Below are 57,671 nucleotides of genomic sequence, written 5' to 3'. Positions count from 1 at the left end.
TGCAACAGAACGGCATAACCGTCTGCTTGGCGCAATCTAAGGAAGTCGCACATGATGGAATCATGGAGATGAAGCTGGGCATTAACACGCCCGGCTGTCCGGATTGGACCTGGGGGCGAAAGGGGATGAAGCGATGGCAGCGCAAGCCGTATGTTTTGTTGGCGCCTCTGTTTATACACCTAATGGCATCGTGGAGCAAGGCAAAGTAATCGTAGATGAACATGGCCTACTATCCGCTATTGGCGGATTTGAAATGAATGCGGAATCTGATGTGTTGATGCAAGACGTGAGTGGCTTGCTGCTTATTCCCGGCTTTGTAGATGTACATATCCATGGCGGAAACGGCTGCAGTGTGATGAGCGGGGAATATGAGCAGTTGGACGGAATCAGTCGATTCCATGCGGCGAACGGGACGACCTCGTTCCTGGCGACGACAACCACCGCTCCGCTTGAACGAATTGAATTTGCATTACGGAATATCGCGGCTGCTATTCGCGAAGGTGTCTCGGGGGCTGAGCTGATCGGTATCCATCTGGAAGGGCCCTATATTGATGAGAAGAGGCGAGGGGCACAAAGTAAAGCGGATATCCGTGAGCCTAATGGGTTGGAGATTGAACGGTTACTCGATGCAGCTGAACATCAGATTAAGTTGGTTACCCTAGCGCCTGAGGTGAATGGAGGACTAGAAGCGGTGAGGCAGCTGGCGAGTCTTGGCATTACCGTCTCGGCAGGACATTCGAATGCAACCTACGAGCAGGTAGGTGAGGCAGTTTGCAGCGGGCTTCGCCATACGACGCATCACTTTAATGGGATGAGTCCGTTACATCATCGCGAGCCTGGTTTAGCCGGGGCAGGACTGATGATGGATGAACTGACGACGGAGCTGATTTGCGATGGCATTCATGTTCATCCTGCTGTAGTTAAACTCTTGTTCGATACGAAAGGCCCGGATCATGTGTGTATGATTACGGATGCCGTCTCCTGCGCGGGACTCGCTGATGGAGATTACGGCGACGTTACGATGCGTGGGGGTCAGATCTTGTTGAAGGACGGCTCTAGTTTGGCTGGGAGCTCGCTAACAATGATACATGCCCTGCGCAATGCAATTCGGTTCACTGGTTATCCGCTAGAGAAGCTGTTGCCCTCGATGACAGCCGTGCCCGCACGTCAAGCAGGCGTTGCTGCTTCTAAAGGATCGCTTGAGCCGGGAAAAGATGCGGATTTCCTCTTGCTGGATCAGAATCTGGATATCGTAGCTACCTATGTTCGTGGAAAATCGGTCTATCGGAGGGAGACGGATGACTGATGCGGCGGATGCGGGAGCGGTAGCTTTGAAACAAGCGTATGTGGGTGTAGATATCGGCGGCACCAACACCGTTATTGGTATTTTCGATCATTCACGGCAATTGCTGAAGAAGAAGTCGATCCCAACCCTGCTGCCACATTTGCCGAAATCGACGGATCTCCCTGCAACTTTCTTCGATTTGCTTCGGGATGAAATCTTCCTGCTGGCGAAAGAAGCCGATTGTTCGGATGGCTTGGCGATATGCGGCATGGGAGTTCCGGGCATCGTTGACCCTGTTCGTGGCAGGGCAGAGGCGGCATCTAATCTGGGCTGGTTTGGCGTGCCATTCGCAGAACAGATGAGCAGTCGTTTGGGGGTTCCTGTGTGTATCGACAATGATGTGAGAATCTATGCGCTTGGCGAAGTCATCGCAGGTGCCGGGTATGGCTATCGAAACGTGCTTTGCTTGACAGTAGGTACCGGCATCGCGGCGGCTATATTTGCTGATGGACGTATCGTTATGGGTGGGGATCATTTTGCCGGGGAAATCGGACATGATCCGGTGGATGGGGCAGTTGGCGTCTGTATTTGCGGGCGGCAGGGCTGTGTGGAGAGCATCGTCTCCGCGAAAGGAATTTCTCGTATGGCGCGAGAGGCGGTTGAACGTGATGACGTACGTACCTCGTTGCGTTCACTAAACCGAGAACCTACTGCATTTGATGTCTACACTGCCGCTACGGAAGGCGATGTTGTTGCGCAAGGAATCTTCCGATACGTTGGCGAGGTGCTTGGCTCCAAATTGCTGACAGCCGTATGTTTACTGAATCCGGACGCCGTCATCATTGGAGGCGGCGTTGCCGAAGCAGGTGAATTGCTGCTTGCACCGATCAGAGACAAAATTTATGAACGCTACGTCAATGCGAAGAAACCGGCTATTCTCAAGGCCAAATTAGGCGATTCCGCTGGATTAATCGGTGCCGTGTCGTTTGCACGGCAGCATTGCCGTGCAGAAAGGAAGGAATACGAAACATGACTCAATTGGGTATTACAAAGCTGGTGTTTCCCTGCCCTTATGCGCTTGAATATGAAGTAGGATACCTTGATCTTGCGGCAGTGGACGACAATCAGGTCGTGGTCAAAACCAAATATAGTTTAATTAGTCCCGGGACAGAGCTTGCGCTGTATACGGGCACTCATATCGATATCGATAATCCGCGGAATCGCTTCGCGAAATTCCCTTTTTATCCGGGATATGCTGCTGTGGGGGAAGTGGTTGTCGCCGGTGCCGGGAGTGGATTCGAGGTGGGCGATCGTGTTTTTACTGTGGGGCATCATGCGAGTTATGGTGTGTTTGGAGCCACGGATGAAGAGATCGTGAAGCTTTCGGACGGCGTGGACCCCAAGCTTGCCTTGTTTGCCAGAATTGCCGAAATCTCGATGACTTCGGTTCTGCAGTCACGAATTAGAGAAGGAGATTATGTCGTTGTGCTTGGCATGGGGCTGGTCGGTAATTTAGCGGCGCAGCTGTATGCGGGGCAGGGAGCTATTCCCATCGGGGTCGATGTAGTAGCGGAGCGACTTGAGTTAGCTCGAAGAACGAATGTGCAGCAGGCCGTGCAGTCGGGGGCGGATCTTCGGGAAGCGATTCATCAGATTACAGGCGGCAAAGATCCTGATATCGTCGTCGAGGCAACAGGGGTTCCCGCACTGGTCAACTCGGCGCTCGAACTGTGCAGGGTACACGGACAGGTTATATTGCTAGGATCTACGCGCGGATTGGTCACGATGAATGTGTACGACCATATTCATCGCAAAGGCGTCAGCTTAATCGGGGCACATGCCTCTGTGAAAGATATCGACGGGCTTCCGTCGTCAGGTACGCTTTATCGCGAAATGCTGCAGCTTATCGAAACCGGTGAGCTGGTCGTGGAGCCATTCATCACGCATAAGCTGCCGAGTTCACAAGCTAAGCAAGGGTATGAGCTTTTGTTGAATAGCAAGGATCAGGCGCTAGGAGTCCTGTTGGACTGGAACGAATGATGGTTAGTTACGGGAAACGTTCGCTTCCTTGATGGAAGCGGAGGTTTCTATTTTTTGAGACCGTTGATAAGCAGCTCTGGGAGCAGCAAATTGGCGGAAGCAACACATTCGCCGTAAATCCGCCGACAATTGCAAAGAAGCTATCCTAGATGGCTACATTTGCAGAAAAGTGGTGGATATCGCAAAAGAAGCTTATGTAGAGAGCTAAATTGGTGGAAAAGTAGGGGAAATCGCAAAAGAAGCTTGTCTAGGTGGGGGAAATCGCATAAGAAGCGTATCCAGGGAGCTACATTGGTGGAAAAGTGGGGGAAATCGCAAAAGAAGTTAACCTAGGGGGCTACATTGGTGGAAAGGTAAGGGAAATCGGAAAAGAAGCATATCTAGGGAGCTACATTCGAGGAAAGAGTAGTCCTGGGAACAACACATTGGCGGAAAAGTAGCAGAAATGAAGAGAGAGTTGCTCTGAGAGCAACTCTCCTTTATTAGTATTTAAGGATGTGCGACCACCATTCATAGGTTAGTAACCTTCACTCGTGGAAGCAGCTCCTCTACATCCGCCAAGCTTACTTGCCCGGTACCGGGAGTCACTGCATTGGCGGTGCCGACGGCGACTGCGAACTGCAAGGCCACCGCGATGTTCAAGCCGCGAGCGCATGCGACAGTCCAGCCGGCGACAAAGGAATCGCCGCATCCCACCGTATTAACGGGTTGGATGATCGGAGGGAGTGCCAGCCACAGCTGGCCGTCCGGTGTTGCGGCAAGGCAACCGTCAGCACCTAGTGAAACAATCAAGGTTTGAACGCCATACTCGCCGAGCTGCGCCGCCATTCGGCGAACGGCTTCATAATCTCGAGGATCGGAGCCGCACCACTGGCGAAATTCATCCTCGTTAGGCTTCACCGTATGAGGGCCGCTACGAGCGCCTGCCTCCAGCGGAGTACCGCTCGTATCCAGCACAACATTCGCTCCCGCCAGTTTTGCTTCCGTAATCAGCTCGGCATAGAAATGATCACCAAGTCCGCGCGGCAAACTGCCTGACAATGTCAGCCACCGTCCCGGCACACATAAGCTGCGCCATAAGGTTATAAAACGAACTTTCTCTTCGTGCGATATGCACGGTCCGGGTTCCAATAGCTCGGTCGAATGACGACCTCCTTCATCAATAATATTCAAACAGATGCGAGACTCTTGCTCAATGGAGACCATCTGCTGCTCAAGGCCAATTTCTTGCAGTTTGTTCATAATCCATGAGCCATTGCTGCCTCCGGCGAATCCGGTCGCCATGACCGGAGCGCCGATTGACTTCGCCACACGCGCAACATTCAGACCTTTGCCTCCGGCAGTTGCATCTACGTGCGATACCCGATTTACCTCCCCAAGATGCAAAGCAGGGAGAACAAGTCGTTTATCAATTGCAGTATTCAAGGATGCGCAAACGATCGGAAGTAAACGCCATGCTTCCGTCATATCGCCTGCAACCCTTCCGGCCATAGCTTCCATAAACCTTCACGGGAAACCGTCCCGGCTCCGCCAATCGCAAGCGTCGATAGGGCACCACAAGCATTTGCGAATGAGAGCGCCTCGGAATCGGATTTGCCTTCGAGCTTGGCTGTAATATATCCGGCATTAAACGAGTCGCCAGCTCCTGTCGTATCAACCGGATTCACTGCAAAGGAGGGAGCAAATTCAACAAGCCCGTCAGGGAACACGGCCATGGAGCCTTTACTGCCGCATTTCACCACGACAGCTCCGCGAGATTCCGGTAAGCAATCCGGTAATCCTACTAAGGTATCCGATTCAAAAATCCGCAACGCTTCCTCTTCACTAGGAATGAACCAATCGGTTAAAGCAAGCAGTGAGCGTACCCGCTCGCGATCCCATCCCTCTGACGGATCCCATCCGGAATCGAAAGAGGTCGTGAGGCCATTCGTCTTGGCCTGCTTGAACACCTCAAGCCAATGCGGCTTCATCTGCTCTTGCAGAAAATACGATCCGAAATGTACATGTGCAGCCTCGCGAAGTAGTCTATCCGGAATAATCGCCGGAGTAACAGCGCCAATTGCCCCCATATAGGTTAGCAGCGAACGATCGCTTCCATCTGATAGGGAAAGCGTAACTCCGGTGCGCACATTGCTGTCCATTACGACATGCGTAACGTCAACGCCAAGTCGCTCTAATTCCTTCACACAGAACCGGCCGAACTCGTCCGCGCCAACAATGGAAACAAATGAAACATCCATTCCCAGTCCAGCCAAGCCAGCCGCTGTTATAGCGGAAGAGGAGCCTAACGCAAGCCGAAAATCCCGTATTAGCTTCTCCCGATTCGGTTCAGGTTGGATATCGGAATCAGCGAAGATCAAATCCACATTTAACTCACCAATGACAATGACTTTCCTAGAATTAACGGACATGTACAAGACCTCGTTTCACAAAGGTTTGAACCCGTTTCATTTGATTTCTCTCAATTGAATTGCTCTCATCTCATCTCATCTGATTCCATCTCATATCGTCTCTATCATCGAAGCAACGATTAACTCCGCCGTTTTCCTCCGGTAGCTGTCCCAGTCACTCCCACATGCCGACCACGAAGCTTGCCCATCTGCAATTGTCTCATGCATCCCAGTCGGAACGGCTTCCTTGGCGATCGCATCCGCCGCCGCACGGCTGCCGCGCTGCGAGGCCAGCCACAAATATTCGTAATCCTGGATACCTCGGCGGAGATTCTTCATCCGAATGGAGCTAATCGGCCCATTGATCCCCCGATCCTGCTCGCGGAAGAACGGATCGCGTCCGGGATAGAATAATAGGCCGTCGCCATTACCGAAATGAACACCGTCTTCGCCGTAATAGGCGGATTCATTGTTCGACACATACATGAACGTAACCGGATATTGAAACACATTCTGATTCCAGCGACCGCGCGGACCTTGATGATTATGACGCCAGTGCGTGCCATGCCAGATGAAATACCCTTCAATGCCATATCGCCAGCGCAGCCAAGCATTCACGCGCATATCGACTGCCTCAGATTCCAGGATGATCGACCCATGATAGGGACGATAGCCATTGTAGAACCATAGTTTATCACCGGTTTCTGCACACTGTTCAACGGAAAGCGGATCCACTGTATGTGCGCACCAAATGTCGATGGAATCCTCAATTTCAGGCGTGAATTTGCGTGTCGTAAGTAGAGGAAGTTTGCTTCCTGAGCCTTCGGAGTCGCGTATAATCTTGGCGCGCTCTCGAATCCATTCGTATTTAGCCGGGAGCGGCTCATCAATTAAATAACAGAAATAAACGCCCGGCCATTTCATGCCTTCAAAATAATCCACCCAATTGTCCGCTTCGCGCTGAATCTCCGCCGGCTCACTTCCAAGCACTTTACCCCCGTACATCCCCACCGGAAATACGCCTTCACCAACATACTCGCCCGGGCCTTCATAACCGTTCTCTAAAGTAAAGAATGTCCCGTCCAAATAAGGCGCATACTGCTCCATCATCTCAACATCAAATCGATGATTATGGACATCCGAGCCGACCAAATCAAACCGATGACGATGCGCCATTCTACGAAGCCGATCCCGAATGTCCGGTGTATCCGGGAAATATTCGTCGATTTCGTTCGCATAAACGAAAGTGACCGAGTGATTCTCGTCCGGCAGCGCAAAATCATAGAGCTGCAGTTCGACCGGCAGCTTCGCGACCAGCTCATCGCCGCGCCGTACGGTCACCGCACCGAGGTAGATCCCCGGCTTCAACGACGCCTCGCGCGGAATATACACATCGATCCAGAAGCCTTGGTTGGAGCGGGGAGACATGTGCACGGGTTGACCGCCAAGCCGCGGCTTGGCATCAGCAGGGATAAGGGCATCCGGAATCCAGCCCGAGCGGTGAAGCGGCGGAGCGGATTCCGCATAGAACCATTGAGGCGCCGTTCCGAGATCGGGGGAGACGTATAAATAATGCTGCGTGAACACTTCGATACGACGGCCAACGTAATTGGAGGGATCTTCATCGAGTAAGGCGGCATTGTCGATTCTGCATTCCCCGAACTCCGCATGAACAAGCTCGGACATCTCGACATAGAGGCCGGTAACCTCTGTGCTTCCTGCTTCTACAATAACCTGGAACGCGACCGTCTCGTTCCTTGCCCCGAACAAACGAATCGTGCTGCCATCCCAAACGCTGTTTCCGTTTTTATTCGGATTGGCCAAATCTTCCTTCAATACCTTCTCGCCGTCATTGACGGCCCACACGGAAAGCACCATATCGGATCAACTCCTTCTATATAACCGCTATCCTAATTGTGCGCTTTTCAATGGCAATGGGAAACTGTAGGAATTTCGCATGGTTCACGAATTTACCGTATCTATACTAGTCGCTTTTTTAAGTTCTTCACGAATTTTAAGACTAGCACAAAATAAATGAACTAGTGAAAAAAGCAGCAATTTTCATAGGTATCCTGCGTCCGTTACATTGAAATCAGCGAAAGCGAGAAGATGGCGAAACGAATGGGAGGCTAGTCGATGAAATTGGCATTTTCCACGCTGGGCTGTCCGACTTGGAGCTGGGAGAAAATTTTGAAAGAAGCATCCGAGCTTGGGTTCGACGGCATTGAAATCCGCGGTATCGAAGAGGAAATGGCGCTTCATAAATGTACGCCGTTTCTGCCGGCAAATATCGAGCAGTCCATGAACCAACTAGAAGAACTCGGCTTGGAAATCATTTGCCTGGATACGTCCTGCGTCTTTCACGATTCGGCGAAGCTCGAAGCTTCTATTGAAGAAGGAAAAGCAGCCGTGGATTTGGCGGTCAAGCTAGGCGTGCCTTACATCCGAGTATTCGGGGATGCGATCCAAAGCAAAGACGCCCGCGAAGAAACGATTGCGCAGGTTGCCAGAGGCTGGCAGGCGGTTTGCCGCCATGCGGAAGGCAAGGGAGTCTACGTCTTAATCGAGACGCACGGCGATTTCTCGGATTCCCGCACTTTGCTGGAAGTGATCGATCAAGTAGACAGCAGCGCGCTCGGCGTGCTCTGGGATATTAACAATCCATATAAGTACGGAGATGGGGAACCGCTTGACGTCACCTATGAACGTTTAGGACGCTACATCAAGCATACGCATATCAAAGATACGAAAGGCTCGGACATGCACAGTCAAATTACGCTCGCCGGCGAAGGCGACGTACCGATTCGCGAATGCGTTCGGCTGCTTGCTGACAAAGGGTACGACGGCTGGCTGTCCTTCGAGTGGGAGAAACGGTGGGTGCCGGAGATCGAAGAACCGGAAATCGCGTTCCCGCAATTCATCGGTTATATCAAACAATAGATTCGAACGAATTCGAAGCAGGGAGGTAGAAGCAGCATGGCTACAACATCCGTGGAAGCCAGCACAACCGTTATTAAGAGCCAGAAGGCGCCGACAAAGTCGCTTGCCTCCCGTCTATTCCGAGAGCGTTACGGATTTCTGCTCTTGCTGCCGGGGCTCTTGTACTTCATCTGGTTCCGGTATGTCCCGATGTTAGGCAATATTATCGCGTTCGAGGATTACAGTCCGTTTAAAGGCTTTATCGATAGCGAATGGGTAGGGCTGAAGCATTTTAAACGCATTTTCGAGGATGCGGAAGTGATCCGGGTGCTGTGGAACACGCTCTGGCTTTCTTTTCTGCAAATCGCCTTTGCATTCCCTGTGCCGATTGTGCTCGCTTTGATGCTGAATGAGGTGAAGAACCAAAGGGTTAAGCGGATCATTCAATCCGTCGTCTATTTGCCTCACTTCCTGTCTTGGGTCGTCGTCGTAGGTATCGTGACGATCTTCCTGAAGACAGAAGGCATTGTCAACAAGGGGTTGAGCATGGCCTTCGGCATGGAGGCGATTCCGTTCCTGCAGCAACCGGGATGGTTTATGCCGCTCATCGTGCTCGAGGTCATCTGGAAGGAAGCGGGCTGGGGCACGATTATTTTCCTGGCTGCGCTATCCGGCGTAAACCCGACTTTATACGAGGCGGCGATAGTGGATGGCGCGAACAGGTGGCGTCAGCTATGGCATATTACGCTCCCGGCCATTCGAGGCACGATTATCATTCTGTTAATACTGCGGCTTGGCAGCGTGCTCGATTCCGGTTTTACGCAGATCTTCCTCATGCTGAATCCTTTCACGATGGACGTCGGCAACGTGCTGGACACGTTCGTCTATTTCAAAGGTATCCAGCAGTCGGATTTCAGTTTCGGTACAGCGGTCGGCTTGTTTAAAGGGCTTATCGGGCTAGTACTAATTCTAGCGGCCAATAAAATTGCCAAGAAGTTCGGCGAAGACGGCGTATTTTAATCTGAGGGAGGAGCTGCGAGCCATGCCGATCAAGCGAACGTTGTCGGATCGCATAACCGATGGCATCAATTTATTGCTGCTGGTGGTGCTGTCATTAGTGATGATATTTCCGTTCTATTACATTACCGCGGTTTCGTTCTCTTCCTACGAGGAGTTCATGAATACCGATCTACTGTTGTTCCCGAAAAATTGGGTGCTCGATGCGTATCGATTCATCTTCGACTCCAAAGAATTTATCCGGTCGATCGGCGTAACGGTGTACATTACGATCATCGGCTCGATCGTGAGCCTGCTCCTCACGTCCACGATGGCTTTCGCGTTAACCAGAAAGCTGTGGGGACAACGTTTCTATATGTTCCTTGTCCTGTTTACCTTCATCTTCGGCGCAGGCATGATCCCGACGTATTTGATCGTCAAAGCGACGGGGCTCATTGATTCCTACTGGTCGCTCATCATCCCGGACGCGATCAGCTCCTTTAACTTGATCGTCATGCGCCAATTCTTCTTGAGCATTCCGGAGGAGCTGAACGAAGCCGCCGTCATCGACGGTGCGAACGACTGGCAAATCTATACGCGCATCATTCTCCCGCTGTCCAAACCGGCGCTCGCCGCTTTCGGTTTATTCTACGCGGTCGGTCAATGGAACACCTACTTCACGGCTATCTTGTATTTGAACGATCCGTCAAAATGGACCGTGCAGGTTATCTTGAGGCAAATCGTCATTCTCGACGACGCTGCCAACACCCTTGCCAGCGCTGCTCGCGAAGCCGCAAGATCCGCTCACTTGCCGCCGCCGGAGACGATCGGCATGGCCGCCATCATTTTGGCTACGGTTCCGATTCTGATCGTATATCCGTTTCTGCAAAAGCATTTTGCCAAGGGGGTGATGCTGGGCTCGGTGAAAGGTTAATAAGCAGGATTGTAATTGCGTCCAGATTCAGCATACCATTAAGAGGGATACTAGGGAGGGGCTTACACATGACAACGAAAAAGCTCGTGACGCTGCTCGCAGCCGTAAGTATCATTACCGGGCTAACCGGATGCAGCGGCTCAAACGACAATACGAACAAACCTGCAAATACCGCTGAACAGACCGATTCCAGCAATACGCCGGCTACGACAACAACCGAGAATGAGCCTGCATCAACGAACCAGCAGCCTGCTGCCGAAGAAAAGAAAAATTTCGAGATCAGCACCATTCAAGGTACTTGGGCCAGCCCGCTTCCTGACCCGAACGGCAACGGCGCCAAGATGATCAACGAGAAGTTCAGCATTGATCTGAAATCGCAATTCGTGCCGTATGACGAGTATGCGAACAAGCTGCCAGTCGTTATGGCGGCAGGCGACCTGCCTGATATTATCGGCATGGAAGGCGTTGACGCCAACTTCGTCAAATGGTCGAAGCAAGGCGCGTTCCTTCCGCTGAACGATTACATCGACAAATACGATGCGATCAAGAACATTCCTAAGAGCGTCTGGGATGCCGTGACGGTCGACGGCAAGATTTACGGTATTCCGAATTACTTCCCTGCCAAGTACGGCAAGAAACCAATCATCCGCCAAGACTGGCTGAACAATCTCGGTCTGTCGATGCCGACCACCTACGATGAACTGAAGAAAGTGGCAATCGCTTTCGCGAAGAACGATCCGGACAAGAACGGCAAGAACGATACGCTAGGTTTGGGCCTCGCCAAGTCCATCGTTTACGGCGCATGGATGGGTGCGGCGTGGGACAGCGGCTGGTATAACAAGAACGAGAGCGGCCAGTTGATTCCGGGCAATATTTCCGAAGGCTTCAAGAAGCAGGTTACGCTTCTGAACGATCTGTATAAAGAAGGCGCGATCAGCAAGGACTGGGCCGTTACGAAGTCGGCTGACGTTCGTAAAGATTTCTTCGCCGGCAAAGTCGGTATCTTCTACGAGCAGCCTTACGATATTTCCGAAACGCGCTTCAAAACGCTGAAGGATACGAACCCGACAGCGGAACTCGCGGTCATTCCTCCGTTTGCGCAGGAAGACGGCCAACAAGGGTTCATGGGCTTGCCGGGCTATTACGAGCTGCACAGCTTGAACGCGAAGCTGGCGGACGATCCGGAGAAAATCGATCGCATTCTCGAAATGATCAATTACTTCATGACGTTCGTTCCGGTCGATCAGCGCAACGATCAAAATCCGGAGTTTGACTGGCAGAACGGCGGCGTAGGCAAAGGCTATAATATGGAGAACGGCATTGCCCTCGACATCGACGGCGCGTTCAGCGAAATGCCTACGACATATTTGGGCATTCGCTACTGGGCACCGACGGATGAAGATACGCAGCCGGCGATGGTGCTGCAGGATCCGTTCACGAAAGGGTTCGTTCAGTCGGCGGTCGATATGCTGAAGACGACAAAGACGTATCTGGATCCGGTCAACCGCATTCACTCCGATTTGCTGTACGCGAAAGTATCCGAGCTGGATCAAGTCGTGGCCGAACATACGACGAAGATGATCGTCGGCCAGGAATCGATCAACGACTGGGATAAAATGGTACAGGAATATTTGAACTCGGGCGGTAAGGAAATCATTGACGATGTTAATCGTCAGCTTGACGAGAACGGTATCACAGGCGAGTGGAAATAAGCCTTCCCAAAGCGAGGGAGAGAGGAAACTCTCTCCCTCTTTATCATCCGGGGGCGACAATCGAAAGGCGAAAGGAGCTGGCTATGCGTACATACTCCTTGCAGGAACAACAAGCGAATCGCAGGCGGGAGCTGTCCTATATCGACGAATATCCGAATATCGAGCGGTTTCACAGCCATCCGTTCAGGCGATATTTGGACCGGTTAAACACGGATTATTTGGTCAGCAGAAAGTCCGTGCTTCAGCAAGTGAACGACAGAGAAGAGGCATCGGCCTATCGAGAGCAGGTTCGGGAAGCTTTCCGTGCGACCGTCGGTCCGCTGCCACAAGCTGCCGACGGCGCAACGGTAACGGGAACGCTGGATCAAGGGAGTTACTTCATTGACAAGGTCTGTATCGAAACGGTTCCAGGGATCTTCGCAACCGGAAGCTTCTACTATCCGAAGCAGAGCAGCGGTCCGCTGCCTGCGGTGCTGCTGTTTAACGGCCATGCGAACGAAGGAAAAGCATACGGTTCTTATGTGTCGTTCTGCGTAGAAGCGGTCATGAACGGCTTCTGCGTATTGACGTTCGACCCGATCGGGCAGGGGGAGAGGCGTGTGCCCCAAGCGGAAGGGACCACGGGCAGCGAGAAGTGGATGGACGCGGTCGCCGCCCACTGCTTCTTGGACGAGAAGCTTAGCTTGCTGGGCGAGCATCTCGGTGCGTATATGATGCGCGACAATATAGCCGCGTTGACATACTTGCTGTCAAGGCCGGAAGTGGATGCGGAACGCATCGGCGTAACCGGCAATTCCGGCGGCGGCACGATGTCCGCTTATATGGGCGCTTACGATGGCCGAATCAAGGCGGTTGCGCCGTGCTGTTACATTACGGAGCTGCGCTCGCTGCTGTACCGGATCATGGCGCAGGATGCGGAGCAATGCTTGCCCGGCATGATGGCGCGCGGACTTGACCATAGCGATCTCGTGACGGCTGCGGCGCCAAAGCCGTACTTAATTGGTGCCGCGATGTTTGATTTCTTCCCAATTGACGGCGTACGGGATGCGTTTATTGAATCGAAGAGGCTGTACCGGCTGCTCGAAGCGGAGGAGCAGTTGGAGCTGCACGTCACGATGAAAGGCCACGGATTCTGGCATGATATGCGAGAGCAGGTGCTCCGATTCTTCTGCCGCGTCTTTGAAGTCGACTTCGTGTCCGAGAAGGGGATTGATTACGAGCGGCTGCCGGCGGAAGCGGATTTGTTGTGCTTGGAAGCCGGTGATGCTTCAGGCGGAGCCGCTTTCGGCGGGACGATGCTGAGCATGATCAGGGAGCGGTTGCTGCAGCTCCCTATTGAGCGGCAGCTGCAGCTGCCAGAGGTTCGCGAGCAGCTGAGAGAACTGCTTCAGCTGCCGGCTGACAGCGCTTTGAAATCTGAGCCGTTAGCCATCGACGAGACAGGGGCAGTGGCATTCGAGTCCGAAGAAGGCATGCCGCTTGTAGGATCCGTGCACCTCTTCACGGATCGGAGGGATACGGCTCGCGTTTGCCTTGCGGTAGGCGGCATGAGCGGCAGGCAGGGACTAGAGCGAGCCCGCGAGGCCGGATACGACGCGGTGATTGTGATCCATCCGCGAGGTACCGGACCTGCAGCGATGGAGCCCACATGCACCTTCGGCATGTTCGAGCCGGAGAAGGCGAGCGGCTATAATGCCAGAATGCTGGGCAGATCGCTGCAAGGGATGCGGGTCACGGACGTACTTGCCGCGATAAGCGGCTTGAAGCGAACGCCTGGCTACAAACGGGCGGAGATTACGCTGTACGGGCAAGAAGAGCATGCGCTCACGGCCCTTTATGCTGCCGTGCTTAGCGGAGATTGCCATGGGCTGCATGCGGCAGGCTTGCTTGAGAGTTTCCGTGCGTTTGCGGAGGCGGATTCGCACCGGTACGAATCCGGCATCATCGTTCCGGGGCTGCTGCTCGCATTCGATATTCCCGATCTGCTGCAAGTGCTGGAGCAGAGGGACTTCGTCGTCGCCCAGAGCCGGCAGGATCCTATGAAAAATCCACTCGATGGAGGTACTGCGAAGCGATGAGAGGACAACTGCTCAGCGGCGTTCATCAAGCGATCGGCAATACGCCGATGGTTCACCTATCGCGGCTGACAACCGGCTTCGAAGGGACGATCTATGCGAAGCTGGAGTATTTGAACCCCGGCTTCAGCAAGAAGGACCGGATCGCGCTGCAAATCATAGAGGAAGCCGAGTGGGACGGCAGCCTGCAGCCGGGACAGACCGTCGTCGAGCTAACCAGCGGCAATACGGGCACGGGACTTGCTATCGTATGCGCGGTAAAGGGGTATCCGTTTATCGCGGTCATGTCGCGAGGCAATTCCTACGAACGAGCTCGCATGATGATGGCGCTTGGCGCCGAGGTTGTATTAGTTGACCAGGCTCCGGGATCAGCTCCGGGGCAGGTTTCAGATGAAAGCCTAGCCCTCGTGGAGGCAGAAGCACGAAGAATCGTAAGCGAGAAAGGTGCTTTTCGAGCGGATCAATTTGAACGCCTGGGAAATACACATGCTCACGAATTCCACACCGCTGCTGAAATGTGGGAACAAACAAACGGCGAAATCGATGTTTTCGTCGATTTCGCCGGGAGTGGCGGTACATTCGCAGGCTGCGCAAAGGCGCTCAAGCGTTATAAGCCGTCGATCCGATGTTACGTGGTTGAACCTCATCATGCACCGTACCTTGCGGGTCGAGCGATCAAGAATGCTAATCACCGAATCCAAGGCGGTGGATACAGCATGCATCTGCCTTTGCTGGATCGGGAACTTGTGACCGATTACTTGACCGTTACAGATGAGGATGCGATTGCCGCTGCCAGAGAGCTGGCTAAGAAGGAAGGGATCTTCGCAGGTTACTCCTCCGGTGCGAACATCGCTGCTGCCTTGCAGCTTCTGCAGGAAAGGGAACGCGGCGCTCGAATCGCGCTTACGATCAACGACTCCGGTTTAAAGTACTTAAGTACGGACTTGTTTGAATGAACATGGGGATGGCGCGAATCAAACGCGTTCTACCTTACGAAACTCACTTGGCGTGACACCTGTGAACTTCTTGAACATCCGATTGAACGAGTTAATATTCTGGTAGCCGACCCGGGCGGCGGCGTCCTGGATTTTGACATCCGAACGGGACAGCAGCTCTTTCGCCCGGCTCACCCGAATCAAGTTGACGTAATCCACGAAATAGGTACCGGTTTTCTCCTTGAAATAGGTAGAGAGATAGCTTCTTGTGATGTTGAGCTTATCGGCCATCATATCGAGCGTAATATCATGCGCGTAATGATTCTCCAAATAATCGAAAACGAAGCTCGTAATGTGATCCTTCTTCTCCTTCTTGCTCTTGATCAGATTGGTGATGGAAGGCAGCCATTCCTCAAACAACTGCTCTAATTCTTCGAAGGTATGGCTGTGCTGCAAGCGCGTTTGTACGCTTTGAAGCAGCTCCGTATCCAGATGATTCACGTTATAGGCGCGTTTCGTTCTGTCCACCACAATGCTTATGAATGCTTTGACCTCATGCTCAGTCGCTTCTTTCTTCCGTAATCCGGTAATTTCGCGTTTCATGAACTGAACGAGCTGCGATTCATTGCCGTTGTTCAAGCTTGCAGTGATCTCTTCCTCTTGTGCCGACATGAGAAAATAGTTTACCAGTCTTGAATCCGTCTCCGCCCACAGCACTTGGTTCCGATCATTGAATTTACGATGCTGGAGCAGGGATTTGGTTTGTTCAAAAGAGAGATTGAAATCGTCGGCGTGTTCATAACGCTTACTCACAGCCATCGTGGAGAAACAGTAAGCTCGGTCCAGATCCAGCACGATACGAAACCCATCCAGTGTTTCGGCGAGCGTGTGTTCGGAATGATCAGAATAGATGACAGATAACAGCTGATCGCTTTCGAGCTGCAGCGTGAGGGAATCGGGATAACGCTCCGTTAAGATTTTATCGATATAGGCGCGTATAAATAAAGTCGCACGTTCCTCGTCATCGTCGATTTCCTCCAGCAGCTGCGGTCTAAAGGTCAGCTTGAACAATACGACTCGGTAAGGCTGGTTGTTCTTGATGAGATCTTTTAAGAAGCTGGTGTTGTTCCGTATGTTCTTCAATTGATTGATGTAGGCATAGTGGCGAAGAAGGGAATTCTTCTCCTCCAAGTTCTGGCTGATGTCAAAGTTTGAATCAAGCAGATGCCGGACTCTCTCCTGGATGAAGGCAAATTCCTTAATTCCGCTGTGCTTCTGCGATTGGAAGCCGGTTGTAAGCTGCTGGATCGATTGCACGAGCTGTTTGACCGGACGATTAAATCGCATGCTGAACAGGAAGGACACCAGCATACTAAATAAGATAGAGAGCACGAGCAGCATAACGAACGTAATATTCCATTTCATCTGCGATACGATGCTGTCATCCGGGATTACGTTGACGTAGGTAAGTCCGGTTAGCTCGCCTTTCTTGTAGAAGTAATAATTGGAGTCCTTCTTCACATAACCCTGACTGCCTTCTAATACGGGGAACTGCAGTTGTTGATTATTGACGGTAGTGAAGAATGAGCGCTGCGTGTCGTCTAGGATGTAGAAATCGTTGGTAATGGATTGATGAAAGGCTTTGTACATTTTCTGTGCGTCGGCTAAAGCGATGATATAAACAGAGGGGTTGGTTTGGTTCTTAATGATGATTGGAATCAGCTTGCGTTCACTGACTCGTTTGGCATTGTATTCAAGTTCAGAGAATACGTCGTTTGGCAATATGCGAGTCACATAAAGGTTATCAAATTGCGATTGCCAGAACTCGTAGCCATAGGTCTTGCTCACATAATAACGCTTGAACATGACGTCTGCGTCTGCGCCGCGTGTTTTCTCAATGGCGACGTTGCTTTTCTTGAAGTAGACAATCATGTTCTCCAGGAAGAGCGATTGGTTAGCGAGGTAGATTTGGATTTCGTCGATCAGCTTGCTGCCTGCAGCATAATCGAATTTGGGTTTGTCGAGCGCAGCAATGTGATCATTGAGCGAGAAGGATAGAGCGGCGTTCTCGATGAGTTGGATTTTCGACTCATAATTCTCCATGGTGTTGTTCAGGTTCACATTATTATAGGCGATGACTTCTTCCTTTATCGTGCCTCTGTAGAAAAATACAGAGTAGAGAATGAAAGATACGAGCAGGATCACAATCGTCATGTAGCTGATTAGCAGCCAGAAGAACAGAGAAGGGGACTTCATACGTATGTAGGGGAACCGCAGCAGCCTACCGATTATTTTCATGAAAACAACCCTCTCCCGTCATGGTCTGTTTTCAAGCCTGTTTCTCTTATATTAAAGAAAGAAAGCGGTTTGAACAATGGTCTTATTTTCATAACTTCACTGAATTTCTAGGTATTGCAAATAAAATGAATGATAACAAATACTGCTCGTTTCTAGCATAGAATCGTTTCGTTATAGTTTGGTCAAGACCGGATGAACGTCAACTAAAGGGGGAGCAGCATGATTAGAACCATCAGGCAAGATGAAGCAGGCCAGTCGCTTACGCTAACCCAGGCTGCTTTTGCCGTCCGATTCTCGGAATCCGATGTGCAAGCGCGTCTTGCAAAAATGAACATGGAGCACTTTCTGGGCTATTTCGTGGAGGATCAGTTAGCTGCGCAGCTGGCAGTACTTCCGCTCTATATTTACGTGCAGGGGGAAGCGATGGCGATGGGCGGGATTGCCCATGTCGCTTCCTATCCGGAATTGCGCAGGCAAGGGATGGTCAGTAAATTGCTTGTCCGCAGTTTAGAGATGATGCGGGAGAGCGGCCAAACGGTCTCGATGCTGAACCCGTTCTCCTATTCGTTCTATCGCAAATATGGCTGGGAGTATTTCTCCACGCAAAGCGTTAACACGCTGGATATGTCGGTTGTCCCGAAGTTTGGTTCGGCCGCCGGAGCAGTCAAACGAATGTCGGCTGAGGATTGGCACACGGCAGATCAAGTCTATGATCGATACGCCCGCTCAAGCTTCAACGGGATGCTGCGCCGTGATGAAAACTGGTGGCGGCAGCATGTATTCAATCGTAAGCTCGGCAGCTTGGCCGTCTATTACGACACGGAAGGCGTACCGACCGGATATATGCTTTACGACATTAAAGATCGGTTCATGAACATTCATGAGCTTGTTCATCTCGATCAATCTGCTAGGAACGGCTTATGGCAGTTCATCGGCAATCATGACTCTATCGTGACAAGGCTGAAGTTTACCGCACCTAACGACGATCCTTTCCTATTCGCAATGGCCGAGCCTAAGCTCCAGCAAGAGATGGTTTCGAACTTTATGTTCCGCATCGTCGACGTTGAAGCGTTTATTCGGCAATACCGTTTCACCGCGGAGTCAGTGAAGCTAATTGTCCGAATTACCGACGAACACGCAGGCTGGAACCGTGGTTTATGGGAACTTACAGTAAATGACACCGGCCGTGCGGAGGCCGTCCGCCTAGAAGATAGCGACGGAGTTGGAGTCAGCTGCGACATCCAAACGCTCTCCACAATGTTGATCGGCTGCCAGCGACCAGTCCAGCTGAGCATGAACGGCCGACTAAGCGGCAGTCCATCCGAAATTGCGAGCTGGGAGCTCGCCATCCCGCGCCGCATCGCGTATATGACGGACTTTTTCTAGTGGTCGACCTTGGTTTAATCCATATATTAATCTTTCCAAAGCCTTAGCGGAGCAGGCGAAAACAGTCAAAGGAGGCGAACATTCTCGTGAAAAGCTACGCGCTCGTAGGCGCAGGCAACAGAGGCACCTATATGTTCGCGGTTCCGATTGCACGGGATTATGCCGATGTGGCGACCATTGTCGGTGTGTATGACACGAACGCGAAACGCTCGGAGCTGCTTCGGACGCGGACCGGCGGGCATTTTCCCGTGTACACAAGCTTCGAGACCATGTTAGCCGAAGCGAAGCCGGACGTGGTCATTGTCACTTCCATCGATAGCACGCATCACCTATATATCACGCAAGCGCTGCTTGCCGGCTGTGATGTCATCACCGAGAAGCCGCTCACGATTGATGAACATAAATGCAGCCTGATTCTAGAAACGGAGCGGCAAACAGGCAAGCAAGTTACCGTTACCTTCAACTTAAGATACATGCCGTTCATGAATCGGCTCAAAGAAATTTCCCGGGAAAATTCGCTTGGCACGTTGACACATGTCCATTTCGAATGGTTTCTGGATACGATGCATGGGGCGGATTATTTTCGCAGATGGCATCGGAAGAAAGCGAATTCCGGCGGGCTGCTCGTCCACAAATCGACGCATCACTTTGATATCGTGAACTGGCTGCTTGAGGATGAACCGACAGCCGTTCATGCGCAAGGTTCTACGAGATTCTACGGTCCGACACGTGAAGAAAGAGGCACCAGATGCTCGGACTGTACCTATTCCAACACCTGCGAATTCTACATCGACCTCAATCAAGGCAACTATAGAGCGCTCTACTTGGATTGCGAAGACGAAGATCACTATTACCGCGATCAATGTGTTTTCGCAGATGAAATCGACATTGAGGATACACTCAGCGTCAATGTCAGTTATTCCAAAGGTGCGATGATGAGCTACTCCCTCACTGCTTATGCCCCTTATGAAGGTTTCCGGATGGTGCTGACGGGGACGAAAGGGAGACTGGAAGCGGAATATTTTGACGGCGCGATCGGCCCATATGCAGGTAACCCGGTTCAGCGCATTCGGTTATTCAACCGTATGCAAGAGATGATCGAGATTCCGCTGCAGGAAGAAACCGGTGATCATGGCGGAGGCGATGGTCGGTTGCTCCGCGCGCTTATGATAGGATCGGATCCGAGCGATTCCAGACAGGCGTCCAGCCGAGACGGCGCAATGTCTTGCGCAATCGGATTCGCAGCTAATCGTGCGATAAGAGAGGGCGCAGCGGTACGAATTGCTGACTAATTTCAATTTAATCCAGAGGAGGATCAACATGAACATTAGAGTAGTGGAGACTGCACGGCAATTGGGAGAGGAAGCAGCCGAACATGCCTCGCGGATCTTGCAAGAAGTGATAGAACGTCAAGGGAGAGCAAGACTTCTGCTTTCGACAGGCTCGTCGCAATTTGAGTTTCTCAAAGCATTCGTCAAGCAGCCGGTAGAGTGGAACAAGGTTGAGATGTTTCATCTGGACGAATATGCAGGCATCGATGATACGCATCCTGCAAGCTTTCAAGCTTACCTAAAGGAACGTTTTATCAGTCATGTGAATCTGGCGAAGTTCCATCTCGTTAATGGAAATGGTGATATTCAGCAGACGATTGAGCGGCTGAACGATGCCATTCAAGAAGCTCCGATCGATCTTGCCATGATCGGAATCGGCGAGAATGCGCATATTGCCTTCAATGATCCGCCCGCGAATTTCGAGACGGAAGAGCCATACATAGTAGTGGAGCTGGACGATGCGTGCAAACGTCAGCAAGTCGGAGAAGGCTGGTTTGCCAGAATGGACGATGTGCCTGCTCAGGCGATCACGATGAGTGTTCGCCAGATTATGAAGAGCAAGGTTATTCTCTCTTGCGTACCCCATGCGGTCAAAGCGGATGCCATCAAACGTACGCTCGAGAACGACATTACTCCGATAGTGCCGGCTACGATGCTGCGCACTCATCCCAATTGGACGCTCTACTTGGATCAGCAATCGGCCGCAGAAGCTGTTCAGTCTGACACGGCAGTAAACGAGTGAACCTAATCGACCAGAAGCGGCGAGGAGGTGTTGCGTCATGCAATGGATAGGAAGACGGTATGATACGGGTGAATGGGTGCAGCTCGCAGCAGAAAACGGTGTCATTCAAGCCATCTCTCCTGTGCAGCCTGACAATGATGCCAGTGACTCCAGTGATACGTGGATATCACCGGGTTGGATTGACCTGCAGGTGAATGGTTTCGCCGGTTTCGATCTTAATGGCGATGTGACCACGGAGCATGATGTAGCGGAAGTGACGTTTTCCCTATTCCGGCACGGCGTCACCACCTATTGTCCAACGGTAATTACCGGCAGTTACGTCAGAATGAATCAAGCCTTTCGCGCGATTCACTCCGCTTGTGAGAATAACAAGCTGCTCCGTCATGTTATTGCTGGTATTCATGTCGAAGGTCCTTACCTATCCGCAGAGGATGGGCCGCGCGGCGCTCATGATAAGGCTCATATCCGAGATCCTGCTATCGCTGAATTCGATGCTTGGCAGCATTCGGCCGGAGGCCGAATTGTACTTTGCACGATTGCTCCCGAACGTGAAGGCGCCGTCGAATTCATCAAGCATGTATTCGCAAGCGGAGGAGTTAAAGTAAGCATTGGCCACACGATGGCGAATGCGGAGCAGTTGAAGTCGGCTGTTGAAGCAGGTGCCACGCTGTCCACGCATCTTGGCAATGGCGCGCATCCGGTCATGGCAAGGCATCCGAATTACATATGGGATCAATTGGCCGAAGACGGCTTGTATGCGATGTTTATTGCGGACGGCCATCATTTGACCGCATCGGTGTTGAAATCCATGATCCGCGTTAAACGCGATCGCTTCATCCTCGTCAGTGACAGCGTCATGTTCGGCGGGATGCCCCCCGGGCGTTATCCGAGTATGATCGGGCAAGAGGTAGAGCTGCTTAGCAATGGCAGACTCCAGACGGCAGCTGATCCACGAATATTGGCAGGCTCCGCTCAAGCGCTTGACCGAGGTGTGGAGAATGCCATGCGACTTGCCGGAATCAGCTTACGAGAAGCGATCGATGCGGTGACGAAGCGACCTGCGGAAGTCATGGGATGGACGATGTTAGGGAAATTGGAAGTAGGCGCAAGAGCCAATTTGACTCTATTCCAGATAGATAGCAGCGGCCGCATGGATGTCCAACAAACCATTGTGAACGGGGAAACCGTCTGGAACAGCAGACAGCAGTCATTGCTAGAAGAGAATGGGAGGCTGACATGATAGAGGATCGTTTAGGTGTTATAACGGATGAAGTCTCGCCGTCGGATCTCATTGAAGCGCTGAACTTTGCCGTATTAAATGGCTTGAAGCACGTAGAAATCCGTACGATCAATGGCCAGAATGTACTTTCGCTCCATAATCAGCAGCTTGCGATAATTCGTTCAGAGACGGAACGTCGGGGACTGTTCGTTTCATGTATTGCTTCTCCTATATTTAAATGTGCGCTGGGAACAGGCAGTCAGGTAGCGGAAGGCGATCGGTTTAATCAAGAAGAGCGTACGGTTTCCGAGCATTTCACGATGCTGGAACGCGCAATGGACATTGCTGATCAGCTGGGCACTAATCGGATTCGAATCTTCTCGTTCTGGCGTGAAGCAGAGCCGGAGCAGCACCATGACGAGATTGTGAAGCATTTGACTCAAGCTGCCTTGATGGCAGCCAACCGCAGCAAGCTGCTTTTGCTCGAAAATGAACCTTCCTGTAATGGCGGGCATGCCGCAGAAGTTGCTAAACTCGTCGGAGCCGTTAATTCCCCTGCACTGCGCGTCTTATGGGATCCGGGCAATGAGCAATACGGCAACCGTTCCAGCTATCCGGAAGGTTATTCCAGCATCCGCAATCTAATGGCCCATGTTCATTTGAAAGACGTACGGTTCGACGAGAGTGGTCATCCCAAAGCAACTCCGATTGGGTCTGGTATCGTTCCGTATGTGGCTCACTTTCAAGCTTTACTTCGACATGGCTATACGGGACTGTTCACGCTAGAGACGCATTATATTCCCGAAGGCGGAACTGCGATGGAAGGCACAGCCCAGTCGCTCCAAGGATTGAAGGCTCTTCTTGCGAATATGCGAGCACCAATGGATGCCATTCATAAACCATCTAATTAGGGAAAAGGGGAATGTTAGCATGGAACAATCAATCGTAACAATCGGGATTATCGGGCAAGGCCGCAGTGGACGCGATATTCACGGGCAATTGCTCGCCAAGCTGCCTCACTATTTCCGAATCGCAGCGGTTGCGGATTCCATCCCGGAGCGACAGCAGCTGGCGCGCCAAGAATTCAATTGTAACGCCTATGCGACATGGCAGGAGATGGTGGAGAACGAGCAGCTTGATCTAGTCGTCAATGCATCTCCAAGCCATCAGCATGTTCCCATCTCCTTGGAGTTGTTGAATCGTGGCTTTGATGTGTTGTGCGAGAAGCCGCTGGCCAGAACTTCGGAAGAAGTGGATCAACTGATTGAAGCCTCGGAGCGATCCGGCAAACGATTAGCTGTATTCCAGCAGTCCCGCTACATGCCTGCCTATGTGCGTATTCGTGAAGTGATCGAAAGCGGCGTCTTGGGACGGATTGTACAAGTCGATTTCACCAGCAACCGGTTCGCCCGCAGATGGGATTGGCAAACGCTGCAAAGCAATAATGGCGGAAGCTTGTTGAATTTAGGCTCGCATACGCTGGATCAGGTGCTCCAGCTGTTCGGAACGGATGTGACTCCGGATATCACATGCATTATGGATCAAGCTAATACGTACGGGGATGCGGAGGATTATGTGAAGCTCCTGCTTCGTGGACCAGGTCGTCCGACGATTGATTTGGAAGTCTCCTCTTGCAGCGTTTTCCCTGGGGAATCGTTCGTAATTCAAGGGACAAATGGCGGGCTGCGCGGCAATAACGATCGGTTGGAATGGAGTTATTTCAAACCGGAAGAAGCTCCTGTACAGCAATTAACGACGGAGCCGCTGATGGACAAGAACGGCATGCCAAGCTACTGTCGCGAAACGCTCAACTGGTATAAAGAGAATTGGGAACTTCAATTGGCGGAAGGACAAGGCGAATTCGATTACATGACGGAGCAATTGTATATGATGCTGTACGGAACGCTTGTCCATGGCGATGAATTAGCGATTACGCCGCAGCAGGTTCGGCAGCAGCTAGTTGTCATGGAGGAGTGCCGCCGCCAAAATCCACAAATCTATCGCCCGGCACAAGAAAGCATTAGAGGTTAATCCGATGACGTTCATTCAAACGATTGCGGAGCTCGAAGCCAAATTGTCTGAACCTTCTGAGCAGCTCGTCACCGAGATGGCGTCTATTGAAGGGGATATCATCGTGTTAGGTGTAGGCGGGAAGATGGGGCCGAGCCTAGCCAAACTAGCCGTTCATGCACTGCGCCGTTCAGGCGCTCGCAATAGAGTCATAGGTGTGTCGAGATTCTCGAATGAGGAAACGCGCAGAGAATTGGAAGCCGCAGGCATTGAGACGATCTCGTGTGACCTTCTTGACGATCAGCAATTGCAGCAGCTGCCTGATGCACCTAACATCATCTATATGGCAGGCAATAAATTCGGCACGACAGGCAATGAGCATTTCACATGGGCGATGAACGCATATTTGCCCGGAAGAGTAGCTGAGAAATATCGGAATTCGCGGATAGTCGTATTCTCATCCGGGAATGTATATCCCTTCTCGCCGGCGGGACTCGGCGGCGTAACGGAATCATGCTCACCGGAGCCTAAAGGGGAGTACGCGCAGTCTTGTTTAGGACGCGAGCGTGTGTTTGAATACTTCTCTAAGCAAAACAATATGCCAATGGTTATTTTTCGCTTGAATTACGCGATCGATCTCCGTTACGGTGTCCTGCTCGAAATTGCCAAGTCGGTTATGAATGATCGACCGATTAAGCTCGAGATGGGGCATGCCAATGTAATTTGGCAAGGGGATGCCAACGAGATGGCGCTCCGCTGCTTGGCATTATGTGAATCGCCGCCGCGTACGATCAATATTACCGGGCCGGAGACCATGTCCATACGTTGGGCAGCCGAAGAGATGGGCAAGCGTCTCGGGAAAGAGGCGTTATTCGAAGGTATGGAGTCGGACACGGCACTGCTAAGTAATGCCGGTCAATCCTTTCAACTGTTCGGGTATCCGCGCGTTTCGCTGCTGCAGATGATCGATTGGGTTGCGGAATGGGTTCGAGCAGGCGGATATACGCTGAACAAGCCGACACATTTTCAAGAACGAAAGGGGAAGTTCTGATGCGAGGCAAGCAGCTGACACCGGAACAGCTTGGAGCCCTTCATGACGGTCTGGTTATTCCCGCTCATCCCCTCGCTTTGGATCAGTATCGCAAGCTTGATCCGCGTTATCAACGTGCGCTCACTCGATACTACATCGACTCTGGAGCAGGTGGAATTGCCGTTGGCGTTCATTCCACGCAATTTGAAATTCGCGATGCGGACATCGGATTATACGAACCGGTGCTGCGACTTGCGTCCGAGGAAGTGGAGCGAGCGAAGCTGGAACGCCCTTTCATTAAGGTGGCAGGCATATGCGGCGCTACTGATCAAGCATTGAACGAAGCTGTAATTGCCTTAAATCTCGGTTATGATGCAGGGTTGCTCAGCATGGGAGGTCTTGGAAGCTATAGTGAAAGCGATCTCTTGAGACATACGGAGCAAATAGCAGAGTTGCTGCCGGTTATTGGGTTTTATTTGCAGCCGTCAGTTGGCGGAAGAGTGCTTAGCTATGCGTTCTGGCAGGCGTTCGCGGAAATTCCCAATGTAGTTGCGATCAAAATCGCCCCGTTTAATCGTTATCAAACGATCGATGTCGTCCGTGCCGTATGCAGCTCAAGCAGGCGTGATCAAATTGCGCTTTATACCGGCAATGACGATAACATCATCACTGACCTTCTGACCGCCTATCGTTTTACGATTGATGGAAATCCGGTGGAGAAAAGGATTGTTGGAGGTTTGCTCGGGCATTGGGCGGTCTGGACAAGAAGAGCCGTGGAACTGCTCGATGAAGTGAAGCGAGTGCGAAGCGATGCCGCATTGTCATCCGAGTGGCTGACGCGGAACATCGAAGTGACGGATATGAACGCGGCACTCTTTGACGCTGCCAATCGGTATGCTGGTTGTATCGCCGGTATACACGAGGTGCTGCACAGACAAGGTTTGTTGCCGGGAATATGGTGCTTGAATCCTCACGAGACTCTATCGGATGGTCAAGCGGATGAGCTAACTCGAGTTAGCCGCGATTATCCGCTGCGGGTTGACGATGAATTCGTTGCTGAGCATCTAGCGAAGTGGCTGGAAGATTAATAGTGGCGGCGCAGCATGCAACTTCTGCGCCGCCTATTTGATTAACTATATTAAATATTACGAGCTGTGCTGTCTCTAATTATAAGCTCGGGTTTCTTAGGAGGCTCGAGCTTAATAGGTATGCCTTCGATCCGCTGCAGCAGCATATCGACCATTTTACCGCTGGCATGTGAAATATCGAAGCTGACGCTCGTTATGTTCGGCCGAAGACTGCGATATAGATCAGAAGGACCAAAGCCAATCATGGAGATGTCCTGCGGTACGCGATAGCCATAGTCGTAGAAATAGTTCAGCGCCGCCACCGTTGTAATCTCGTTCGAAATCATAAGCGCCGTAGGTCTCTGGGTTTGGAGAAGCTGGTGAATCCCATTGTAGCTCTCTTCCATTTGGCCGGGAATACGAACGATATCATCATCCTTAAACGGCAATCCGTACTCGTTATAAGCTTTCTTAACGCCATTAATTCTCTCGTTGTTGAAGGAGATAACATCACCTTTGATGCTGCCTACAATAAAGCGGATATCGGTATGATTCAAATCAAGCAGATACTTGGCCGCCATGTAGCCGGCTTCAAGATCGTCGGAAGATGTATAGTAAGTATCCTCAGGATTATTCGAATATTTCATGTTAAATACATAAGGAATACCGGCTTCCTCCAGCATAGCGGCCAGGGATTCATTGTTAGAAGGGCTTAATATAATAAAGCCGTCCGCTACTTGACTCTTAATGACATTAAAGAAAGTTTCGGAATCCGGATCACTTGCAGTAATAATCAGGATATTGTAGCCTTCGCTGTGTGCCTTCTCGGTCAATGCTTTGAATAGAGCCTGGAAGCCGGCATTGAAAATCAACTCGCTGATATGCTGCGCGCTTACGACCAGCCCGAGTATGCCGCTTTTACCGGATTTAAACATACGCGCGGTTTTGCTGGGGATATAACCTAAACTCTTAACGGCCTCAAGAACCCGCTGCCTGGTGATCGGCTTTACGAGACTTGAACCGTTCATAACTCTGGATACGGTGGAGGGCGTCACTTTGGCTTTCTCGGCGACGTCGTGTATGGTTGGCTTCTTGATTTTACGTTCCTCCTAGCTAGTCCCACGAAATGATAACGATGCCATTCTATTTGGATTGTAAGGGTTTACGAACTAAAACGCCAGCGGAAAGTGAATCATCCCATTTCTTGTATTGACAGCGTTCTGCAATCTAGGATAATATTGGCTCGAAAAGGCTTACAAATCCTTCTTGATCGCATAAACGTCAAGCGAAGGCAGTGTAAGTTTTTTATTTCAACATAATTGGCAACGTTGCCAATTATGAGGTCGAAAGTCGCACATAATCGCCTTGAAACGAAATTAATGGGCATCAAGTACTGTCACATCACTGCTTACCATTTATGGCAACGTTAACATTATTCCAAATCACTCCTTGAGTGAACCCAGGAGGCATACGAAATGAAACTATCATTAGGTTGCGATCATGCCGGATTCCATCTGAAGTCCGCGGTCTCCGCACATCTGGCATCTATCGGCTGTGAAGTAATTGATCATGGCTGTTACAGCGCCGACGCCGTTGATTTTCCCGATATTGCAAGATTGGTCTGCCAGTCCGTTCTTAAAGGTGAAGCTGAACGCGGAATCATGGTATGCGGAACAGGCGTTGGCGCAAGTATTGCCGCGAATAAGATTCCGGGTATTCGAGCCGCTGTCTGTCATGACTATCATTCCGCGCATCAAAGCGTTGAGCATGATGACGTTAATGTGATGTGCGTAGGCGCTCAAATCGTTGGGGAGTGGCTGGTCAAAGACTTGATTTCCTCCTACGTGTCAGCGACCTTCAGCACGGAAGAACATTTCCGCAGAAGAGTTGAGAAATTAGCCATTCTTGAACGTGAAGCAGCGATTAAACTACCTGAATAAATTGCGGGAGGTCTGTTCATGCAAAGCGTACTGAAATTATCCCCTACATCAGCTCCGGCATTGAAGTCACCTTATATTCAGATTACGAAACCCAAGCTGCTGCAAGAAGCAGGTAAGCTATCTTCCCAGGAACAAGCTTACGGGGTCGAGCTGGAGGAACTTTATCATTTCATCCATCAGTCGATATCGAGCGCGCTCCATGAAGCGAAGCAGCACACCGACTTTAACTACTGGTACAGCAAGGATCGGAATCAGCGAAAGGTGGAAGAGGCGTTGTCTTATATTGATGAGCATTTCCATGAAGATTTTGGCTTAGAGCAGGTTACGGATATTATGCACTGTTCTTCGACCTATCTAAATCGGCTGCTGAAGCAGTACACGGGAAGTACCTTCTACAATCTGCTGACTCAGAAAAGAATCGAGCACTCTAAGCATCTGCTTGCAATGGATCATCAGACAGTATGGGAAATCAGCAGCGAGGTCGGCTACACCAATGTGCATAGCTTCATACGAGCTTTCAAGCGCAGTGTTGGAGTTACTCCCGGGCACTTCCGTGAAAGCTGTCTCGCACATTCAGGTTGAACGGTTAAACAGCGGGCAACGGCCGATCCGAGCATTGACAACGAAGACTTGCCGGTTTCGCTCGCATCAGCCGTGCCGCTTGAAATTACTTATGTGTTGCTAGTTTGTTAAACATATCGATATAGACGAGGCTTCGGTCAATGTCGATCGCTTCTTTGTAGAAGTGTCTGTCATCATCGGTGGAATACGTGAAATTCGGATTCAGAATCGGTGTTCTTCGCACGACAGAGGGCACCCATTCCTCATTCAACAGCCATGCGATGGCCGAGACATCCCAGAGTACCTTCGACCAACCAGGGCGATTGAGGCCGAAACGTTCGAAGCGACCATGGAACAGATCGCTGAAATAGGTACCTAGCTTGTTGCGGTCTCGCAAGCAAGCGTCGATTTCGTAGGTAGAGGTCAGCAGATGGGATGCGACGCTGTGACATGGCAGCACGACTAGCGGAACGCCGCTGTCATAGATAATGCTCGAAGCGTGATAGTCTTGCGATACATTGAAAATATCTTGCGTAGGCCACCAGTAAGAGTTTGGTCCAAGCCAGACTACGACGATTTTCCGGATGATTTCGGGGCATTTGACGATAGCCGAAGCGACGTTCGTAATGGCACCTATAGCGACGACATAAAGTGGGTCATCCAGGTCAGCTTCAACTGCCAATGCTATGATTTTATCTACAGCCTCACTTGGAACCGATTCTTCGCGGCTGCTCATGAATTGTGCAGATCCTCTATAAACAGGGGGAGGTGACTGCAGGTCCATCAGCTTGTAGATGTTGAAAATCTCGTTATAGCTTTTCTCCATACCTTCACCTGGGCTCGTTGAATTCCAATTGAAGAATGGAGCAGCAGTGACTGCCAGTAGGTCGATCTTATCCGGCGATAGCAGCGTGTATGCCAGTGCAAATTGATCGTCCACTTCATTGAATGCATCCGTGTCCAGAATCATTTTCACTTTGCCTGTCGGATGGTTCAGCCGCTGCAGCATCGCTGCGTGATCGAGCTGATAGTTTGCCCAACTGCTCATTTGATGCACCTCTTTCATTCCATGTTCGGTAGTTTGTAAGCTTCGAATTCAGTATAGGGGAGCGACTCGGATTTCGAAATGTTCATATATCGAATGACGGAACGTTAGATTTCTGTACATCTTGTTCGATAATTGAGAGTGGCCGGTTGAGAACTGTTTATATAATCGGGCATCCCCCTTCATTACAATAAAACCATGGAACTACCAATTAGTTGTAGAGCACATTATGAATTTTGGGGAGCGAATTAGCCATGAGTGAGCAAGTCTCTTTATTTGACAAATTTTACGGATGCATCGCCGGCGTTCATATCGGTTCCGCAATGGGCGCGCCGGTAGAAGGCTGGGATTTCGATCGAATCGACGCACAATATGGCATTCTTGAAGATTTGCTGCCCTACGAGCATTTCCATAACGGCTGGGTTCGCGAAGCAGGGACGACAGAGGATGGCGTAGAGCGCCAGAAGCTGATGATCTCCGCGATCATGGAGAAGCAGGACCGCGTCACGGCCGAGGATGTCCGCAATATGTGGATTTCGAGGATCAAGCCGGAATCGGCGGGAATGATCTCTGAGCCTTTCGAGGCCGTACTGCTAGCCATGGCCAAGAGCGGCATTCCAGCCAGGGACATCGGCAAATATTGCGATTATGCAGGGTTAAACAGCTTCTCGCGTTCTTGCCATCCCATCGGATTAATTAATGCCGGCGATATTCCTAATGCCATTCATGATGTGAATGAAGTCGGCCAGCTCTATCAAACAACGAACGGTCGCGGACTGAAATGGGCGACAGTTACAGCGGTTGCTATCGCATCCGGCACCAAAGCAGGTGCTACCGTTGACAGCGTACTTGGCGCGATCTTCGATCACTGCGATCCGGATGTGGTGGTAAGAGAGCTGGAGCGTGAGCTCAAACGGACCGCGAACATCGAGGACTATCGTGAATTTAGGAAGACGCTCTATGAGTCATACAACATTCGCGGCATTCCTTACGAGGTTAGTTATGCGAATGAAGTGGTGACCAAAGCGGTCTGTATCTTTAATAGGGCCCAAGGAAATGTCAAAGAAGCGATGGTTGCCGCTGTTAATATGGGACGCGATACCGACTGTGTGACTGCGGTTGCAGCCGGTATATCCGGTGCCTTAACCGGCACGACTACGATTCCGGAGTCCTGGATCAAACAAACGGACTATGCAACAACACTGCATGTCGTTACCAACTCCCAGCGCACGATCAAAGAGCACGCGGATGGCTTGTACCAAGCGTATCGTTCGCGATTACATAAGCTGAAGGCTTATACCGAGCTGATGGGTGCATTGTAGGTAGTCGTGATCACGAGAATGAGTTAAACAAAGAGGAGCGAGCGACGATGAGTGAAGTAGTCAGCTTACAAGATAAATTCTACGGTTGTATCGCAGGGGCACAAGTTGGAGCAGCTCTCGGCGCGCCTGCACAAGGGCTCACTTGGCAGGATAGCGAGGCCGAGTTCGGCGTTCTTGATCAGCTGAAGCCCTATGAGGATGGTTGGTTCCGCGAACCCGGAACGACCGGAAGCGGAATCGAGAGGCAGAAGCTTCTCATTACGGCGATCTTAGAGCGACAGGATCGGGTAACGGCCGAGGACGTTCGTGCGATCTGGGTGTCCGATATGCCAATGGAAGCAGCTGCAAAGATCATGGAATCTTATGATGTCAGTTTGCTGGCGGTTGCGAATAGCGGCATTCCGGCACGTGATCTCGGCAAATATTGCGATTATGCGGGACTCAATAGCTTCGCCGGATACTGTCAGCCCGTTGGGTTGATCAACGCAGGTGATGTAAAGAATGCGATCCGCGATGCATTCGAGCTCGGTCAGCTTTACCAAGCATCCAGAAGCTATGGCGTGAAGTGGTCGGGCGTAACCGCTGCCGCGATTGCCTCCGCTACGAAACCAGGCGCAACGATTGACAGCGTAATCCAAGATGTATTCTCCAACTGCGTTTATTCCGATGTAGGTGCTAAGATTGATGGCTACAAGTACGGTTACTTAAGAGATAACGTGGTCGATGAACTCGAATCCGGATTGAAGCTGACAGAAGGATGCCGTGATTTCCGTGAATTACGAGAAGCCTTCGATAAGAGCTACCGCGGCTGCGGCGTTCCATACGGCAATAGCTTTGCCAACGAAGTCGTGACTAAAGCCATTTGTATTGTAAGAATGGTAAACGCCAATGTGCATGATGCGATTATCGCCGGGGCTAACATGGGCCGAGACAGCGTAAGCGTTGCGGCGCTGGCTGGCGGACTTGCAGGTGCAATCAGCGGTGCAGCAACATTGCCGGATAACCTCATTCAGCAAGTGGATTATGCCGCCGGCATTAACAAATATACGTGCTCAAAGCGGACGATTCGCGAACAAGCGGAAGGCGTCTATCAAGCTTTTCAAAGCCGGCTGAGCATAATTAATAAATTAGTTGAAGAAATGCTCATATAAGAGGTATAGGTTTTATGTTTAGCGGACATACTAGCAATTATTGCGTTCATACGGTCAGATGGAAGACATGTTTACCGGATAATTGAATCATTGGAGTGAAGTATTGCCTGCAATTTGGCTTTAATCGCCTCTGTATATACGCAGTATCAAGAAGCTGAGATCATCGCGATCCAGCTTCTTTTTGATGCTCATAAGGTTGCTTAAGAACTAAGCTTCTGCTGCAGGAATGATGATAGGCGCTTCAATTAACAAGGGTTCTGCTTTGGATGCATGAGTTGGATGCAGATCAGGCTCTAGAAGTGGTCCATGCTCCTGCTGAGGAGCACTTTTCCATTTCTTCACGACATGTTCCATCCCGATGGGGAAGATGGTTAAGTTTCCGCCTTTATCAATATGGATACGGATGAAGTTCTTCCAGTTGTCGATTTGCATCGCAGAGAAAGCTTCGCCGCTGTGACGACCGAAACCATTCAGCGATAGGAGCAAATACAGCCCCATGATGACCGATCCGATGATCCATCCGCCATATGCGATTAATAGGCCGGTCAATGCCCATGCACCGAGTCCCCAATGAAAATGGAATTCCGTACGGACCAGATAGACAGCCGCGCAGCCGATGAAGAATGCAGCTGCAACATGGGATAAACCATGCAGGCAGCCGGCGATCCATTTGTACGTGCGGGAATGCGTATCCGTAAACAGCCAGAATCCGCCGACTATGATGAACATCCATATAAACGCGCCGGGTGTATGAGCAATCTTGTTGAAGGAAGACGTTACGAGATCCAGATAGGTCGCAGCTGCAGGGGGTGCGGTGGTGACGGATAGCACGGAGTTGCACGCTAACAGATAGAGAATAGCCGTTACGATACCGAACATCTGGTTTTTCCAAACGAACAGCAGATTGCCCCAGGTCAGTCGTCTTGATGCGGCAACATTCGGGAAGTCCATTTTTCGTTTAAATTCGATTGGTTTCTCATCCTCGTTCTTGTGCGCATAGATGGCTTGATCTTTGAGATCGTGCGTAGGATGAAGGAAGGCGCCGCCACCGCCGGCCGTGATTTTCTCTACTTTGCGGCTATGATCCGCTGAACCGTCGGCTTGGACAGGGATATGCTCGAATCTGCGATAATGATGAAGATCGCCGGCGATGAAAATTTGAATTTCGACCTTGTTCTTATTCAGCATATTTTCCAGGAAGGTTAGATTGTTCTCGTTGTAAATCGGATCGAACTTCCCATATTTATGCGCGGAAACCCAGTAAGGCTCAGCATTGCACAGAATAACGCGATCACCGGCTTGCATTTGCGCAGCGATATGCTCGAAATAGCGCACCTGCTGGCCGTCGATGTCCGAATTCAGCTGAACATCGGTGCCAAGAAGCCACCAGCCATGAGGAAGCTTCAAGGCAAAGTAACTCTTCTGCTGCGGTGCGTGCCAGCCATTGAACCATTTGCGCGAAGTAAATATACGTGAGAATGAAATTAAGCCGTCATACCAGTCATGGTTACCGGGTACGGCGAAAACTTGCGGATGCGGGTCAGCCGTATATCCTTGAGCGAGATAATAAGGTGTAATCAGCCTGTTCATATACTCATCTCGGTTTGCAGTAGGGTAAACTTGGTCACCGCCAAATATAAGGACATCTCCGCGTTTGGTCGCAACGGTCTTCCTTGTTTCAGGATCAACCAGCAGCAATTCCGGACGTGTGGCATGATACGCAATGGAATAAGTGGAATCAAACCCATCGCCGAGGTCACTGATGTAATCAATCCATATTTCATCACGTGGAAGGTCCGCATCCGTCAAGTAGAAGCCATCCTGATCCACCTTATAGTTCCCGGATTCATCGTGTACGAATTGCTTGGAGTAATCGTTCAGTTGTTCTTCCTTCTGGTTGAATGCCTCAATTAATCGAAAGTCTGAATAGAGCCCGAAGATGGTCGAGAGGACCGTCTTCATACCTGTAACGACTAATTGTTTCGGATTAAACCATTCGACCATTCTAGGTCGTGTATTGGGATCCGCAATCATTTTCTCTGCCAGCTGCTGAACCTTGCTCTTTCCCATATGCTTCTCCTTTCAGCATGCCTAAGTAGATATATTATTCCATAATTCTGCTGCAAATCACGTCGAATTGCGTCCGCAGCGGATACTCTTCCCCCACAACAAACAAGCCTGCCGAATGTACGGGCAGGCTTGTTCGATCATTAGCTGAAGCGTTGCAATACTAAATAACCACTGATACTCGATGTGCTTTTGCGAAACACGATTTTGAAGCCGATGTCGTTGTCCAATAAGCAGTTTAAGGCATTTATTAGCAACGCACCTTCCTGCAGATTAGCACGGCAGGGATAGGCAGAGCCAATTACACGAGAAGCGAGAATTCTACGTGGGGATCCGCTTACCAACGGGTTTCTCGACCAACTAATAAGAATTAAGTCAGGCTGTTGAGTAGCTTTTATACGAGCCATAATATTCACCTACTTCTCTTCTAGCGTTACTCTATTAGATGAGAATCAGCGTGAAATGGTGATAGATTAAGAGAAAGAATACGTGTAAGAGGCAGTATAAGACTAGCTAACCTAGATTAATGGAGGCAGCCTGACTGTAGAAACACCCAAGCCTTCCCCATCAATAATGAATACGGTGTAATACATTAATTCTACAACCTAAGGGGATGAATATGTCGCGATATGTAGGAAGCAAATGGACGAAGACAGTTGCTATACGCAAACAACCTTTTCTCGCTCAGTACGTGCCAGAGACCTCGAGAATGACTAAGCTATCGCTTAGAAGACAATTGCTAAAGTATCGCATGGTATACGTGAAACCTGAGTTTGGCATGCACGGTAATGGCGTTATGCGCGTAGAGATGGTGGAGCAGGGTTATCGCTCTCAGCTCGGCAACACGATTAGAACCTACAAGGAGTTTGACTCCTTATATAGAGGCATCACAGCAGCGAAACAAAGAGGGCGATATCTTGTTCAGAAGGGAATCCATCTATTAAAGCATAATGGAAGAAGATTCGATCTTCGCGTTATGGCGCAATACACACCAAGGAGGCAATGGATTACTACGGGGATCATCGGCAGAGTTGCAGCCAAACACAAGATTGTCACCAATTATCACAGCGGCGGTCAAATTCTCACGGCTGAGAAACTACTCCATTCTCATACCGAGAAGGTGCAATCTAAGCTCGAACTGCTGTCGAAGCTAGGCGTAGTAGCTGGGCAGGCGATGGGCCGTTCATTTCCTGGTGTTCGTATGATTGGACTGGATGTTGCCCTAGATCAATCACTCAATCCGTGGGTGCTTGAAGTAAATACTTCTCCGGATCCTCATATTTTCAGAAAACATCCGAATCCGCAAATCTATCGAAGTATTATGAAGCTGATCAGAACGAATGCCAGATAATCGCTGTATTCAGAAGCCGCGGCAACGCGGCTTTTGTTGCCTCACAATTACCCAAAACAAACAAAAATCAAACATGTAATCCAAAACATTTTTAATACTTTGTTCTTATCATAAGATGTGTTGGAAAGAATAACGCAATACCAATATACTTATATAAACTTCACACATAACAGATTAAGTACCATTTCATCAGATAAGGTGAGATTCATAATGAAGCTTGGTCAAATGGAGAAGATCAATCTATTCGAAGCTACCAAAAACATGAGTGAATATACCAACTTTATTGTCAGCGAAGTCAACGATCATGTCTTAAGAGCAGCAAGGGGAAGTCTTCACCGTCCCGCAAAATGTGTTACATAGAACGCGTTCGAACGGACGGACGATAAAACTTTGTTTTGAGAAAAAAGAAGAAATGCTAGCTTTCGGTAATGAATAGAAAGTCACCATGGCAGGAGGATAAGACACTGAAAAAAATCGGATGTTTTCATGCACACTATTCCAATATCGCTCATATCGAGAAGGCACTTGAGCCTTATGCAGTGGAGCTGGTTCACTTCGTAGATCCCGGACTGGATCGCATCAAGAACGATGCTCATTTCACCAAACAGCTGGCTGAGAAGAAAGTGAGTGAAACGCTTGAGTGGATTTCCAACTGTCATGTGGATGCGATATTAATTACATGCACCTATTTTACTTCCATCATGCATGATGAGCTTAAGCGTTTGCCAATCCCGATTATCAAGATCGATGAACCGTTATACCGGGATCTCTCCAATCAGGACAAGCCGGTTGTATTCGTTTTTACGAATCCGAATACGATTGAGGGGACTATGAGTCAGTTCCGGCATTATACGGAGAGTAAGGGAATAAACATTCAGGCTGAATCCAGATTGATTTCAAACACCTTCGAGCTGATCATGCAGGGCAAAACAAAAGAATACATCTGCGAGGTTTCTACGGGTCTCCTCAACATCGCGAAGGAACAACCTGGTGCCAAGATTATAGCTGCACAACTCTCCATGGTACCTGCCGCGAGATATGCCGAGAGCTTACTGAATGCTGAGATTGGAAATGCACTGGCTTCATTGTCCGGCCATTTGGAGCAAATCCTCCAGTTAAATAAGCATGAATTGTGAAATGAGCGAAGGAAGATGTATCGTCATGATACATCTTTTTCACATGTAAGCAAACCAAACAAAATTCTAATACTTTTCTCAATAAAGGAGTGTCATTCGAGTGCTAAATTCCAACTCAGAGCTTCTAGACAACAGTTCGGATGAAGTATTAGTCGAGAATCAGAAGCAATACATAATTGAGCTGCGCGAACGATTGTTTGTCTTGAGAAATCTGTCCGAACTTGCGGATGATATGATTTGTTACGAGCAAGCCAGACAAATCTATCGAATCGTTCATTCGATCAAAGGAAGCGCTCCAATATTAGGTTTCGACAGAATCGGCAGCATGGCCGCGCATATGATCAGCGAATGGGAATGGACGCAAGAGGAAGCGAATGAGCCTGATCAGCGGGTTTCTCTTCAGCTTCAGTTCAAGGAAAGCGCACGTGCATTGGATAAACTTCTCCCGGAACTGGAACAAGAATTAGAGAGCCGTACAAGTGGTATCAAGCCAAGTAACGTCCAAGCAGCTAATCGAAACATGGACAGCGAAATGCAGCTGGGTAAACGCATCTTAATCATTGAGGATGATAATATTCTGCGCGGATATCTGGCTCGAAGACTCTTCTTGGATGGGTATCAGGTCGATGAAGCTTCTAACGTAGAAGATGCGATTACGCTGCTGCGAATCCATCACTATCAGCTCATTACGCTCGACTTAATGATGTATCCGAAGAGCGGCTACGAAATCTTTGAAATTCTTAAAGAAGATATGATGATCCGTTGGATTCCCATGATTGTATTATCCGGCCGTGATGATATTCGGGATAAGGTACGCTGTTTTCAAATGGGAGCGGATGATTATGTCGTCAAACCGTTTCATTATGATGAACTGTGTGCACGCGTTCGGAGATTGATTGAGCGCAACCAAGAGTATAACTTCATGGCCTTTCACGATCCGCTTACAGGACTCTTCAATCGGCGGTACATGGACAAACAAATTCAGCTCGAGCTCGCCCGGGTCAATCGCTATCCTTCACCAATTACAATGATCATCCTGGACATCGATTATTTCAAAGCGATTAACGATAATTTCGGCCATCAAATCGGTGATATGGTGCTTCAGAGCTTTAGCAATATTCTGACGAGCCAGCTCCGCAAATCAGATATGATTGCCAGGTGGGGCGGCGAAGAATTTATGATCCTTATGCCCGGCACGCGAGATACAGAAGCTGTAACCCTAGTAGAATCCGTACTTACACATGTCCGCGAGAATCCGATCTTTGTCGATAATACGAGGAATACCTTTATTACCTTCTCTGCAGGTGTTGTACAGTGGAGACCGCAGAGCAGCATCACCGTCTGGACCCGCCATGCTGACTTTGCTCTCTATAAAGCGAAGCGCACAGGAAGAAACCGCGTCGTTAAATCGTCCCTCCGGAAAACAGTCGCGAAGAAGATCCTGGTCGTGGAAGATGATCGCGTACTAAGACGAATGATCGTGGAATTGGTGAAGGGCTGCTCCGAGCAAGTGTTGGAAGCCACAAATGGACTCGAGGCCTATGAGTTGTTGATTAAAGAAGATATTGATTTATGTATATTGGATTTCAACATGCCGAACCTCGATGGTTTGGCGATGCTTAGACGAGTGAATCAAGAGGGGAATGTATCGAAGCGAACGAAATTTTTGATGGTTTCCGGCAACGAGAGCCATCATAATATAAAGACAGCCATAACATTAGGCGCTGATGGCTACATTACGAAGCCATTTACATTCCCTGAATTGAAGAAGAAGGTCCTATCCTTGTTACAGCTGCGATAAAAGATTATTCGGAGGAAACAGAATGAACACAGCAATTACCGTATTAAGAAGAGTGCCGACACTGGCTGAATTCAAGCATCTATGCCAGGGAGTAGGTTGGAACGACTACATGAACTTCGATGTAGCGGAAGAATCATTAAGCCGTTCCTTATTCGGCGTTGTCATAGAGGATCAGGGCAAACCTATTGGTATGGGAAGAGTGGTCGGAGATGGCCGCATTTATTTCTATATTCAAGATATTGTAGTGCTGCCTGGTTACCAGAACCAAGGAATCGGGAAGATGATTATGGAAACGATTAAACAATTTCTGGAGGACCATGCACCTGAGAAAGCGTTTGTCGGTTTGTTTGCTGCACAAGGCAAAGAATCGTTCTATACCAAATACGGATTTCAGAACCATGACGGGATGACCGGAATGTTCGGCGTCATTCATAATGGCGTATTGAGCTAGTCTTTGTAAATCGTACCGCTGCCCATGACTTTCGTTGTTTCATGGTTTCGTTGAACCCAGAACACGATCGAGAAAATAACGATACATACGAAGGTAAGCATAAAGTTGTATAAAAACATCTTACGCATGCCAACCGCTTCGCTCGCGATTCCGCCGGCCAAGCTTCCGATAATACGGGCAACGCCTAGCGTTAATAGTCCGTTCAAGGTTTGACCGCTCGCTTTGAGCTCATTCGGCACTTCTTTATTGATGACATTCGCCATGGTGACGGACAATACGATGAAGATCAATCCGTGAAGCGCTTGAGTCGGCAGCAGCCAGACAGGGTCGTGAATGGTCGAGAACAGATACCACCGAAGCGCGGCTGCTACGCCTGCCCCAAGCAATATGTGCGAGGTTTGAATACGCCGGAAGATTTGTTTAGACATTAACAGGAATGGCACTTCGCTTAAGGAAGAGATGACCATCGACCATCCAAGCCAGGCGCTGTCGCCGCCCATTTCCTTGAAATACAGCGGGAAGAACGCGTAATAATAGCCGAGCGTAATTTGAAAAACAAAGTTAGCACTTAAGTACAGCATTAATTTCCGATTACGGAATAACACCCAGACCGGAACTTTGCGATTTCTGGCTTGATGGCCTTCAATCTTCGGGAAGCGCAGTGCGAGTAAGAAGCAACATGCAAGGATAATCGCATAGACGCCAAACAGCCAGTCAATTCGTTTCTGAGCGATGAGTCCAAATACAATCGACATGACTGCAAAGCCGAACGTCCCGCCCATGCGAATGAGGCTGAAATTCCCTTTACCACGCTTATCCAGTGTTTCTAATGTAACCGCGTCGGTTAACGCAAATATCGGGGATTGAAAGAACGTAAAGATACAGATAAATACAAGCAAAAACACAAAGTGATTGGATAACGGATAGAGCAATACGGTAAGACCGGTACCTACGATGAGAAATAGCAGAATGCTGTTCTTCGTCCTGGCGCGGTCGCTGACCAGCCCCCAGACGGGCTGTGCGAGGATGGCGACTAGCGGACCAAGCCCCAGCAAGGTACCAATCTGGGATTGCGTAAATCCGATGTGCTGGAAGTAAAGTGGAATAAATGTACCATACACGGCATTGGCCATGTAGAAGAATACATAGAAGAAGACGAAATAAGTAAGATTGATCGGCATGGTGTACCTTCCTTTGTTAACGGCTTTAAGTGGTATCGCACTTGTAGTAGTTCCTCGTTGGGCGGTCGATTCCTGCAAGCGAACTCTGCCGGACGATAACGAAAACCAAGGCTGCCGGAATGGCAGCCTTGGTTTATTTCGATTAGATATGCGAGAACTTTGCGAATTTCTTGCGATACAGCTTCTCCAGACCGACGGAGATGAGATGGAAGCCAAGTATATAGATGATGTAGAGGGCAAGCGGAATGAACAGAATCCATTGGTATATAAATAGATTATTTCGGGCTTGACCGATTAGGCCGCTCCATTCATTCGTGCGGCTCACAAATTGAATAGGATCGAAATACTGGGTCGTACCTCCAACGAATATATTGAAGATAGCCAACTGCCCGAACAGTCCCAATATAAGCACAACTTCTTGTACGAACAAGATGACGAAGCTTTCCTTCATGTGAGGGAAGATGTGAGTGCGGATTATAGTCGCGTGACTTGCGCCGATTGACTTGGCCGACAGCACGAATTGGCGTTCTTTCACGATCATTGTTTTATCTTTCATGGTTGAAGCTACTGATGGGATCCCAACAACGGTTAAGACGACGGCAATGATTAACGACATATAGAAGGGAGAGGTCGCCGGATTCATGGTAATGCCGATCATGATCATCCAAACGATGATGAAGATCGGAATCCCGTTCAATACATTCCAGATCGGAAACGATTTGGTGTCAGGCTTCTTCTCTTTTCCCATATAGCCAAGGAACAGTCCAATCAATCCGCCAAGGAACACACGAGCTATCGCCACTGCGAGTGAAATGAAGATCGTATATTTGGAGCCCGCAAGCAGTTTCGCCATCATATCGTAGCCGTCTTTATCGGTTCCGAAGAGAAAATTATCGTTTGGCGCAGCAGGAGGCACATAGAGCGTGCTGTTTCCATCGGCATCGACGACATAATCGGTTTCGAAATGATCATTAAGATCATGAGGCGCGAAATATTGTCCGAACAGCGAGGCAGCGATCATCATCAAGGTGATGAGCAGGCCGGCCAGTAATGTTTTATTCATCGTACAAACACCTTCTCCCATCCGAATACGACTACCTTGAGCAGCGCATAGATGATGGCATACAGCAGCAGAAGCGTGATTATTCCGTTCACGACAAGACTGTATTGGTAGCCTCCATATGCAAACGCGTTAGAGAAAACAAGCAGCGTAACGCCATTTAGATTGTATAAATATTCGAAGATGAATAGATTGCCGAATAAGATGCCCATGAACTTGTGCAAATCAGCTTTGACGAAAGGAAGTACATTCGGAAGGGCATGATAGAATACAATGTAGGTTTTCCCAAGTCCGCGTGCCTTTGCAAAATTAATATAATCTTCGGTCAGCGTGTGGCTCATATGCAATGCGACATTTCGAATCATATAAATGGCTGGTATAATGATCGTAGAAATCAAGGGTAGTGCAATCGCCGGATCATCGGTCGAGAAGCTTGCCACTTGGAAGATGACCAGTCCGGTTTCAGAAGCGATAAACACGATAAGAAATTGAAGCAGGAGCACGATGACGAAATCCGGAAATACACTCGTTAACTCCAAGATGCGTTTCAGCCAAACGACACGCGAGACTGCAAAATAAACGCCAAGAATGATGCCGAGCGTCATGCCGACAACAGCCCCGATAATCATGTACGTGAAGGTAACGGAGAAGCTGCTGCCGATCTGTTCCCAGAACGATAATTCGGTTTTGCCGGACAAGTATTGGAAGGAGTTTCCGCTCCAAAGGCCGTCAACGTAGCTGTGAATGCTGGAGAAACCTTTCGCCCAGTGGAATTGAAGCGAACTGTCCAAGCGGTCTGGCACAAGCACGGCAGGGAACATGGCGAAGAGAAGAACGAACAGCAAGATTCCGGGAATAACTAACGATAGTTGGATTGTTTTTGACATACAGTGATCGCTTCCTTTCTAATAGATTTCCAGTTGGGATCATTTTATAAAGTATAGCGGCTTGTGCAATAATTACAAGACTTGACGAAATGCGACAAATCTCAACGCCTTGATGCGTAAATGTTTACATATGATTGTTAATTTTAGGTGAAGACACCCGTGATTCGATTGGAGGGGAACTGATGAATTACGATTTCGATCAGGTGATTGCGCGCAGGAACAAATCCAGCTTAAAGTGGGATGCGGTCAAAAGGACTTCCGAACACCAAGAAATCATTCCGATGTGGGTGGCGGATATGGATTTCGCTTCACCGCCTGAAGTGATTGCTGCGCTTAAGGAGCGGGTGGAACATGGGGTATTCGGCTATTCGTTCCGTTCGGAATCTTATCTGGAGTCGATTGTTTCGTGGCTGAAGAACAGGCATCGGTGGACAGTGGCCGAAGAGTGGATTGCGCATAGTCCGGATGTGATTGCAGCTCTATCGTTGATTATGAGCACCTTTACTGAAGCGGGAGATAAGATTGTCGTGCAATCTCCGGTTTACAATTTTGCCCGAATGGTTGAGGCGCAAGGTCGCGAAGTAGTCTATAATCCGTTGAAGTTTCATAATGGACGGTATGAAATGGATTATGAAGACTTGGAAGCGAAAATAGACAGCCATGTGAAGATGCTCATTCTCTGCAGCCCGCACAATCCGGTAGGTCGGGTATGGGAGCGAGAGGAATTGGTTCGTTTGGGGAATATTTGTAGGAAGAATCATATTCTTGTTGTATCGGATGAGATTCATTGCGATTTGGTTTACGGCGGACATCCGCATATTCCTTATGCTTCGTTATCGGAGGCGTTCGCGAATCATTCGTTCACCTGTATATCGCCGAGCAAAACATTCAATATACTGAGCTTTCATGCCTCAAGCGTTATTATTCCGAACCCGGCGCTGCGGGAGAAGTTCAATCAAGAGCTGAATGCCCGGGGCATCTCGTCACCTAATACGTTGGGCTTGGTTGCATTAGAGAGCGCTTATCGGTATGGTGAAGAATGGCTGAATCAATTGCTTCATTACTTGCAAGGCAATGCGCGGTTTCTGGCTCGATATGCAGAAGAGCATCTTCCGGAGATTCGCGTGAATGAATCAGAAGGCACCTATCTGGTCTGGCTCGATTGTCGCGCACTTCACTTATCGGTTAAGGAACTGGATGAACTGTTTTCGGAAGAAGCAGGTGTTGTTCTTAGTTCAGGGTCCCAGTTCGGACTCGAAGGCGAAGGGTTCATGAGGATGAATATCGCTTGTCCGAGAGCCGTGCTTGAGCAAGCGCTGGAACAGATTGCAGGTGCTATCCGATCTTTGCGTACAATTAAGGGTAAGTAATTATAGAAGATAAGTATCGTTGGTTCGATGGCGAACTTAAGATGGAGGAAATAAGATGACTGAACCTACAGCAACACCGCAAGCGGGATGGAACTTTGACAATAGCTATGCTAATTTGCCGGAGTCTTTCTTTAAGCGGCATAGTCCAACCCATGTACATGATCCGGAGTTGTTTATTCTGAATAAGCGGCTGGCGGCCTCGCTTGGACTGAATGTTGAAGCGCTGCAAACAGCTGACAGTATCGCCGTATTTGGCGGCAACGAGATTCCGAAAGGCGCAATGCCGCTGGCGCAAGCCTATGCCGGTCATCAGTTCGGGCATTTCACGATGCTCGGTGACGGGCGGGCTATTCTGCTCGGCGAACAAATCACCCCTTCGGGCGATCGTGTCGATATTCAATTGAAAGGACCGGGCAGAACGCCGTATTCCCGCCGAGGGGATGGACGGGCGGCTCTTGGTCCGATGCTGCGCGAATATATCATTAGTGAAGCGATGCATGCGCTCGGTATTCCAACTACACGCAGCCTTGCTGTCGTAACAACCGGAGAGCCCGTTTACCGCGAAACGGAGCTGCCAGGGGCTGTTCTAACCCGCGTGGCTGCGAGTCATATTCGTGTAGGTACGTTCCAATATGGAGCGAATTGGTGCACGCTTGACGATTTATGCACGCTTGCGGATTATACGCTCGAGCGTCATTACCCGGAAGCCGCCGACGCCGATAACCGCTATCTCGCTCTGCTGAAAGCCGTTATTGCGAAGCAGGCTGACCTAATAGCGAAGTGGCAGCTCGTAGGCTTCATTCACGGCGTCATGAACACGGACAACATGGCATTAAGCGGAGAAACCATCGATTATGGCCCTTGTGCATTCATGGATGCGTACGACCCGTCGACGGTATTCAGCTCGATCGATTCACAGGGACGTTATGCCTATGGGAATCAGCCGAAGATTGCGGCATGGAATCTGGCTCGTTTCGCGGAAACGCTGTTGCCACTCCTTCATGAGACGGAATCAGAAGCCGTTAATTTGGCAGAAGATGCAATTGCGGAATTCGCACCGTTATTTCACTCGCATTGGCTATCGGGGATGAGAGCGAAGCTCGGGATCGTCAACGAAGAGCCGGAGGATGAGGCACTTATTGAAGAGTTATTGACCATGATGCATATGCATCATGCCGATTATACGAACACGTTCCGTGCTTTAACGGACGACAAGCCGGATGAGATCGCGATGTATGAAACTACGGGATTTACAGAGTGGCTTGAGAAATGGCAAACTAGACTGGGACGGCAATCCATAACCAAGGATGAATCGAAGCAGGTGATGCGGAGCAGGAATCCGGTCATTATACCCCGTAACCACCGAGTCGAGGAGGCGCTGGATGCTGCCGTGAATCAAGGCGATTACAATGTCCTGGAGCGATTGCTGGAAGCAATTAATCACCCGTTCGAGCAAATAGCCGAGCATGCTGATTATTGCGCAGTGCCTGCGTTATCCTCGCAACCTTACCGCACTTATTGCGGGACTTAACCGTCGAAGAGGTCGAGAACACCGAAATGGAACAAACAGCGGACCCCTGAGGTTCGCTGTCTGAGGTCGAAACTAATCAGTCGGAGGCGATGTATGGTGAACAATAAGGAACGTTATTTATTTGATCTACAGGGATACTTGGTCGTGGAGAACGTATTATCCGCTGAGCAGCTTGAGCGGATGAATCGAATTGTCGAGGAGCGCCAATCGCAGCCGGAAGATTCTATCCTGCAGTGGGGCGAGGATTTCCGTGCATTGATAGATGACGCAAAGCTTAACGCGCATTTAAATGAAATCTTAGGCGAGAATTACAGACTTGATCACGAATATGCCATCATACATCGTAAAGGAGCGCCGCAGCTTGGACTTCATGGCGGAGCTACACCGTATGATCCGGGCCAATACTACACCTTCCGCAATAATCAAATGTATAGCGGTCTCACCGTTGTTTCCTATGCATTGACAGATATCGGTGAAGATGATGGTGGATTCAGCTGTATCCCGGGAAGTCATAAATCCAATTACCGTACACCGAAGGAATATCTGGATTATTCGGAAATCGGGCCGACCGTACATATTCCTCAGAAGGCGGGCGACGTTCTGATCTTTACGGAAGCGCTTACGCACGGGACATTCGCATGGAAAGCGGAGCATGAGCGTAGATCGTTGCTGTTTAAGTTCGCACCGGAGATGATTTCTTGGAGTGAGCATAATCGCGACCAGGACTTCATGGATTCATTGCCTGAAGCACAGCGGAAACGATTGCTGCCGCCGGCATCGCCTGGCCATCGTCATTTTGGCTATTGATTTGCAGGGATTAATAGAATGGATCGATAGAGAGGATGAATCGATTGACAGCTGTCGCAACATCATTACCTAGGTGGAAGAGTATTCCTTTTACAAGTGTAGAGATTAAGGATGCTTTCTGGCGTCCCCGTCTGGAAGTATTGAAGAACGTGACTGTTCGTACCTGCTTAGATCAATGTGAAGCAACTGGGCGCATCTCTAATTTCGCTAAAGCAGGCAACCTGATGGAAGGCGAGCACGAAGGCATGTATTACAACGATTCTGACTTGTACAAAGTGATTGAAGGGGCCGCTTACGCGTTGATGCTGGAGCGGGACCCTGCATTGGAAGCCGAGCTTGATCGTATTATTGCTCTCATTCAAGCAGCTCAGGAGCCGGATGGTTATTTAACGACCTATTATACGCTGCGTACTTCAGAGCGCAAATGGTCCGATATGGAGAAGCACGAAATGTATAACGGCGGGCATCTGATTGAAGCTGCAGTCGCATATTACGAATCGACAGGCAAACGAGAGCTGCTCGATGTTGCCTGCCGTATGGTGGATCATTACGATAGCCTGTTTGGTCCAGGTAAACGGCATTGGGTAGAAGGGCATGAGGAAATTGAGCTTGCCCTCGTGAAGTTATATCGCGTTACGCAAGAAGAGCGTTACTGGAAGCTTGCTCTTTGGTTGTTAGAAGAGCGGGGACACGGACATGGGTTCGGGGCGATTTGGGACAAAGAGGATTGGGGACCTGCTTACTGCCAAGACGACGTTCCGGTGCGCGCTATTGAGAAGGTAACCGGACATGCTGTTCGCGCGATGTATCTGTATACGGCGATGGCGGATGTCGTACATGCTTCAGGCGATCCTGCTTATGTAGGCGCGCTGCACCGGGTTTGGTCACATACCGTGGATCGTAATTTGTATCTGACCGGAGGCATCGGGCCATCGGTACATAACGAAGGTTTCACGCATGATTATGATCTTCCGAATGAATCGGCTTATTGCGAGACTTGTGCGGCCATTGCAATGGCTTTCTGGAATAATCGAATGAATTTGCTATTCGGCGATGCCAAATATGCGGATGTGGTAGAGAGGGAATTGTATAACGGCGCATTGTCCGGCATATCGCTCTCCGGCGATAAGTTCTTCTACGTGAATCCGTTAGCCTCCAAAGGCGAACATCACCGCGTAGAATGGTTTCACACTTCCTGCTGTCCGACGAACCTTGTTCGTTTCCTGCCTTCAATTGGGCAGTATACGTATGCGAGCACAGGTGAAGGAATTGTAGTGAATCAATATATGAGCGGCGATGCGGTGATCGCCTATGGTGATGGCGAGGGGCATCAAGTGAAGCTCCAACAAACAACGAACTATCCATGGGATGGGTCCATTGCGATTACGGTGGAACCGAAGCAAGAAGCGGAGTTTGTCATTCGTCTTCGCTTGCCTGACTGGTGTAGAGGCTACAGCTTGCGTATAGGCGGTGAGAACGTGTTGGCGCTGCCTGTTCGAGGATATCTGGAGGTACAACGGAATTGGTCTGCCGGAGATAGCATTGAACTGGAACTGGATATGCCGGTTGAAATCGTGCGAGCGCGAAACGAAGTCGAGGCTAATCGAGGCCGGGTTGCCTTGCAACGAGGGCCGATTGTATACTGTTTGGAAGAAGCAGACAATTCGAAACTGGCTTATGACGATAGTATGATTACAGATCGGGATTCCATCTACGTCGATTACGAGCCTGAGCTGCTCGGTGGTATTACGGTACTGACCGTAAGCAATAGAGAAGCCGGAAGTATACCGCTTCGCTTCATCCCTTATTATGCTTGGGACAACCGTGAGCCTGGCTATATGCAGGTCTGGATTCGCGAGAAGCATACTACGCATCTCTATCGTTATTAAAGGATTATGGAGGGACTTATTCTAATGACTACTACAGGCAGCACATCTGCAAATGAAGGCAAGAAGTTATCCGGTAATCCAATCGTGCCAGGCTGGTATGCGGATCCGGAAGCTAGAATTTTTGAAGGCCGCTATTGGATTTATCCGACGTATTCAGCTCCGTATGATGAACAGCTGCATTTGGATGCCTTCCATTCTTCCGATTTGGTAGAGTGGACTAAGGTGACGAATATTCTTGAAATGAGCAGCATTTCTTGGGGGAAACGCGCGCTGTGGGCTCCATCTCCGATTGAGCGGGGTGGCAAGTACTATCTCTATTTTGCAGCGAATGATATTCAGAGCAACGATGAGCTTGGCGGTATCGGAGTAGCCGTTTCCGATCGCCCGGAAGGCCCATTCCGTGATGCGATCGGCAAGCCGCTGATCGATAAATTCTATCATGGAGCCCAACCTATCGATCCGCATGTATTCATTGACGATGACGGGGCTGCTTATTTGTATTATGGCGGCTGGGGACATTGCAATGTCGTGAAGCTGAATGAAGATATGATAAGCTTGGATTCATTCGAGGATGGGTCCACTTACGTAGAAATAACACCTGATCATTTCGTAGAAGGTCCTTGTATGATTAAACGCAATGGTCACTATTATTTCATGTGGGCAGAAGGCGGCTGGGGAGAGCCGGATTATTCCGTCGCCTATGCCGTATCATCCTCGCCAATGGGTCCGTTCGAACGAGTCGGCAAAATTTTGCAGCAAAATGCTGAGATCGCCACAAGCGCCGGTCATCACGGCATCATCGAGGTTCCGGGTGCCGACGAATGGTATATCGTGTATCACCGCAGGCCATTGACTGAAACGGATCGTAATCATCGTGAACTATGTATCGATCGCATGAATTTTACAGAAGATGGCAGCATTGAGCCGGTGCGGATTACGTTCGAGGGTGTAAGTGAGCGATTGCTATAAGTTCAGATCAAAGTATGCATGGAATCCGCGGATTGTCGCGGATTCTTTTTATTTGGCGATGGCTCGAAATTAGCTATACAAAAGTTGGTGAATCGTTTAACCTAAATAGAAATGACATCAACAGAGGGACGACTCATGACTTGGAAATTGCCTTTCATTCGAAATCGCAAAGATTCAGATCAACGCAAGTACTTGAAGATTATTACAAACGAAGGCATTTCAGGCGTTCTGCTGGCCAGCTTAATCGGAGGGCCATTCCTAACCGGATATATGCTCCATATGGGTGCATCGGCCGCACAGATCGGATTCGCACTGGCCATTCCGGCCTTTGCCAACTTGGCTCAGATCTTCACCGCGATCGTTACGCATAACGTTGATAATCGCAGAGCGTATGTATTGGGGTATGGTGTATTGTATCGATTATTGTGGGTGCTGACGGGACTTATTCCGTTTGTGCTTCCGCAAAGTTACTGGGTATATACGTTTATTATCCTGTATTTGCTCTCGTATCTATGCTCTAACATTGCAGGTGTCATATGGGCGTCGCTGATCGGGGATATGGTTCCCGCTAAGGTTCGGGGACGTTATATGGGCATTCGAAATACAATCGTAGGCGGCCTTGCAGCAGCGGCCGTATTGTTTGGCGGACAGTTGCTGGAGCATTATTCGCAGGAGAAAGGCTTTATCATCCTCTACTCCATAGCAGCGGTTTGTATGGTGTGGAATGGGTATCATTTGTGCCGCTATCCGAATATTCCATTCGAGAAATCAAAGGAATCGCAGAAACTGAAGCTGTTGCTTAAACCGCTTCAGGATCGTTCCTTTATGCGAGCCACCTTGTTTCTGGCTGCTTGGATCTTTATTCAGAATGTAGCAGTACCGCTATTCTCTTATGCGATGCTCGACGTCATTAAAGTGAGTATTCAATGGGTGTCGATCATTACGACGGTTCAAATGATTGTCATGATGATCAGCTATTATGTATGGGGTAATTTGAATGCAAAGTATGGCACGAAGAAAACATTGATGTGGACGCTTCCGATTATTGCGGCCTCCTGCATCATATGGGGCGGGATTGCGTGGTTGCCCGTGATTCCGGTGTTGTTTATCGTGCATGTATTGTTGGGGATTGGCACAGGCGGTTTTACTCAACTGACATTTAACTTTACCATTGAGGATTCGCCGAGCGCTGAGCGTACCATCTATGTGGCGGTTTACGCGATGCTTACCGGTTTTACCGGATTTATTGGACCAATACTTGGCGGTGAAATCTATCATCAGCTGCGAACTATGCCTACATGGATGGAACAGTACGGATTCAGCGCAATGATGGGGCTTGTACTGCTGGCCATTGCCATGACGGTGGGTCGTGCGATGTTATTGAGCAGTAACCCTGCTGGTAAGCCGGAGTTAACGACAATGGTGCGCAACAAGAAGAAAGAGCTGCTCGGTTAACGGCCATCGAAGCATAATATGAGCTGTCGCGGAAGAAACCCAACGTTATATAACGTTGGGTTTCTTTGTGGCATTCGGTTTGTTTGAGCTTCACAGCCGCGCTGTTCTTGAGTGCATGTTTGGTTGATTTTCGTTCTTCATGTATCTGTTTAAACTCTAACGGTTGCCAGCGTGGCTATTTCATGAAAGGAGCAACTTATTAAATTCTAACGGTTGTGAGCCGCGTTATTCGCTGCCATTTAGTAGATTTCTTTCCGAAAATGACGCAATAAGCTCGGTGGCAACCGTTAGAAAAAATAGGAGCATTTTAGCTTCAACAAGCCCTGTCACAACCGTTACGGATTAGAAATTGACTCTAATAAAGGAATAACTAGCTTGTGTCTCGAAATCCCACTATTAATAGTCGATCGAAAGTGGGGTAATTTCATTGCAAACAACGATTTATCTGACAAGGCATGGCGAAACCGAATGGAATGTTGAAGGTAGACTGCAAGGTCACATGGATTCTGACCTCACGGAGTTAGGCGTGCTACAAGCAGGTTGGTTAGGAAAATCATTGCAGGACGTTCCTTTCGATGCGATCTATACGAGTATAAGTCCTAGAGCACAACGTACTGCTGAGATTATTAAAGGCACTCGCAGCATGGATTTGATCCCTTGCGCAGAGTTGAAGGAAATTTATTTAGGCACTTGGGAAGGACGGAAATTTACGGAGCTTGAACAAACGTTTCCAGACGAACATGTCGCCTTTTGGAATACCCCGCATCGGTATCGGCCAAGCAATGGCGGCGAATCATTCGTGCAATTGCGGGAAAGAGTCCTTCCGAAAGTAAAAGCATTAGAAGCTGTGCATCAGGGCGGAACGATTCTGATCGTTACGCATGCCGTTACATTGAAAACAATCATGACGCATTTCAAAGGGGATCCTCTGGAGCAACTGTGGTCGCTGCCTCATATTCATCCTACTTCGTTGAATAAAGTGGTTACAACAAAGAAGGGGTATCAGATCGAGCTCCATGGCGATGTCTCTCATTATCAAGCTTAGCTCGCCGGAGCTCCGGCTAACCTCTGCTCGAAGAGGTCTATGAGATGCAAGAACCGCTCCGCCTCACGATAAACGTGATCAGCAAGGAGGGGGTGGATAATGCTTTTGATCCGGCAAGCTTCTATGAGATCGCGAGCCGTTTTCTTGAAATCTCGCAGACTGGCAACCGATACCCGGTTCTGATCCAGAAACTGCGTTAACAGCGGCGTCGTTTGAGACTGCGGACGCATCGAGCTTAGATCCTGTGCTTGAAACAGCAGCTGATCGAAATCATGGCTGAAATCTCTCGCTTGCTCCACCAGCTTGCGCTCAGACGGATCCAGCAGATGTCCAATAAACTTGGCGTGATCCGCCATAATCTTGAGAAAAAATACGTTCTCATCAATAATGGCATCCGGCAGCGGCTCCAGCTGACCGTCGTTTAATTCATGAAGACGGTTTCGAAAATAATTCGCTTCCCGGCTTACATGATCCACTAAGAGAGGAAAATTGTTGCCGCCTGGGAGTTTGCATGTAAGGATCAGCCCTAATATTTTGCGTTTGTATACCCAAATATGAGATGCTGCCGTACAAACCTCGGTGTTAAACGCTCTGATTACCTGAGGATCTGTTGTAAGAGGGAATGCATTCGCTTTGGCCTCAATCTGTTCGAAGACGGAATAGAATCCGTTCGCTTCTTGTATGAGCTGTGTATCTTCACAACGAAATCCAAGCTTAAGGAATAAAGAATGCTCCTTCATGATGCGTGACCAGAAACGGATCTCTTCCAGTGATTGCGTGACAAAGCTATCTGCCATGTTATAACCTCCTTTGTTCGTCTGCCATTAATACCATATGGGCAGATGTCGGAGGTTAAATGTTGTCCGCTGCAACTTACTGAAAAAGGAATTATTGAGGAGGTTTTGGATATTGCAATTATAATATTTTTCTTTATGTTTATTGTCGTTATGGGTTTAATTAGCTTAGATAAAAGCTTTAAACGCAAATGAGCAACTTATAGAAAGGCCGCCTTCGACTGCTGCTTAGTAGCAGAATCGAAGGCGGCCTTTTGCCATCCTACATTAGATGATGATTCATGATTTATTGTCCGTAACGTCTTCTCTGGTGTCAGAGACAAGCTCCTTCGCCGAGGTCTTGAATTCATGCAAGGTACGGCCGACGGCGCGACCAAGCTCAGGCAGCTTGGATGGCCCGAAGATAATGAGAACAACAACTAAGATCATCATAAGCCCCGGCAAACCAATATTTTGCAACATGCGAATCATCTCCTATCGAATAGTTGTAGTGGCTTAGTCTTGATTATGATTGCTCGGATATGCGGCTACCGCTTCGATCTCAATCAGCCAGTCGGCATTCACGAGGCCGGCGACTCCGACAGTGGAACGCGCAGTTTTGGTCGGGTTCGTCTTGGTGTTGAAATATTTGGCGTACGCCTTAAACCAGCCATCAAAGTCGAATTTGCCTTCCTTGGCAGCATCTGGGGCGATATACACGCGCAGATAAGTTACATCCTTCATCGTCAGCCCTTGCTCCTTCAATTGTTTCTCGATATTTTGGAGAATGCTGGTTCCTTGCGCTTCCGTGTCCCCGTATCGTTCGTAGATGGTTTTACCATCCTTGTTGATGACTGCCGGCGTAGTGCCGCTAGTCTCGAAGGTAGCCGTTCCGGCTGGCATGGCTACCGCGCTTGAGATAGAGGATTGCGGGCTGCCATAGAATTCAGGCTCATGAATAGGTGTGAGTGGATATTTGTGCGGCGTAATAGCGGCATATACACTTGCGGTAGCTGCCAAGGAAGAGATAACGACGGTGAAGACGGCGATTTTGACCTTGCGTTTCAATTTCATGGTTCTTCCCTCCCGAATGTGTGGTCTATTCTTTCATAACACGCTCATGGATGTCGGTGACAACTTCCCGTGCGGACTCAATGCCTCCTGCCATCCAAGCCGTAATGTAGCTGATATGCTCTCCTGCGAGATAGACGCGGCGATCAGGCTTACAGAGTACGGGATAGTTGGTTTTTCGTTCCTCGGAGGAATAGGAAACCCAGCTTCCCATGTTATATTTGATTGTTTTCCAGTTCACGGAGAACGAAGACTCGAATTCGCTGTAATATTGCGGATGAATCTTAGCGCCTTGTTCCAGTGCAAGCGCTTCGCGCTGCTGGAAGTTGAGCGCTCCGAACTTGTCAGCACTTCCGCCGAAAGCGTAGTAGCCGAGCAGTACCCCTTTCTTGGCAAAATAGTTCGTAGGCGGGTAATAGATGGAGGAGATATCCAAGTTCGTCAGCGTGTTGCCTCCATAGATTTGATCGTCTTCTTCCCAGAATCTGCGCTTGAACTGCAGTCCGATCTTGCCGGCGTTCGCGTAACTGGTGTTATTGATCGCTTTGGTCATCTCGGAAGAGAGGTCATGTTTGATCGTCTTCAGCACGGACAAGGGGATCGTGCAGATGCAGAAGTCGCCTTCGATTTGCTTAGCCTCTCCACTTAACAGGTCGGTGTAGGACACTTGGACTTTCTCCCCGACATGCTTGATCTCGGTTACCTCCATATTGTGTTTGATCCGATTGCCAAGCCGCTTCTCAAAAGCCTTCGGAATGGCGTCTATGCCGCCAACTGGGTGGAACATCATCATCTGCTGATCATAGCTGTACTCGCTGCTGAAATAATTGGCGAAACCGGAATTAATGATGGCTTTCATATCGAATGGATCGCGGATGACGCCGGCATCGAGCCTTGAACCAGGCTCGTCTTTGTAGCCGCCGCGTGACGACCCCTTATAGAACAAATCCGCATCCAAGTTGCCTTCGGAGCGAAGGTAAGCGACGACTTTCTCTTTCTCTTCCGGTGAAATCGGTAAATCAAGGCCGGGCTGATTGACGGCTTTGGCGAGCAGCTCGCTGATGTAGCCTCTCGCATCGGCTTTCGCGGCGCGTTTACGGACCCGAGTGCCGGATAAGGCACCGACCTTCTCATTGTAATAATACGCACTATCGTTTACGTTATTGAAGGGCTCCATCGGAATGCCGAATTCCCGGCAATAGTCCATCGTGACATGAAATTGCGGGATACGCATGGGACCTGCATTCAAGTAATGACCATCATCGAATCGCGCGACCTGCTTCTGACCGCCGACTTCTGTCACCGTGGTGCCTCGTCGAACGGACCAGTTTCGACCGCCTGAACGAGCGCGAGCTTCGAGAATGGTGCAATCATAACCGGCTTTGCCCAGCTCGTAAGCGGCTGTTAAGCCGGCAACGCCAGCGCCAAGAATGACGATTTTCTTGCCGGAGCGGTTCGTCCCCTTCAGATCCCAGCTGGTGGGAGGCGTGTATTCAGCCGCTTTCATCGTTTGCGGCGTGAAGAGGCCCATCGTACCCATGACGCTGAATACGGCAGCAGCACCGCCGATCTTGCCGACTGTCGTCAGAAATTGTCTGCGCGACACTTCGTTTGGAGATTCTTTCGTTTCCATGTGCTTCAGCTCCTTTGGTAGATCGTCTGTTCGACTCTGCGAGAAATGTATCATGGATTTTTTCGGAAGCGCCAATATTTTGTTAGAAAATCTAACATCAATAAAATTTATATGGATGATAGAATAAATGAATCGAATTACAATTCCCTTACAGTAAATGTAGATTTAGTGCGGGTTTCAATTGAAGTTTGCGAGAGTGGACAAGGTAGTATTTACCAGTTAAACCGTTATGTTGGGTAATCCGTCCCATTGAACATTCCAAGAGATGGTGTTAACATTTCGACCCAAGAAGGTTTATGTAATGTTTTCTAACATTCGAAGTTGTCAGAAGCACTTTCGACGATCAAATACTTGAAGTCTAGGGAGGCTGCCAGCAATGAATGACAAGGTAATGAGCATTGGTACTGTGTGCGACTTGACAGGATTGACGGAAAGACAGATTCGCTATTACGAGGAGAAGCAGTTGATTTTCCCTGTACGGACTAAAGGCGGGGCACGCAAATTTTCATTCGACGATGTGGAAAGAGTGAAGGAGATCAACATGAAGCTCAGGGATGGATTTCATACGATTGAGCTTAGAAAAGCCGGAAGGGCGTGCGGGGAATGAGGAGCGGCGGAGAGACGATGACAATAATGTCGCACATTATTGAGCTGAGAAGCCGAATATGGCGGATACTCGCTGTCGTGCTGCTATCACTTGGAGTCGGATTATATGTATCGCCTAAAGTGCTTCGGTATTTAAAAAGCGTGCCGCCGGGCTCGGACATCACCTGGAACGTGTTCTCGCCATGGGATGGCATTCGGATGTACATGACAATTGCGTTTGTCTTCGCACTGGCGATATCCCTTCCCTTTATTCTGTATCAGCTGTGGAGCTTCGTGAGGAAGGGGCTGCATCCTGAAGAACGTTCGGCAGCACTTCGTTATGTCCCTTACAGCGTGGTCTGTTTCTTGATTGGGCTGGCATTCGGGTATATGATCGTATTTCCGATGAGCTTCGACTTCACTTCCAAGATCACGACAAGTATGGAGCTGGTGGAGACTTACGGCGTCGCGCAATATTTCGGTTTCATGTTCAATATCGTCATTCCGCTTGGCGTAGCCTTCGAGCTTCCGGTCGTTGTGATGTTCTTGACGAAGATCGGCGTGCTGACGCCGCAGGTGCTGCACAAGATGCGGAGGTATGCGTATTTGGTGCTTGTTATCGTGGCCAGTCTGATCTCGCCTCCAGAGCTCATCTCGCACTTGATGGTTTTCATCCCGCTTGTCATTCTCTATGAAATCAGTGTTGTGCTCTCACGCATCGTCTACGGGAGAAGAAGAATAAATGCCGGAGCTGAGGTTTCCGGCTCGTTATAAGAAGAGCGCCCCGCATTAATGACGGGGCGCTCATTGTTTATTCACGAATAATGTCCTGCTTCTTCCGCTGTTTCCGATACGCAGAGGGGTTGATCTTGAACAAGCGAGTGAAAGCGGATGAGAAGTAGTTGATGTTATTAAAGCCAATTGAGTAGGCAATATGCTCAATGGACAAATTAGTTTTGTCCAGCAGCTCGGCTGCCTTATTCATGCGTACCTGTATCAGAAACGCATGAGGCGATACCCCCGCGTGCCCTCTGAACATTTTCGTAAAATAACTGCGTTCCAAACCGAGCTGTGCTGCAATGATCGGGACAGATAATGGTTCAGCATAATTATCGGTGATGAATTGTATTGCCTTGGCGATATACACATCTGCAGTAGAGGTGCTCCGGGAGATCGGTTCGCGATACGCCGTGTCTTTCATGACAGTAGCAAACAATTGATAGATAAGTCCAGTTACCAGAAATTCAGTATAGGCTGGACTTCCTTGGATGTCGAATAACTGCTGGAAGAGAGAAGTGATAGCAGCTGGAGATTCATGCGTAATGACGGGGGCTTCCGGCGTAATGCCTGCAAACTGCGCTAACGAATCACGCTGGCTGACGTTGAAACCGATCCACATGTAACTCCACGGATCTTGCTGGTCCGCTTGATAGAATCCTAATTGCTGCGGATACAGGAGGAAGCTATCGTTCGCTTTCAATTCGTAGGTCGTATCATTCGAACGGTAGACGCCTTTGCCATGCTTCACGAAGACATACAAGTAGTGATCTCGTATAGCCGGTCCATACGAATGTCCGGGCAAGCAATCCGATTGTCCGTAGAAATGCAGATGAATGGGAGGAGCATGATGATTAAACACATATTGAGAAGCTTGGATGCGAATCACGCCCTCTTCGAGTAGGTAATCTTAGATTACCACACAAAAGTGTAAATTCACCACGCAATTGTTCATATACGGTTCCATCGATTCTGCATAAAATCAAGCTATAAACCGCACAAACGAGGAGAATCGCGATGACGAATTTATCGATGGGCAAACAAAAGCTGGAGTGGAACAGCAAGTATCTGACTGAGCTTCGTGACTCCAATGCATTGCTTGGAAATATCGATGCCCTAAAAAACAGATTGCATGAGGACGGCTATTTGCTGCTGCGCTCATTTCACGACCGTGATGCTGTTATGAGAGGCCGAATGGATATCCTGCAGCAGTTGTCAGAGGCAGGGTGCTTGAATCCTCATTCGCCAATGGAGGAAGGCAGGATTGGGCCGGAGAATCGCGCTTTGGGGCTGGATTATAAGCGGATGCCTGCGTTTCTCGATGTCGTCAACTCACCTAAACTGATGACGTTCTTCAATGAATTTCTGGGAGGAGAGTCGATCACTTATGATCATAAGTGGATTCGAGCCATTCAACGCGGAGCTAATACCGGCGCACATTATG

The 57,671-nt window shown here is 49.5% G+C and carries 51 protein-coding genes (2 of these 51 only partly in view); 36 read left to right on the top strand and 15 right to left on the bottom strand.

The window, feature by feature from the left end; genetic code table 11:
• The 4 genes from AC0YN4_RS04620 to AC0YN4_RS04605 form a co-directional block, all read left to right on the top strand.
• Window positions 1–40 carry the 3' portion of a creatininase family protein gene (locus AC0YN4_RS04620; protein ID WP_475835281.1) on the top strand. Its footprint begins 758 nt before the window's first position, so only the last 40 of its 798 coding nucleotides appear in the window; the start codon falls outside the window, past its left edge; the stop codon is at window positions 38–40.
• Between the two features lie 63 nt (window positions 41–103).
• Window positions 104–1,306 carry an N-acetylglucosamine-6-phosphate deacetylase gene (gene nagA, locus AC0YN4_RS04615; protein ID WP_475835280.1) on the top strand — a complete coding sequence of 401 codons (1,203 nt, stop codon included), beginning with the start codon at window positions 104–106 and terminating at the stop codon, window positions 1,304–1,306.
• Window positions 1,299–2,318: an ROK family protein gene (locus AC0YN4_RS04610; RefSeq protein ID WP_475835279.1), complete on the top strand. Its 1,020-nt coding sequence runs from the start codon at window positions 1,299–1,301 to the stop codon at window positions 2,316–2,318. Before nagA ends, AC0YN4_RS04610 begins: the two co-directional genes overlap by 8 nt.
• Before the next feature lie 5 nt (window positions 2,319–2,323).
• Window positions 2,324–3,325, top strand: coding sequence for a zinc-dependent alcohol dehydrogenase (locus AC0YN4_RS04605; RefSeq protein WP_475835278.1), 1,002 nt, complete (start codon window positions 2,324–2,326; stop codon window positions 3,323–3,325).
• Between the two features lie 510 nt (window positions 3,326–3,835).
• On the opposite strand, the gene AC0YN4_RS04600 is transcribed toward AC0YN4_RS04605, so the two are convergent.
• From AC0YN4_RS04600 to AC0YN4_RS04590, 3 genes are all read right to left on the bottom strand, one after another.
• A complete protein-coding gene (locus tag AC0YN4_RS04600) occupies window positions 3,836–4,792 on the bottom strand; it encodes a 1-phosphofructokinase family hexose kinase (RefSeq protein ID WP_475835277.1) in 957 nt (318 codons plus the stop codon).
• Window positions 4,789–5,736, bottom strand: coding sequence for a carbohydrate kinase family protein (locus AC0YN4_RS04595; protein ID WP_475779836.1), 948 nt, complete (start codon window positions 5,734–5,736; stop codon window positions 4,789–4,791). Before AC0YN4_RS04595 ends, AC0YN4_RS04600 begins: the two co-directional genes overlap by 4 nt.
• Window positions 5,737–5,826: 90 nt before the next feature.
• Window positions 5,827–7,593, bottom strand: a complete 1,767-nt coding sequence (locus AC0YN4_RS04590) for a DUF4091 domain-containing protein (protein WP_475835276.1) — start codon at window positions 7,591–7,593, stop codon at window positions 5,827–5,829.
• A gap of 258 nt (window positions 7,594–7,851) precedes the next feature.
• Here AC0YN4_RS04590 and AC0YN4_RS04585 point away from each other — a divergent pair, with 258 nt between their 5' ends.
• From AC0YN4_RS04585 to AC0YN4_RS04560, 6 genes are all read left to right on the top strand, one after another.
• The gene (locus tag AC0YN4_RS04585; protein WP_475779838.1) at window positions 7,852–8,655 is read left to right on the top strand and encodes a sugar phosphate isomerase/epimerase family protein; all 804 of its coding nucleotides are present in this window, start codon (window positions 7,852–7,854) and stop codon (window positions 8,653–8,655) included.
• 36 nt (window positions 8,656–8,691) lie between these two features.
• Window positions 8,692–9,654, top strand: coding sequence for an ABC transporter permease (locus tag AC0YN4_RS04580; protein WP_475779839.1), 963 nt, complete (start codon window positions 8,692–8,694; stop codon window positions 9,652–9,654).
• Between the two features lie 22 nt (window positions 9,655–9,676).
• The gene (locus AC0YN4_RS04575) at window positions 9,677–10,564 is read left to right on the top strand and encodes a carbohydrate ABC transporter permease (protein ID WP_475779840.1); all 888 of its coding nucleotides are present in this window, start codon (window positions 9,677–9,679) and stop codon (window positions 10,562–10,564) included.
• 68 nt (window positions 10,565–10,632) lie between these two features.
• Window positions 10,633–12,276, top strand: a complete 1,644-nt coding sequence (locus AC0YN4_RS04570; RefSeq protein WP_475779841.1) for an extracellular solute-binding protein — start codon at window positions 10,633–10,635, stop codon at window positions 12,274–12,276.
• Window positions 12,277–12,359: 83 nt separating this feature from the next.
• Window positions 12,360–14,354 (top strand): alpha/beta hydrolase family protein, encoded by a 1,995-nt coding sequence (locus tag AC0YN4_RS04565; RefSeq protein WP_475835275.1) that lies wholly within the window; start codon window positions 12,360–12,362, stop codon window positions 14,352–14,354.
• Window positions 14,351–15,307: a PLP-dependent cysteine synthase family protein gene (locus tag AC0YN4_RS04560; RefSeq protein ID WP_475835274.1), complete on the top strand. Its 957-nt coding sequence runs from the start codon at window positions 14,351–14,353 to the stop codon at window positions 15,305–15,307. Before AC0YN4_RS04565 ends, AC0YN4_RS04560 begins: the two co-directional genes overlap by 4 nt.
• Before the next feature lie 18 nt (window positions 15,308–15,325).
• Here the strand turns inward: AC0YN4_RS04560 and AC0YN4_RS04555 are convergent, their stop codons facing one another.
• A complete protein-coding gene (locus AC0YN4_RS04555; protein WP_475835273.1) occupies window positions 15,326–17,584 on the bottom strand; it encodes a helix-turn-helix domain-containing protein in 2,259 nt (752 codons plus the stop codon).
• A 219-nt stretch (window positions 17,585–17,803) separates the two neighbouring features.
• On the opposite strand from AC0YN4_RS04555, the gene AC0YN4_RS04550 reads away from it, so the two are divergent.
• The 8 genes from AC0YN4_RS04550 to AC0YN4_RS04515 all read left to right on the top strand — a co-directional run bounded on the left by AC0YN4_RS04550 (window position 17,804) and on the right by AC0YN4_RS04515 (window position 26,390).
• A complete protein-coding gene (locus AC0YN4_RS04550) occupies window positions 17,804–18,970 on the top strand; it encodes a GNAT family N-acetyltransferase (RefSeq protein ID WP_475835272.1) in 1,167 nt (388 codons plus the stop codon).
• Between the two features lie 86 nt (window positions 18,971–19,056).
• Window positions 19,057–20,262 carry a Gfo/Idh/MocA family protein gene (locus AC0YN4_RS04545; protein WP_475835271.1) on the top strand — a complete coding sequence of 402 codons (1,206 nt, stop codon included), beginning with the start codon at window positions 19,057–19,059 and terminating at the stop codon, window positions 20,260–20,262.
• 28 nt (window positions 20,263–20,290) lie between these two features.
• A complete protein-coding gene (locus tag AC0YN4_RS04540; RefSeq protein ID WP_475835270.1) occupies window positions 20,291–21,043 on the top strand; it encodes a glucosamine-6-phosphate deaminase in 753 nt (250 codons plus the stop codon).
• A 37-nt stretch (window positions 21,044–21,080) separates the two neighbouring features.
• A complete protein-coding gene (locus AC0YN4_RS04535; protein ID WP_475835269.1) occupies window positions 21,081–22,283 on the top strand; it encodes an N-acetylglucosamine-6-phosphate deacetylase in 1,203 nt (400 codons plus the stop codon).
• Complete coding sequence (locus AC0YN4_RS04530; protein ID WP_475835268.1) at window positions 22,280–23,173, top strand: sugar phosphate isomerase/epimerase family protein; 894 nt, start codon at window positions 22,280–22,282, stop codon at window positions 23,171–23,173. The genes AC0YN4_RS04535 and AC0YN4_RS04530 overlap by 4 nt, the downstream gene beginning before the upstream one ends.
• A gap of 19 nt (window positions 23,174–23,192) precedes the next feature.
• Window positions 23,193–24,293 (top strand): Gfo/Idh/MocA family protein, encoded by a 1,101-nt coding sequence (locus tag AC0YN4_RS04525; RefSeq protein WP_475779850.1) that lies wholly within the window; start codon window positions 23,193–23,195, stop codon window positions 24,291–24,293.
• Between the two features lie 13 nt (window positions 24,294–24,306).
• On the top strand, window positions 24,307–25,323 hold the full coding sequence (locus AC0YN4_RS04520; RefSeq protein ID WP_475835578.1) for an NAD-dependent epimerase/dehydratase family protein: 1,017 nt from the start codon (window positions 24,307–24,309) through the stop codon (window positions 25,321–25,323).
• The gene (locus AC0YN4_RS04515) at window positions 25,323–26,390 is read left to right on the top strand and encodes a dihydrodipicolinate synthase family protein (protein WP_475835267.1); all 1,068 of its coding nucleotides are present in this window, start codon (window positions 25,323–25,325) and stop codon (window positions 26,388–26,390) included. The genes AC0YN4_RS04520 and AC0YN4_RS04515 overlap by 1 nt, the downstream gene beginning before the upstream one ends.
• Before the next feature lie 50 nt (window positions 26,391–26,440).
• Here AC0YN4_RS04515 and AC0YN4_RS04510 read toward each other — a convergent pair whose 3' ends face one another.
• Window positions 26,441–27,451, bottom strand: coding sequence for a LacI family DNA-binding transcriptional regulator (locus AC0YN4_RS04510; RefSeq protein ID WP_475835577.1), 1,011 nt, complete (start codon window positions 27,449–27,451; stop codon window positions 26,441–26,443).
• Between the two features lie 393 nt (window positions 27,452–27,844).
• Here AC0YN4_RS04510 and rpiB point away from each other — a divergent pair, with 393 nt between their 5' ends.
• Window positions 27,845–28,309: a ribose 5-phosphate isomerase B gene (rpiB, locus tag AC0YN4_RS04505; protein ID WP_475779852.1), complete on the top strand. Its 465-nt coding sequence runs from the start codon at window positions 27,845–27,847 to the stop codon at window positions 28,307–28,309.
• An 18-nt stretch (window positions 28,310–28,327) separates the two neighbouring features.
• Window positions 28,328–28,891, top strand: a complete 564-nt coding sequence (locus AC0YN4_RS04500; RefSeq protein ID WP_475779853.1) for a helix-turn-helix transcriptional regulator — start codon at window positions 28,328–28,330, stop codon at window positions 28,889–28,891.
• 85 nt (window positions 28,892–28,976) lie between these two features.
• Here the strand turns inward: AC0YN4_RS04500 and AC0YN4_RS04495 are convergent, their stop codons facing one another.
• Window positions 28,977–29,918: a nucleoside hydrolase gene (locus tag AC0YN4_RS04495; protein WP_475835266.1), complete on the bottom strand. Its 942-nt coding sequence runs from the start codon at window positions 29,916–29,918 to the stop codon at window positions 28,977–28,979.
• Window positions 29,919–30,169: 251 nt separating this feature from the next.
• Between AC0YN4_RS04495 and AC0YN4_RS04490 the strand changes: the two genes are divergently transcribed.
• Window positions 30,170–31,237: an ADP-ribosylglycohydrolase family protein gene (locus AC0YN4_RS04490; RefSeq protein WP_475779855.1), complete on the top strand. Its 1,068-nt coding sequence runs from the start codon at window positions 30,170–30,172 to the stop codon at window positions 31,235–31,237.
• Between the two features lie 47 nt (window positions 31,238–31,284).
• A complete protein-coding gene (locus AC0YN4_RS04485) occupies window positions 31,285–32,388 on the top strand; it encodes an ADP-ribosylglycohydrolase family protein (RefSeq protein ID WP_475835265.1) in 1,104 nt (367 codons plus the stop codon).
• A gap of 207 nt (window positions 32,389–32,595) precedes the next feature.
• Here the strand turns inward: AC0YN4_RS04485 and AC0YN4_RS04480 are convergent, their stop codons facing one another.
• Window positions 32,596–34,458, bottom strand: a complete 1,863-nt coding sequence (locus AC0YN4_RS04480; RefSeq protein ID WP_475835264.1) for a metallophosphoesterase — start codon at window positions 34,456–34,458, stop codon at window positions 32,596–32,598.
• Window positions 34,459–35,074: 616 nt separating this feature from the next.
• On the opposite strand from AC0YN4_RS04480, the gene AC0YN4_RS04475 reads away from it, so the two are divergent.
• The 4 genes from AC0YN4_RS04475 (at window position 35,075) to AC0YN4_RS04460 (ending at window position 39,194) form a co-directional block, all read left to right on the top strand.
• A complete protein-coding gene (locus AC0YN4_RS04475) occupies window positions 35,075–35,806 on the top strand; it encodes a YheC/YheD family protein (protein ID WP_475835263.1) in 732 nt (243 codons plus the stop codon).
• 428 nt (window positions 35,807–36,234) lie between these two features.
• On the top strand, window positions 36,235–36,942 hold the full coding sequence (locus AC0YN4_RS04470; protein ID WP_475779859.1) for an aspartate/glutamate racemase family protein: 708 nt from the start codon (window positions 36,235–36,237) through the stop codon (window positions 36,940–36,942).
• A gap of 100 nt (window positions 36,943–37,042) precedes the next feature.
• Entirely contained in the window at window positions 37,043–38,743 is a 1,701-nt protein-coding gene (locus tag AC0YN4_RS04465; protein ID WP_475835262.1) for a diguanylate cyclase, read from the top strand.
• Between the two features lie 22 nt (window positions 38,744–38,765).
• Entirely contained in the window at window positions 38,766–39,194 is a 429-nt protein-coding gene (locus AC0YN4_RS04460; protein WP_475835261.1) for a GNAT family N-acetyltransferase, read from the top strand.
• Here AC0YN4_RS04460 and AC0YN4_RS04455 read toward each other — a convergent pair.
• From AC0YN4_RS04455 to AC0YN4_RS04445, 3 genes are all read right to left on the bottom strand, one after another.
• Complete coding sequence (locus AC0YN4_RS04455) at window positions 39,191–40,375, bottom strand: MFS transporter (RefSeq protein WP_475779862.1); 1,185 nt, start codon at window positions 40,373–40,375, stop codon at window positions 39,191–39,193. The two genes, AC0YN4_RS04460 and AC0YN4_RS04455, sit on opposite strands and share 4 nt — an antisense overlap.
• A 142-nt stretch (window positions 40,376–40,517) precedes the next feature.
• Entirely contained in the window at window positions 40,518–41,438 is a 921-nt protein-coding gene (locus AC0YN4_RS04450; RefSeq protein ID WP_475835260.1) for an ABC transporter permease, read from the bottom strand.
• Window positions 41,435–42,322 carry an ABC transporter permease subunit gene (locus tag AC0YN4_RS04445; RefSeq protein WP_475779864.1) on the bottom strand — a complete coding sequence of 296 codons (888 nt, stop codon included), beginning with the start codon at window positions 42,320–42,322 and terminating at the stop codon, window positions 41,435–41,437. Before AC0YN4_RS04445 ends, AC0YN4_RS04450 begins: the two co-directional genes overlap by 4 nt.
• A 182-nt stretch (window positions 42,323–42,504) precedes the next feature.
• Here AC0YN4_RS04445 and AC0YN4_RS04440 point away from each other — a divergent pair, with 182 nt between their 5' ends.
• From AC0YN4_RS04440 to AC0YN4_RS04410, 7 genes are all read left to right on the top strand, one after another.
• A complete protein-coding gene (locus AC0YN4_RS04440) occupies window positions 42,505–43,692 on the top strand; it encodes a MalY/PatB family protein (protein WP_475835259.1) in 1,188 nt (395 codons plus the stop codon).
• Between the two features lie 55 nt (window positions 43,693–43,747).
• Window positions 43,748–45,223 carry a protein adenylyltransferase SelO gene (locus AC0YN4_RS04435; protein ID WP_475835258.1) on the top strand — a complete coding sequence of 492 codons (1,476 nt, stop codon included), beginning with the start codon at window positions 43,748–43,750 and terminating at the stop codon, window positions 45,221–45,223.
• Between the two features lie 93 nt (window positions 45,224–45,316).
• Window positions 45,317–46,030, top strand: coding sequence for a phytanoyl-CoA dioxygenase family protein (locus tag AC0YN4_RS04430; protein WP_475779867.1), 714 nt, complete (start codon window positions 45,317–45,319; stop codon window positions 46,028–46,030).
• A 35-nt stretch (window positions 46,031–46,065) separates the two neighbouring features.
• Window positions 46,066–47,919: a glycoside hydrolase family 127 protein gene (locus AC0YN4_RS04425; RefSeq protein WP_475835257.1), complete on the top strand. Its 1,854-nt coding sequence runs from the start codon at window positions 46,066–46,068 to the stop codon at window positions 47,917–47,919.
• A gap of 24 nt (window positions 47,920–47,943) precedes the next feature.
• Window positions 47,944–48,888, top strand: a complete 945-nt coding sequence (locus AC0YN4_RS04420; protein WP_475835256.1) for a glycoside hydrolase family 43 protein — start codon at window positions 47,944–47,946, stop codon at window positions 48,886–48,888.
• Window positions 48,889–48,999: 111 nt separating this feature from the next.
• Complete coding sequence (locus AC0YN4_RS04415) at window positions 49,000–50,343, top strand: MFS transporter (protein WP_475835255.1); 1,344 nt, start codon at window positions 49,000–49,002, stop codon at window positions 50,341–50,343.
• A 427-nt stretch (window positions 50,344–50,770) separates the two neighbouring features.
• Window positions 50,771–51,388, top strand: coding sequence for a histidine phosphatase family protein (locus AC0YN4_RS04410; protein ID WP_475779871.1), 618 nt, complete (start codon window positions 50,771–50,773; stop codon window positions 51,386–51,388).
• Here AC0YN4_RS04410 and AC0YN4_RS04405 read toward each other — a convergent pair.
• The 4 genes from AC0YN4_RS04405 to AC0YN4_RS04390 all read right to left on the bottom strand — a co-directional run bounded on the left by AC0YN4_RS04405 (window position 51,385) and on the right by AC0YN4_RS04390 (window position 54,865).
• On the bottom strand, window positions 51,385–52,185 hold the full coding sequence (locus AC0YN4_RS04405; RefSeq protein WP_475779872.1) for a DUF2935 domain-containing protein: 801 nt from the start codon (window positions 52,183–52,185) through the stop codon (window positions 51,385–51,387). The genes AC0YN4_RS04410 and AC0YN4_RS04405 overlap by 4 nt on opposite strands.
• 276 nt (window positions 52,186–52,461) lie before the next feature.
• Complete coding sequence (locus AC0YN4_RS04400; RefSeq protein WP_475779873.1) at window positions 52,462–52,644, bottom strand: twin-arginine translocase TatA/TatE family subunit; 183 nt, start codon at window positions 52,642–52,644, stop codon at window positions 52,462–52,464.
• Between the two features lie 33 nt (window positions 52,645–52,677).
• Window positions 52,678–53,235 carry a RidA family protein gene (locus tag AC0YN4_RS04395; RefSeq protein WP_475779874.1) on the bottom strand — a complete coding sequence of 186 codons (558 nt, stop codon included), beginning with the start codon at window positions 53,233–53,235 and terminating at the stop codon, window positions 52,678–52,680.
• A 25-nt stretch (window positions 53,236–53,260) separates the two neighbouring features.
• The gene (locus tag AC0YN4_RS04390) at window positions 53,261–54,865 is read right to left on the bottom strand and encodes a flavin monoamine oxidase family protein (RefSeq protein WP_475779875.1); all 1,605 of its coding nucleotides are present in this window, start codon (window positions 54,863–54,865) and stop codon (window positions 53,261–53,263) included.
• Between the two features lie 376 nt (window positions 54,866–55,241).
• On the opposite strand from AC0YN4_RS04390, the gene AC0YN4_RS04385 reads away from it, so the two are divergent.
• Together AC0YN4_RS04385 and tatC are read left to right on the top strand one after the other, a co-directional pair.
• Entirely contained in the window at window positions 55,242–55,472 is a 231-nt protein-coding gene (locus AC0YN4_RS04385; protein WP_475779876.1) for a MerR family transcriptional regulator, read from the top strand.
• A 17-nt stretch (window positions 55,473–55,489) separates the two neighbouring features.
• Complete coding sequence (gene tatC / locus AC0YN4_RS04380) at window positions 55,490–56,224, top strand: twin-arginine translocase subunit TatC (protein ID WP_475835254.1); 735 nt, start codon at window positions 55,490–55,492, stop codon at window positions 56,222–56,224.
• Window positions 56,225–56,261: 37 nt separating this feature from the next.
• On the opposite strand, the gene AC0YN4_RS04375 is transcribed toward tatC, so the two are convergent.
• Window positions 56,262–57,116 carry an AraC family transcriptional regulator gene (locus AC0YN4_RS04375; protein WP_475835253.1) on the bottom strand — a complete coding sequence of 285 codons (855 nt, stop codon included), beginning with the start codon at window positions 57,114–57,116 and terminating at the stop codon, window positions 56,262–56,264.
• A 128-nt stretch (window positions 57,117–57,244) separates the two neighbouring features.
• Here AC0YN4_RS04375 and AC0YN4_RS04370 point away from each other — a divergent pair, with 128 nt between their 5' ends.
• Window positions 57,245–57,671: the beginning of a phytanoyl-CoA dioxygenase family protein gene (locus AC0YN4_RS04370; protein ID WP_475835251.1), read on the top strand. Its footprint extends 464 nt past the window's final position; 427 of the gene's 891 nt are visible here — the first part of the coding sequence; it begins with the start codon at window positions 57,245–57,247; the stop codon falls past the right edge of the window.

The sequence above is a fragment of the Paenibacillus sp. J22R3 genome (genome assembly GCF_056269305.1).
The sequence above is the reverse complement of the archived record's forward strand: the minus strand, read 5'-3'. Positions and strand labels throughout refer to the sequence as shown.

Bases quoted from the DNA above. Each gene is read 5' to 3' on its own strand.
- AC0YN4_RS04610 (WP_475835279.1), top strand. From the start codon at position 1,299: ATGACTGATGCGGCGGATGCGGGAGCGGTAGCTTTGAAACAAGCGTAT.
- AC0YN4_RS04600 (WP_475835277.1), bottom strand. From the start codon at position 4,792: ATGACGGAAGCATGGCGTTTACTTCCGATCGTTTGCGCATCCTTGAAT.
- AC0YN4_RS04595 (WP_475779836.1), bottom strand. From the start codon at position 5,736: ATGTCCGTTAATTCTAGGAAAGTCATTGTCATTGGTGAGTTAAATGTG.
- AC0YN4_RS04590 (WP_475835276.1), bottom strand. From the start codon at position 7,593: ATGGTGCTTTCCGTGTGGGCCGTCAATGACGGCGAGAAGGTATTGAAG.
- AC0YN4_RS04585 (WP_475779838.1), top strand. From the start codon at position 7,852: ATGAAATTGGCATTTTCCACGCTGGGCTGTCCGACTTGGAGCTGGGAG.
- AC0YN4_RS04580 (WP_475779839.1), top strand. From the start codon at position 8,692: ATGGCTACAACATCCGTGGAAGCCAGCACAACCGTTATTAAGAGCCAG.
- AC0YN4_RS04575 (WP_475779840.1), top strand. From the start codon at position 9,677: ATGCCGATCAAGCGAACGTTGTCGGATCGCATAACCGATGGCATCAAT.
- AC0YN4_RS04570 (WP_475779841.1), top strand. From the start codon at position 10,633: ATGACAACGAAAAAGCTCGTGACGCTGCTCGCAGCCGTAAGTATCATT.
- AC0YN4_RS04565 (WP_475835275.1), top strand. From the start codon at position 12,360: ATGCGTACATACTCCTTGCAGGAACAACAAGCGAATCGCAGGCGGGAG.
- AC0YN4_RS04560 (WP_475835274.1), top strand. From the start codon at position 14,351: ATGAGAGGACAACTGCTCAGCGGCGTTCATCAAGCGATCGGCAATACG.
- AC0YN4_RS04555 (WP_475835273.1), bottom strand. From the start codon at position 17,584: ATGAAAATAATCGGTAGGCTGCTGCGGTTCCCCTACATACGTATGAAG.
- AC0YN4_RS04550 (WP_475835272.1), top strand. From the start codon at position 17,804: ATGATTAGAACCATCAGGCAAGATGAAGCAGGCCAGTCGCTTACGCTA.
- AC0YN4_RS04540 (WP_475835270.1), top strand. From the start codon at position 20,291: ATGAACATTAGAGTAGTGGAGACTGCACGGCAATTGGGAGAGGAAGCA.
- AC0YN4_RS04535 (WP_475835269.1), top strand. From the start codon at position 21,081: ATGCAATGGATAGGAAGACGGTATGATACGGGTGAATGGGTGCAGCTC.
- AC0YN4_RS04530 (WP_475835268.1), top strand. From the start codon at position 22,280: ATGATAGAGGATCGTTTAGGTGTTATAACGGATGAAGTCTCGCCGTCG.
- AC0YN4_RS04525 (WP_475779850.1), top strand. From the start codon at position 23,193: ATGGAACAATCAATCGTAACAATCGGGATTATCGGGCAAGGCCGCAGT.
- AC0YN4_RS04515 (WP_475835267.1), top strand. From the start codon at position 25,323: ATGCGAGGCAAGCAGCTGACACCGGAACAGCTTGGAGCCCTTCATGAC.
- rpiB (WP_475779852.1), top strand. From the start codon at position 27,845: ATGAAACTATCATTAGGTTGCGATCATGCCGGATTCCATCTGAAGTCC.
- AC0YN4_RS04500 (WP_475779853.1), top strand. From the start codon at position 28,328: ATGCAAAGCGTACTGAAATTATCCCCTACATCAGCTCCGGCATTGAAG.
- AC0YN4_RS04495 (WP_475835266.1), bottom strand. From the start codon at position 29,918: ATGAGCAGTTGGGCAAACTATCAGCTCGATCACGCAGCGATGCTGCAG.
- AC0YN4_RS04490 (WP_475779855.1), top strand. From the start codon at position 30,170: ATGAGTGAGCAAGTCTCTTTATTTGACAAATTTTACGGATGCATCGCC.
- AC0YN4_RS04485 (WP_475835265.1), top strand. From the start codon at position 31,285: ATGAGTGAAGTAGTCAGCTTACAAGATAAATTCTACGGTTGTATCGCA.
- AC0YN4_RS04480 (WP_475835264.1), bottom strand. From the start codon at position 34,458: ATGGGAAAGAGCAAGGTTCAGCAGCTGGCAGAGAAAATGATTGCGGAT.
- AC0YN4_RS04475 (WP_475835263.1), top strand. From the start codon at position 35,075: ATGTCGCGATATGTAGGAAGCAAATGGACGAAGACAGTTGCTATACGC.
- AC0YN4_RS04470 (WP_475779859.1), top strand. From the start codon at position 36,235: ATGAATAGAAAGTCACCATGGCAGGAGGATAAGACACTGAAAAAAATC.
- AC0YN4_RS04460 (WP_475835261.1), top strand. From the start codon at position 38,766: ATGAACACAGCAATTACCGTATTAAGAAGAGTGCCGACACTGGCTGAA.
- AC0YN4_RS04455 (WP_475779862.1), bottom strand. From the start codon at position 40,375: ATGCCGATCAATCTTACTTATTTCGTCTTCTTCTATGTATTCTTCTAC.
- AC0YN4_RS04450 (WP_475835260.1), bottom strand. From the start codon at position 41,438: ATGAATAAAACATTACTGGCCGGCCTGCTCATCACCTTGATGATGATC.
- AC0YN4_RS04445 (WP_475779864.1), bottom strand. From the start codon at position 42,322: ATGTCAAAAACAATCCAACTATCGTTAGTTATTCCCGGAATCTTGCTG.
- AC0YN4_RS04440 (WP_475835259.1), top strand. From the start codon at position 42,505: ATGAATTACGATTTCGATCAGGTGATTGCGCGCAGGAACAAATCCAGC.
- AC0YN4_RS04435 (WP_475835258.1), top strand. From the start codon at position 43,748: ATGACTGAACCTACAGCAACACCGCAAGCGGGATGGAACTTTGACAAT.
- AC0YN4_RS04430 (WP_475779867.1), top strand. From the start codon at position 45,317: ATGGTGAACAATAAGGAACGTTATTTATTTGATCTACAGGGATACTTG.
- AC0YN4_RS04425 (WP_475835257.1), top strand. From the start codon at position 46,066: ATGAATCGATTGACAGCTGTCGCAACATCATTACCTAGGTGGAAGAGT.
- AC0YN4_RS04420 (WP_475835256.1), top strand. From the start codon at position 47,944: ATGACTACTACAGGCAGCACATCTGCAAATGAAGGCAAGAAGTTATCC.
- AC0YN4_RS04415 (WP_475835255.1), top strand. From the start codon at position 49,000: ATGACATCAACAGAGGGACGACTCATGACTTGGAAATTGCCTTTCATT.
- AC0YN4_RS04405 (WP_475779872.1), bottom strand. From the start codon at position 52,185: ATGGCAGATAGCTTTGTCACGCAATCACTGGAAGAGATCCGTTTCTGG.
- AC0YN4_RS04400 (WP_475779873.1), bottom strand. From the start codon at position 52,644: ATGTTGCAAAATATTGGTTTGCCGGGGCTTATGATGATCTTAGTTGTT.
- AC0YN4_RS04395 (WP_475779874.1), bottom strand. From the start codon at position 53,235: ATGAAATTGAAACGCAAGGTCAAAATCGCCGTCTTCACCGTCGTTATC.
- AC0YN4_RS04390 (WP_475779875.1), bottom strand. From the start codon at position 54,865: ATGGAAACGAAAGAATCTCCAAACGAAGTGTCGCGCAGACAATTTCTG.
- AC0YN4_RS04385 (WP_475779876.1), top strand. From the start codon at position 55,242: ATGAATGACAAGGTAATGAGCATTGGTACTGTGTGCGACTTGACAGGA.
- tatC (WP_475835254.1), top strand. From the start codon at position 55,490: ATGACAATAATGTCGCACATTATTGAGCTGAGAAGCCGAATATGGCGG.